The 55,632-nt window shown below is 67.6% G+C and carries 53 protein-coding genes (2 of these 53 only partly in view); 26 read left to right on the top strand and 27 right to left on the bottom strand.

All coding sequences use genetic code 11. From position 1 onward, the window contains the following. From hprK to KB879_RS02325, 8 genes are all read right to left on the bottom strand, one after another. On the bottom strand, positions 1–178 hold the 5' portion of the coding sequence (gene hprK, locus KB879_RS02290) for an HPr(Ser) kinase/phosphatase (protein ID WP_010814384.1). Its footprint begins 794 nt before the window's first position; only the first 178 of its 972 coding nucleotides appear in the window; its start codon is at positions 176–178; its stop codon lies off the left edge, out of view. 80 nt (positions 179–258) lie between these two features. Then, entirely contained in the window at positions 259–714 is a 456-nt protein-coding gene (gene ptsN, locus KB879_RS02295) for a PTS IIA-like nitrogen regulatory protein PtsN (protein WP_010814385.1), read from the bottom strand. A gap of 455 nt (positions 715–1,169) precedes the next feature. Then, positions 1,170–1,520, bottom strand: a complete 351-nt coding sequence (hpf, locus tag KB879_RS02300; RefSeq protein ID WP_010814386.1) for a ribosome hibernation-promoting factor, HPF/YfiA family — start codon at positions 1,518–1,520, stop codon at positions 1,170–1,172. Between the two features lie 48 nt (positions 1,521–1,568). After that, positions 1,569–3,050, bottom strand: coding sequence for an RNA polymerase factor sigma-54 (locus tag KB879_RS02305; protein WP_153953205.1), 1,482 nt, complete (start codon positions 3,048–3,050; stop codon positions 1,569–1,571). Between the two features lie 135 nt (positions 3,051–3,185). Then, the gene (gene lptB, locus KB879_RS02310; RefSeq protein ID WP_013955473.1) at positions 3,186–3,986 is read right to left on the bottom strand and encodes an LPS export ABC transporter ATP-binding protein; all 801 of its coding nucleotides are present in this window, start codon (positions 3,984–3,986) and stop codon (positions 3,186–3,188) included. A 57-nt stretch (positions 3,987–4,043) separates the two neighbouring features. After that, positions 4,044–4,694 (bottom strand): lipopolysaccharide transport periplasmic protein LptA, encoded by a 651-nt coding sequence (gene lptA / locus KB879_RS02315; protein ID WP_013955474.1) that lies wholly within the window; start codon positions 4,692–4,694, stop codon positions 4,044–4,046. Positions 4,695–4,762: 68 nt separating this feature from the next. Further along, positions 4,763–5,392 (bottom strand): LPS export ABC transporter periplasmic protein LptC, encoded by a 630-nt coding sequence (gene lptC, locus KB879_RS02320; protein WP_013955475.1) that lies wholly within the window; start codon positions 5,390–5,392, stop codon positions 4,763–4,765. A 43-nt stretch (positions 5,393–5,435) separates the two neighbouring features. After that, positions 5,436–6,419 (bottom strand): SIS domain-containing protein, encoded by a 984-nt coding sequence (locus KB879_RS02325; RefSeq protein WP_035822810.1) that lies wholly within the window; start codon positions 6,417–6,419, stop codon positions 5,436–5,438. A 141-nt stretch (positions 6,420–6,560) separates the two neighbouring features. Here KB879_RS02325 and KB879_RS02330 point away from each other — a divergent pair, with 141 nt between their 5' ends. Continuing rightward, positions 6,561–8,540, top strand: coding sequence for a monovalent cation:proton antiporter-2 (CPA2) family protein (locus KB879_RS02330; RefSeq protein WP_013955477.1), 1,980 nt, complete (start codon positions 6,561–6,563; stop codon positions 8,538–8,540). Between the two features lie 18 nt (positions 8,541–8,558). Here KB879_RS02330 and KB879_RS02335 read toward each other — a convergent pair whose 3' ends face one another. Both KB879_RS02335 and KB879_RS02340 read right to left on the bottom strand, forming a co-directional pair. Beyond that, entirely contained in the window at positions 8,559–8,933 is a 375-nt protein-coding gene (locus KB879_RS02335; RefSeq protein WP_035822648.1) for a ribbon-helix-helix domain-containing protein, read from the bottom strand. Between the two features lie 102 nt (positions 8,934–9,035). Continuing rightward, a complete protein-coding gene (locus KB879_RS02340) occupies positions 9,036–9,614 on the bottom strand; it encodes a DJ-1/PfpI family protein (protein WP_013955478.1) in 579 nt (192 codons plus the stop codon). A 218-nt stretch (positions 9,615–9,832) separates the two neighbouring features. Here KB879_RS02340 and KB879_RS02345 point away from each other — a divergent pair, with 218 nt between their 5' ends. The 3 genes from KB879_RS02345 to KB879_RS02355 all read left to right on the top strand — a co-directional run bounded on the left by KB879_RS02345 (position 9,833) and on the right by KB879_RS02355 (position 12,929). After that, positions 9,833–10,405 (top strand): adenine phosphoribosyltransferase, encoded by a 573-nt coding sequence (locus KB879_RS02345; RefSeq protein ID WP_013955479.1) that lies wholly within the window; start codon positions 9,833–9,835, stop codon positions 10,403–10,405. Positions 10,406–10,448: 43 nt separating this feature from the next. Beyond that, positions 10,449–11,060: a LysE family translocator gene (locus KB879_RS02350; protein ID WP_013955480.1), complete on the top strand. Its 612-nt coding sequence runs from the start codon at positions 10,449–10,451 to the stop codon at positions 11,058–11,060. Positions 11,061–11,249: 189 nt separating this feature from the next. After that, positions 11,250–12,929, top strand: a complete 1,680-nt coding sequence (locus tag KB879_RS02355; RefSeq protein ID WP_013955481.1) for a Na/Pi cotransporter family protein — start codon at positions 11,250–11,252, stop codon at positions 12,927–12,929. Positions 12,930–12,938: 9 nt separating this feature from the next. Here the strand turns inward: KB879_RS02355 and KB879_RS02360 are convergent, their stop codons facing one another. Together KB879_RS02360 and uvrA are read right to left on the bottom strand one after the other, a co-directional pair. Then, positions 12,939–13,424 (bottom strand): adenosine-specific kinase, encoded by a 486-nt coding sequence (locus KB879_RS02360; RefSeq protein ID WP_211980675.1) that lies wholly within the window; start codon positions 13,422–13,424, stop codon positions 12,939–12,941. 110 nt (positions 13,425–13,534) lie between these two features. Next, positions 13,535–16,399, bottom strand: a complete 2,865-nt coding sequence (uvrA, locus tag KB879_RS02365; RefSeq protein ID WP_153953207.1) for an excinuclease ABC subunit UvrA — start codon at positions 16,397–16,399, stop codon at positions 13,535–13,537. A gap of 366 nt (positions 16,400–16,765) precedes the next feature. Between uvrA and KB879_RS02370 the strand changes: the two genes are divergently transcribed. From KB879_RS02370 to KB879_RS02390, 5 genes are all read left to right on the top strand, one after another. Beyond that, positions 16,766–18,016, top strand: a complete 1,251-nt coding sequence (locus KB879_RS02370) for an MFS transporter (RefSeq protein ID WP_013955484.1) — start codon at positions 16,766–16,768, stop codon at positions 18,014–18,016. A 183-nt stretch (positions 18,017–18,199) separates the two neighbouring features. Further along, positions 18,200–18,748: a single-stranded DNA-binding protein gene (locus KB879_RS02375; protein WP_013955485.1), complete on the top strand. Its 549-nt coding sequence runs from the start codon at positions 18,200–18,202 to the stop codon at positions 18,746–18,748. 201 nt (positions 18,749–18,949) lie between these two features. After that, positions 18,950–19,993, top strand: coding sequence for a porin (locus KB879_RS02380; protein WP_228772307.1), 1,044 nt, complete (start codon positions 18,950–18,952; stop codon positions 19,991–19,993). Between the two features lie 15 nt (positions 19,994–20,008). Then, positions 20,009–20,995: a tripartite tricarboxylate transporter substrate binding protein gene (locus KB879_RS02385; RefSeq protein ID WP_013955491.1), complete on the top strand. Its 987-nt coding sequence runs from the start codon at positions 20,009–20,011 to the stop codon at positions 20,993–20,995. After that, a complete protein-coding gene (locus tag KB879_RS02390; protein WP_211980677.1) occupies positions 20,992–21,927 on the top strand; it encodes a BMP family ABC transporter substrate-binding protein in 936 nt (311 codons plus the stop codon). The genes KB879_RS02385 and KB879_RS02390 overlap by 4 nt, the downstream gene beginning before the upstream one ends. Before the next feature lie 7 nt (positions 21,928–21,934). Here the strand turns inward: KB879_RS02390 and KB879_RS02395 are convergent, their stop codons facing one another. Next, positions 21,935–23,107 (bottom strand): GGDEF domain-containing protein, encoded by a 1,173-nt coding sequence (locus KB879_RS02395; RefSeq protein ID WP_211980678.1) that lies wholly within the window; start codon positions 23,105–23,107, stop codon positions 21,935–21,937. Between the two features lie 399 nt (positions 23,108–23,506). On the opposite strand from KB879_RS02395, the gene KB879_RS02400 reads away from it, so the two are divergent. Then, the gene (locus KB879_RS02400) at positions 23,507–23,851 is read left to right on the top strand and encodes an RcnB family protein (protein WP_211980679.1); all 345 of its coding nucleotides are present in this window, start codon (positions 23,507–23,509) and stop codon (positions 23,849–23,851) included. Between the two features lie 85 nt (positions 23,852–23,936). On the opposite strand, the gene KB879_RS02405 is transcribed toward KB879_RS02400, so the two are convergent. Beyond that, positions 23,937–24,230: a hypothetical protein gene (locus KB879_RS02405; RefSeq protein WP_211982104.1), complete on the bottom strand. Its 294-nt coding sequence runs from the start codon at positions 24,228–24,230 to the stop codon at positions 23,937–23,939. Positions 24,231–24,725: 495 nt separating this feature from the next. Between KB879_RS02405 and KB879_RS02410 the strand changes: the two genes are divergently transcribed. The 5 genes from KB879_RS02410 (at position 24,726) to KB879_RS02430 (ending at position 29,643) form a co-directional block, all read left to right on the top strand. Beyond that, complete coding sequence (locus KB879_RS02410; RefSeq protein ID WP_249221244.1) at positions 24,726–25,763, top strand: collagen-like protein; 1,038 nt, start codon at positions 24,726–24,728, stop codon at positions 25,761–25,763. Positions 25,764–25,944: 181 nt separating this feature from the next. After that, on the top strand, positions 25,945–26,445 hold the full coding sequence (locus KB879_RS02415) for a two pore domain potassium channel family protein (RefSeq protein WP_153953212.1): 501 nt from the start codon (positions 25,945–25,947) through the stop codon (positions 26,443–26,445). Between the two features lie 76 nt (positions 26,446–26,521). Beyond that, positions 26,522–27,994 (top strand): HdeD family acid-resistance protein, encoded by a 1,473-nt coding sequence (locus tag KB879_RS02420; RefSeq protein ID WP_211980681.1) that lies wholly within the window; start codon positions 26,522–26,524, stop codon positions 27,992–27,994. A gap of 47 nt (positions 27,995–28,041) precedes the next feature. After that, on the top strand, positions 28,042–28,392 hold the full coding sequence (locus KB879_RS02425) for a hypothetical protein (RefSeq protein ID WP_013955499.1): 351 nt from the start codon (positions 28,042–28,044) through the stop codon (positions 28,390–28,392). A 312-nt stretch (positions 28,393–28,704) separates the two neighbouring features. Continuing rightward, positions 28,705–29,643: a glutamate/aspartate ABC transporter substrate-binding protein gene (locus KB879_RS02430; protein WP_211980682.1), complete on the top strand. Its 939-nt coding sequence runs from the start codon at positions 28,705–28,707 to the stop codon at positions 29,641–29,643. A gap of 15 nt (positions 29,644–29,658) precedes the next feature. Here KB879_RS02430 and KB879_RS02435 read toward each other — a convergent pair whose 3' ends face one another. Further along, positions 29,659–30,567 (bottom strand): MurR/RpiR family transcriptional regulator, encoded by a 909-nt coding sequence (locus KB879_RS02435; RefSeq protein WP_211980683.1) that lies wholly within the window; start codon positions 30,565–30,567, stop codon positions 29,659–29,661. 291 nt (positions 30,568–30,858) lie between these two features. Here KB879_RS02435 and KB879_RS02440 point away from each other — a divergent pair, with 291 nt between their 5' ends. The 6 genes from KB879_RS02440 to KB879_RS02465 are packed head-to-tail and all read left to right on the top strand — an operon-like array spanning position 30,859 to position 37,419. After that, positions 30,859–31,380 carry a type IV pilin protein gene (locus tag KB879_RS02440; protein WP_211980684.1) on the top strand — a complete coding sequence of 174 codons (522 nt, stop codon included), beginning with the start codon at positions 30,859–30,861 and terminating at the stop codon, positions 31,378–31,380. Between the two features lie 2 nt (positions 31,381–31,382). Beyond that, positions 31,383–31,877: a GspH/FimT family pseudopilin gene (locus KB879_RS02445; protein ID WP_211980685.1), complete on the top strand. Its 495-nt coding sequence runs from the start codon at positions 31,383–31,385 to the stop codon at positions 31,875–31,877. Then, a complete protein-coding gene (pilV, locus tag KB879_RS02450; protein WP_211980686.1) occupies positions 31,874–32,497 on the top strand; it encodes a type IV pilus modification protein PilV in 624 nt (207 codons plus the stop codon). The genes KB879_RS02445 and pilV overlap by 4 nt, the downstream gene beginning before the upstream one ends. After that, on the top strand, positions 32,494–33,537 hold the full coding sequence (locus KB879_RS02455; protein ID WP_211980687.1) for a PilW family protein: 1,044 nt from the start codon (positions 32,494–32,496) through the stop codon (positions 33,535–33,537). Before pilV ends, KB879_RS02455 begins: the two co-directional genes overlap by 4 nt. Positions 33,538–33,560: 23 nt before the next feature. Next, positions 33,561–34,127, top strand: coding sequence for a PilX N-terminal domain-containing pilus assembly protein (locus KB879_RS02460; protein ID WP_049800542.1), 567 nt, complete (start codon positions 33,561–33,563; stop codon positions 34,125–34,127). Positions 34,128–34,176: 49 nt separating this feature from the next. Continuing rightward, positions 34,177–37,419 carry a pilus assembly protein gene (locus KB879_RS02465; protein WP_211980688.1) on the top strand — a complete coding sequence of 1,081 codons (3,243 nt, stop codon included), beginning with the start codon at positions 34,177–34,179 and terminating at the stop codon, positions 37,417–37,419. Between the two features lie 13 nt (positions 37,420–37,432). Here the strand turns inward: KB879_RS02465 and KB879_RS02470 are convergent, their stop codons facing one another. Genes KB879_RS02470 through KB879_RS02490 form a run of 5 tightly spaced genes read right to left on the bottom strand, consistent with a single transcriptional unit; the run spans position 37,433 to position 42,732 of the window. Then, entirely contained in the window at positions 37,433–38,923 is a 1,491-nt protein-coding gene (locus tag KB879_RS02470) for an efflux transporter outer membrane subunit (RefSeq protein WP_211980689.1), read from the bottom strand. Between the two features lie 11 nt (positions 38,924–38,934). Continuing rightward, a complete protein-coding gene (locus KB879_RS02475) occupies positions 38,935–40,098 on the bottom strand; it encodes an ABC transporter permease (protein WP_211980690.1) in 1,164 nt (387 codons plus the stop codon). Continuing rightward, positions 40,095–41,063, bottom strand: coding sequence for an ABC transporter ATP-binding protein (locus KB879_RS02480; RefSeq protein WP_013955510.1), 969 nt, complete (start codon positions 41,061–41,063; stop codon positions 40,095–40,097). The genes KB879_RS02475 and KB879_RS02480 overlap by 4 nt, the downstream gene beginning before the upstream one ends. After that, positions 41,060–42,040, bottom strand: a complete 981-nt coding sequence (locus tag KB879_RS02485; protein WP_211980691.1) for an HlyD family secretion protein — start codon at positions 42,038–42,040, stop codon at positions 41,060–41,062. The genes KB879_RS02480 and KB879_RS02485 overlap by 4 nt, the downstream gene beginning before the upstream one ends. Continuing rightward, positions 42,037–42,732 carry a TetR/AcrR family transcriptional regulator gene (locus KB879_RS02490; RefSeq protein ID WP_211980692.1) on the bottom strand — a complete coding sequence of 232 codons (696 nt, stop codon included), beginning with the start codon at positions 42,730–42,732 and terminating at the stop codon, positions 42,037–42,039. The genes KB879_RS02485 and KB879_RS02490 overlap by 4 nt, the downstream gene beginning before the upstream one ends. 279 nt (positions 42,733–43,011) lie before the next feature. Here KB879_RS02490 and KB879_RS02495 point away from each other — a divergent pair, with 279 nt between their 5' ends. Continuing rightward, positions 43,012–44,292, top strand: a complete 1,281-nt coding sequence (locus tag KB879_RS02495; protein WP_041227727.1) for a carbohydrate porin — start codon at positions 43,012–43,014, stop codon at positions 44,290–44,292. Between the two features lie 15 nt (positions 44,293–44,307). Here the strand turns inward: KB879_RS02495 and queF are convergent, their stop codons facing one another. Then, positions 44,308–45,141, bottom strand: coding sequence for an NADPH-dependent 7-cyano-7-deazaguanine reductase QueF (queF, locus tag KB879_RS02500; RefSeq protein ID WP_211980693.1), 834 nt, complete (start codon positions 45,139–45,141; stop codon positions 44,308–44,310). A gap of 17 nt (positions 45,142–45,158) precedes the next feature. Further along, positions 45,159–46,697 carry a threonine ammonia-lyase, biosynthetic gene (gene ilvA, locus KB879_RS02505; protein WP_211980694.1) on the bottom strand — a complete coding sequence of 513 codons (1,539 nt, stop codon included), beginning with the start codon at positions 46,695–46,697 and terminating at the stop codon, positions 45,159–45,161. A 309-nt stretch (positions 46,698–47,006) separates the two neighbouring features. On the opposite strand from ilvA, the gene otsB reads away from it, so the two are divergent. The 4 genes from otsB to KB879_RS02525 are packed head-to-tail and all read left to right on the top strand — an operon-like array spanning position 47,007 to position 51,509. Next, positions 47,007–47,807, top strand: coding sequence for a trehalose-phosphatase (gene otsB / locus KB879_RS02510; protein ID WP_013955517.1), 801 nt, complete (start codon positions 47,007–47,009; stop codon positions 47,805–47,807). Positions 47,808–47,820: 13 nt separating this feature from the next. Continuing rightward, complete coding sequence (locus KB879_RS02515; protein ID WP_211980695.1) at positions 47,821–49,686, top strand: glycoside hydrolase family 15 protein; 1,866 nt, start codon at positions 47,821–47,823, stop codon at positions 49,684–49,686. Between the two features lie 51 nt (positions 49,687–49,737). After that, positions 49,738–51,129, top strand: a complete 1,392-nt coding sequence (gene otsA, locus KB879_RS02520; RefSeq protein WP_013955519.1) for an alpha,alpha-trehalose-phosphate synthase (UDP-forming) — start codon at positions 49,738–49,740, stop codon at positions 51,127–51,129. Positions 51,130–51,164: 35 nt separating this feature from the next. Beyond that, on the top strand, positions 51,165–51,509 hold the full coding sequence (locus KB879_RS02525) for a 4a-hydroxytetrahydrobiopterin dehydratase (RefSeq protein ID WP_013955520.1): 345 nt from the start codon (positions 51,165–51,167) through the stop codon (positions 51,507–51,509). 12 nt (positions 51,510–51,521) lie between these two features. On the opposite strand, the gene KB879_RS02530 is transcribed toward KB879_RS02525, so the two are convergent. The 5 genes in view from KB879_RS02530 to KB879_RS02550 are tightly spaced (at most 22 nt apart) and all read right to left on the bottom strand, a layout consistent with a single transcriptional unit that may run on beyond the window. Beyond that, complete coding sequence (locus tag KB879_RS02530; RefSeq protein WP_013955521.1) at positions 51,522–52,127, bottom strand: NTP transferase domain-containing protein; 606 nt, start codon at positions 52,125–52,127, stop codon at positions 51,522–51,524. 22 nt (positions 52,128–52,149) lie between these two features. After that, complete coding sequence (locus KB879_RS02535) at positions 52,150–53,187, bottom strand: XdhC family protein (RefSeq protein WP_211980696.1); 1,038 nt, start codon at positions 53,185–53,187, stop codon at positions 52,150–52,152. Next, complete coding sequence (locus tag KB879_RS02540; protein ID WP_211980697.1) at positions 53,160–53,717, bottom strand: CoxG family protein; 558 nt, start codon at positions 53,715–53,717, stop codon at positions 53,160–53,162. Before KB879_RS02540 ends, KB879_RS02535 begins: the two co-directional genes overlap by 28 nt. After that, positions 53,708–54,964: a VWA domain-containing protein gene (locus KB879_RS02545; protein ID WP_211980698.1), complete on the bottom strand. Its 1,257-nt coding sequence runs from the start codon at positions 54,962–54,964 to the stop codon at positions 53,708–53,710. The genes KB879_RS02540 and KB879_RS02545 overlap by 10 nt, the downstream gene beginning before the upstream one ends. 2 nt (positions 54,965–54,966) lie before the next feature. Further along, on the bottom strand, positions 54,967–55,632 hold the 3' portion of the coding sequence (locus KB879_RS02550; RefSeq protein ID WP_211980699.1) for a MoxR family ATPase. The gene runs 231 nt beyond the window's last position; the window shows 666 of its 897 coding nt (coding positions 232–897); the start codon falls outside the window, past its right edge; it ends in the stop codon at positions 54,967–54,969.

Here is a 55,632-nt window from a genome sequence, read left to right on the forward strand (position 1 = left end):
TGCGGTTGGGGTGGATCAGGTTCAGGTGGCCCACCAGGTCGGCGGCGGAGGTGGCTTCGCGGGCGAACTCCACGTCGAAGGCGCGGTCCGCGCCTTCCAGGCCGGCCACCCACGAGAGTTTGATGTCGGCTGCGTTGTCGTCGAAGATGGACTGGGAGGTGACGCCGGTGAGTTCCATGCGGTATGACTGGTGGGGCGGTTTGCGAAGCGCCTGGCGCCTGCCCGGTCTGGTGCCGGCCCGCCTGGGGGATCAGGGGATCAGGGATGCCATGCGATCAGCAACTGATGGACGGCATCGGGCGTCGGCAGCGTGGCCAGTCCTTCGCGCATGTCGCGGTCGGAAAGCAGTTGCGCGATTTCTGACAGGATTTCCAGGTGCTGCTGCGTAGCCTGTTCGGGCACCAGCAGGAAGATCAGCAGCGATACCGGCTTGCCATCCGGCGATTCGAACGGAATCGGCTCGGCCAGGCGCATGAAGGCGGCCAGCGGCTGCTTCAGGCCCTTGATGCGGCCGTGCGGGATCGCCACGCCGGCGCCCAGGCCGGTGGATCCCAGCGACTCGCGCGCGAACAGGTTGTCCGTCACGATGGCGCGCGCCACACCATGGTTGTTCTCGAAGAGGAGCCCGGCCTGCTCGAACACACGCTTCTTGCTGGTGACGCTGACGTCCAGGGTGATGTTGCCGGGTGGCAGCAATTTGGCCAAACGATTCATGGGCGATGCGCAGGATTTCAGTTAGCGGGCAGATCGTTCCGCGGGGCAGTGGGCTGGCTCCGGGCTGCCGTTGGCCTGGCCGGAGGCGTCCGGCCCATTATAGAGCAGCGACTACCCCCGTATTGTGCAGCGCAGCGGGGCAAGCCGGTGCAGAACGATACATGGTGATGCAATCGTGCCTCCGGGCCGGGAGCCGGCGCACCGATGCGGGGCGCGGCCAGGATTCCCTCTCTTTGTATGGCGCAGCATACACCTTGGCGCTGCGCTTGCGAACACTCTTGCCCATTCGGGTGAAAAGCGTTGGCTCCGGCGCCACAGCCGGGCCGCACCGCCAGTGCGGGCGCGGCATGCCGGCGGCAACCCGGAACGCAAGGGCGCAAAAAAGCCGCGCTTCGTGGCGCGGCTTGCCTGTTCAATCCTGATTCAGCAGCCCGCTGCGGGGCTGCCGGGCACGGTCATTGCTGCATTTGCGCTGCGGCCATCTGGTACTTGACCGCTTCGCGGTCGTGGCCTTGCACGCGATCCTTGTAGCGGATCACCTGACGGTCCAGCTTGTCGACGAGTGCGTCGATCGCTGCATATAGGTCTTCGTGATGCGCCTCGACAAAGATGTCCTTGCCCTTGAGATGTAGATTAATTTCCGCGTACTGACGCCGGTCCTTTTCCTTGTGGTTGTCGACAGAGAGCAGCACGCTAACGCCAATGACCTGATCGAAATGCCTGACGATTCGCTCCAGCTTCGTTTCCACGTACTCACGCAGAGGGGGCGTGATGTCCAGGTGGTGTCCACTGATCTTGAAGTTCATAGCGCTTCTCCTTCTGAAAGAGCCTCACCAGGCAGGCGGTGGGCTCGGCTACAAAGACTTGCGGAGATTGACTGCGGGGATCTTCAGGGCTTCGCGATACTTGGCAACAGTGCGGCGCGCAACAACAAAGCCTTGCTCACCCAGCAGTTCGGCAATGCGACTGTCGGAAAGGGGATTCCTCGGGTCTTCGGCTCCTATCAGTTGCTTGATCAAGGCGCGGATGGCCGTTGATGAAGCCGCGCCACCGGTTTCGGTGGACACGTGGCTGCCGAAGAAGTACTTCAGTTCGAAAGTACCCATCGGCGTTGCCATGAATTTATTGGTCGTCACCCGGGAGATGGTTGACTCGTGTAAACCCAGTGTATCGGCAATCTCCCGCAAAACCAAGGGGCGCATGGCGATTTCGCCGTGACTGAAAAAGTTCTTTTGACGCTCGACAATGGCCTGCGAGACACGCAGGATTGTGTCGAACCTTTGCTGGATGTTCTTGATCAGCCAGCGCGCCTCTTGCAGCTTTTGCTGCAGTCCGGCCGTGCCGGACTCACCCTTCGCGCCACGCAGGATTTGGGCATACATATCGTTGATGCGCAGCCTCGGCATCACATCCGGATTGAGCTGCGCGATCCAGCCGCCGCCACCCTTGCGCACGAACACGTCCGGCACCACAAAGTCCGCTTCCGGGCGGCTGTACGCATGGCCGGGGTAGGGCGCCAGCGAGCGGATCAGTTCGTGTGCGGACTTCAGTGCCACTTCATCTACCTGCAGCGCCTTCTTCAGCCGCGTGTAGTCGCGTACTGCGAGCAACTCCAGGTGATTGCTAACGATGTTCAGCGCCAGTTCGCGTTGCGGGTGCGTCAGGCGTCGCAACTGCAGGGCCAGGCACTCGGCGGCGTTGCGCGCACCCACGCCGGGCGGGTCGAAACTCTGCAGCAGCGTGAGGATGGCGTGGACTTCGTCGATCTCGAACTCGAGTTCTTCCGGCAACTCCGTGCAGATCTCCTCAAGCGATGCGCTCAGGTAGCCATCGTCGTCGAGCGATTCGATCAGGAAGATGGCCAGGCCTTTGTCGCGCGCCGAGATCTTCAGCGGCGTGAGCTGCTCCATCAGGTACTCGCGCAGCGTGGGCTCGGCCTCGCGCAGCTGCATCGGCGTTTTTTCATCCTCGTCGCCCTGGGGGCGGCGGGCAAAGTCGTCCAGGCTCCAGTCGCCGCTGCCGTAGTCGTCGCCGTTGCCGCTGTCGCCATAGCTGTCGTCGTCACCCGCGCCGTCGGCGCGAGCCTCGCCATTGCCCTGGGGCTCAGCCGGGGCGGGCGCCGGTGCGCTCTGCAGGTTGACCGAGCCGTCGGCCGCCACGCGCAGCGGGCTTTCGATCCAGTCGTTCTCGCGCTCGAGCAGCGGGTTTTCCGTCAGCGCCTGTTCGACCTCTTGCTGCAGTTCCAGCGTGGAGAGCTGCAGCAGCCGGATCGACTGCTGCAGTTGCGGGGTCAGGGCCAGATGCTGGGAAAGACGGAGCTGTAGCGACGGTTTCATGCGAGCTATTCTATGCGCATCTTTCCGTTGTTGGAACGGAAATTGCTATCGCTTATGCGGTCCGATCGCCGCTGGCTGTGGGAGGGCCCACGCGCGCCCGCGAAGAGGCCTGCCGCTCGCGGGCAGGCCGTTAAGTCACATGCGGAAGTTCTCGCCCAGGTAGACGCGCCGCACTGCGTCATTGGCGATGATTTCCTCGGGCTGGCCCGCGGCCAGCACCGTGCCTTCGCTGATGATGTAGGCGTGGTCGCAGATGCCGAGCGTCTCGCGCACGTTGTGGTCGGTGATCAGCACGCCGATATTGCGTGCCTTGAGGAAACTGACGATGCGTTGGATCTCGCCCACGGCGATCGGGTCCACGCCGGCGAAGGGTTCGTCCAGCAGGATGAAGCGCGGCGACGACGCCAGCGCGCGCGCGATTTCGACACGGCGGCGCTCGCCGCCCGATAGCGACAGCGCCGGGTTGTTGCGCAGGTGCGCGATCTGCAGGTCGTCGAGCAGCGAATCCAGGCGGCGCTCGATCTCGGTCTTGGGCAGCGGCTTGCCGTTGCTCACCTGAAGCTCCAGCACCGCGCGGATGTTCTCTTCGACGTTGAGCTTGCGGAACACCGAGGCTTCCTGCGGCAGGTACGACAGCCCCATGCGCGCGCGCTCGTGGATCGGCAGGCCGCTGATGTGGTCGCCGTCGAGCACGATATCGCCTTCGTCCAGCGCCACCAGGCCCACGATCATGTAGAACGAGGTGGTCTTGCCCGCGCCGTTAGGCCCGAGCAGGCCGACCACCTCGCCGCTCTTCACGTCGAGCGAGACGTCCTTGACCACCGTGCGCGAGCCATAGCGCTTCTTCAGGTGGCGCACGACCAGCGTGCTGCCGCCGGGAAGGACGGTGGAGGCTTCGACGGAAGGCTTGTCGGCGATGGTTGCGGTATCGGTCATTGGCACGGTCTGGCGTTCAGGCGTTTCTGGCGCGGGCAGGCAAGCCGGCGCCAGGCGTCAGGGTTTGTTGGCAGGCGCGGGCGCCGTCTTCAGGTCCAGCGGCGAGCCGCCATTGCCCGTGGCGCCGGCCTTCTGGTCCTGGCGCGGCGACAACACCGCGCGCACGCGACCGGACGGATTGGCGGCCGCGGCGTCGCCACTGCCGCCGCCGGCGGCCGTGTAGAACTCCTTGCGGCTGTCATAGGTCAGCACCGCGCCGCGGATCTCATCGACCTGCTTGGCGCCCTGCAGGCGCGCCATGCGGGCATTGCCGATCAGCTTGGAGTACTCCTGCTTGCCGTCGTACTCGATGCGGTCGCCCCAGCCGTCGATGTATTCGTCGACGCCTTCGCGCTTCTGGCGGATGTAGGCCTGCTTGCCCGGCTTGGCGGTGGCTACCGCGAACTGGTAGCCCTCGGGGTCGGTGCGCAGTTCGGCGGCGTCGGACTTCAGGATCATGGTGCCCTTGGTTAGCACCACGTTGCCGGTCAGCGTATAGATCTGCTTGACGTCGTCGTAGCTGGCGTTGTCCGCCTCCAGCACCATCGGCTTGTCGCGGTCCGCTCGCTCGGCCAGGGCGGGCTGGGCCAGCAGGCCGAAGGCCATGGCCAGGGCGAGCAGAGCCGGGGCGGTGCGTCGACGGGACGATGTCGTCAGGGAAGCAGTCATGTTGGCAGGGGTTGCTTGAGGGCGTCTGGGTATGTTGGTGCGGGTTGGTGCGGCCCCCGGGCCGGGGCTCAGGACCCCGGCGCGCGGCCTGGGGACGGCCCGGTGATGATGGTGCCGCGTACATTGCCGAGCAATTGTACTTCGCGCGTGACGTTGTTGAAGATCAGGCCGTTGGCGGTCATCACCGACGGGCCGCGCGTCAGCTTGACTGGCTTGTCGGTCTTGACGATGTCGTCATTGATCAGCAGCTGGAAATAACTGGATGCGGCGGTCAGCTGCGGGTCCTTGGACACGTCCACGCCCTGCTGGCGCATGACGAAGCCGTTGCCGTACAGGTCGATCACCGAGCCCTCGGCGTTCATGCGGCCCATATCGGCGCGGGCGGTGACCGGCGGGCGGTCCGGCTCGTACGCGCGCATGGCGGGCCGGGTCACTTCGTAGGTCTGGTCGTCCTCGAAATGGACCATGCGCTCGCCGGTGAAGCGGATCTTGGTGCTGCCGTCCGGCGCCAGCTCGGTGGCCGAGAAGCGGTCCATGAAGTAATCAGGCTCATGCTTCTTGGTGCTTTGCGCGGCCAGGTCTTCCTTGGGGGAGTTGATCTGGACCAGCCAGAACGTGCTGCCCGCCACGAAGGCCATCAGCAGCAGCGGCAGCAGCCGCATGACGATGCCGCTGAGGGAGGCGAGGAGTGCCTGCATGGTGTCCTTGGCGTTGTGCCGGTTGTGCCGGGCCCGCGCCCGCTCAGATGACCTTGGCGCGGGTCAGGTCGTGGATATGCAGCGCGCCGGTCAGGCGGCCGTCGTCGTCCACCACCAGCAGCTGGTTGATGCGGTTGGCTTCCATCACCTGCACCGCCTCGACGGCGAGCTGGTTCTCGTTGACCACGTGCGGGTTGCGGTGCATGACCTCGCCGATGGGCACGGTCTTCCAGTCGCGCGGGGTTTCCAGCAGGCGGCGCAGGTCGCCGTCGGTGAAGACGCCGATGGCGTGTCCGTCCGGATCCACCACGGCGGTCATGGCCATGCCCTTGCGGGTGATTTCCATCAGCGCCTGGGCCAGCGGCGTGTTCTCACGCACCTCGGGCACGGCGTTGCCGGTGCGCATCACGTCGCGCACATGGGTCAGAAGCTTGCGCCCGAGCGCGCCGCCGGGGTGCGAGCGGGCGAAGTCTTCCTCGCCAAAGCCGCGCGCGTCCAGCACCGCCACTGCCAGTGCATCGCCGAGCGCCAGCGCCGCGGTGGTGCTGGCCGTCGGCGCCAGGTTCAGCGGGCAGGCTTCTTTCTCGACCGCCGCGTCCAGGTGGACGTCGGCCAGCTTGGCCAGGTTGGAGTCGGGGTTGCCGGTGACCGAGATCAGCCGCGCGCCGATGCGCTTGACGATCGGGATGATCGACAGCAGCTCGCCGGTCTCGCCAGAATTGGAGAAGGCGATCAGCACGTCGTCGCGCGTGACCATGCCCAGGTCGCCGTGGCTGGCTTCGGCCGGGTGCACAAAGAACGCCGGCGTGCCGGTAGAGGCCAGCGTGGCCGCGACCTTGCGTCCGATATGGCCGGACTTGCCAATGCCCGAGACGACCACGCGCCCGGTGCATTGCAGGATCAGCAGCACGGCACGGGCAAAGTCGCCGTTCAGGCGTCCGGAAAGTGCGGAAACCGCATCGGCTTCGGTCTGGAGAGTGTCGCGGGCGAGTCTGAGTGCTCGATCCGCATCGAAATTGGCTATCATGGCGACGAAGTATACCAACGAATGCGATGGCGCCTGGCCCGACCCATGGCGCACGTCGTGCTTGCCGTGCTCGCCGTATTTTGCCGGCAGGGTGCCCGTGCCGGGTCGGACGCGCGCCTGGCCGGTCACCCAGACCGCCTGATGCATTCTCCGCTGGAACTGACCCTGGTGCTGCTGGCCGCCGCCGTCTTCGGCGTGGTCGCATTCCGCATGCTGCAGCTGCCGCCGATGCTGGGCTACCTGGCCGTTGGCATCCTGATCGGCCCGCATGCGCTGGGGCTGGCCAGCGACACCGCGCAGACCAAGTACCTGGCCGAATTCGGCGTGGTCTTCCTGATGTTCTCGATCGGGCTGGAGTTCAACCTGACCAAGCTGCGCTCGATGAAGCGGCTGGTGTTCGGCCTGGGCGGCTCGCAGGTGGTGCTGTCGATGCTGGCGGTGGTGCCGGCCAGCTGGGCTTTCAACTGGCTGTTCCCGCTGTCCTGGCAGGCGTCGGTGGCGCTGGGCGGGGCGCTGGCGATGTCTTCCACCGCGATCGTCTCCAAGATGCTGTCCGAGCGCATGGAGCTGGAAAGCGAGCACGGCCGCAATATCATCAGCATCCTGCTGTTCCAGGATCTGGCGGTGGTGCCGCTGCTGATCGTGATCCCGGCGCTGTCGCGCGATCCGGGCGACCTGATGGTGGCGCTGGGCCTGGCCACGGTCAAGATCGTGGTGGCCCTGGGCGCCATCTTCTTCCTCGGCCAGCGCCTGATGAGCCGCTGGTTCCACGTGGTGGCGGCGCGCCGTTCGCAGGAACTGTTCATGCTGAACCTGCTGCTGGTGACGCTGGGCATGGCGGCGCTGACCGAGCGGCTGGGCCTGTCGATGGCGCTGGGCGCCTTCATGGCGGGCATGCTGATCTCCGAGACGCCCTACCGCCACCAGGTGGAAGAGGACATCAAGCCGTTCCGCGACGTGCTGCTGGGGCTGTTCTTCGTCACCATCGGCATGCTGCTCAATATCCGCGTAGTGCTGGATCACGTATGGCTGGTGCTGGCGCTGCTGGTGGTGCCGGTGCTGTTCAAGCTGGTGCTGATCGCGCTGCTGGCGCGGGTCTTCGGCTCGCGCCAGGGGGTGGCCATCCGCACCGGGCTGGGGCTCGCGCAGGCCGGCGAATTCGGTTTCGTGCTGCTGAACCAGATCGACGGCCTGAACCTGGTCGACCCGGTGCTGATCCAGGTGATCCTGGCGTCGATGCTGCTGTCGATGCTGGCCGCGCCATTCCTGATCCAGTACAGCGACGCCATCGTGCTGCGCTTTACCGCCAACGAATGGCTGATGCAGTCGCTGAACATGACCCGCATCGCCGCGCAGAGCCTGCAGACCGAGAAACACGCCATCATCTGCGGCTTCGGCCGCAGCGGGCAGAACCTGGCGCACATGCTGGAGCGCGAGGGCATCAACTACGTGGCGCTGGACCTGGACCCCGACCGCGTGCGCGAGGCCGCCGCGGCCGGCGATACCGTGGTCTACGGCGACGCCGGCCGGCGCGAGGCGCTGATCGCCGCCGGCATCCACCGCGCCGCCGCCCTGATCGTCACCTATGCCAACACTCCATCGGCGCTTAAGGTGCTGCACCACGTGCAGGAGCTGGCGCCGGCGCTGCCGGTGATCGTGCGCACGGTGGACGATTCAGAGCTCGACACGCTGCAGAAGGCCGGCGCCACCGAAGTGGTGCCCGAGATCATCGAGGGCAGCCTGATGCTGGCCTCGCACGCGCTGGTGCTGCTGGGCGTGCCGATGCGCCGGGTGGTGCGCGGCGTGCAGCAGGCGCGCGACGCGCGCTACAGCCTGCTGCGCGGCTATTTCCACGGCCGCGACGATGATGAGGACATGGTCGAGCGCGATTCGGTGCGGCTGCACTCCGTGTCGCTCGGGCCGCAATCCACGGCGGTGGGGCGGCGCCTTGGCGTGCTGGGGCTGGAGCGCATCGGCGTGGAAGTGACCGCGGTGCGCCGGCGCGGCATCCGCGCCTTCGACCCGGAGCCCGAGACAGTGCTGGAACCGGGCGACATCGTAGTGCTGCGCGGCCCGCCCGAGGCGCTGGAAGCGGCAGAGACGCGCATCCTGAACGGCTGAGCGGGGCCGCCGGATGCGTCAGTGCGGACGCGCCTCGACCCAGGATTCCGGCAGGTTGTCGAGCACGGCGCGTGCGTCCAGCGAGCGGATCGGCACGCTGGTATCGGCCGGGATGCGGCCCTCGCCTTGCAGCATCAGGTAGCGCAGGCAGCACACACGCAGGAAGGACGAGAAATTGCCCGCCACCGCCTCGCTGCCGCGATGTTCGGTCAGTTCATCGTGCAGGCGCGTGATCAGCTGGTTGACGGTCATGTCGTCGCGTCGCGCCAGTTCTTCCAGCACTTCCCAGAACAGGCTCTCGAGCCGGATGCTGGTGGCCACGCCATGCAGGCGCAGCGAGCGCGACTGGCTTTGGTACGACGCCGGATTGGCGCGGATAAAGATTTCACACATGGATGCTCCCGTGCGGGCGGCGCGGCCGGCGGGCATGTGCACGGCTCGCCGCAGGGGGGCGGGCCGTGCCTTCACGCGTGGGGGCGCCGCGTGCGGAAAGCTCTAATGTACGATCCGCGTACCCAGCACGGCAAGGAACTGTGCCAGCCAGGCCGGATGCGCGGGCCAGGCCGGGGCGGTGACGAGGTTGCCGTCGGTATGGGCCTGGTCGACGGGAATATCGGCATAGGTGCCGCCGGCCAGCTTCACCTCGGGCGCGCAGGCTGGGTAGGCTGAGCAGGTCTTGCCTTCCAGCACGCCTGCCGCGGCCAGCAGCTGGGCGCCGTGGCAGACCGCGGCGATCGGCTTGTCCGCCTGGGCGAAGTGGCGCACGATCTCCAGCACGCGCGCGTTCAGACGCAGGTATTCCGGGGCGCGGCCGCCGGGGATGACCAGTGCGTCGTAACTGGCGGGGTCGATCCCGGCAAAGGTCGCGTTGAGGGTGAAGTTGTGGCCGCGTTTCTCGGTGTAGGTCTGGTCGCCCTCGAAGTCATGGATGGCGGTGGCGCAGGCGTCGCCCGCCTGCTTGTCCGGGCAGGCGGCGTGGACGGTGTGGCCGACCATCTGCAGTGCCTGGAACGGCACCATGGTTTCGTAGTCTTCGGCGTAGTCGCCCACCAGCATCAGAATCTTTTTTGCCATCGCGGTCTCCTGTATGGTTACGGGTGTCCGGCGGGTGCCGGACGCGGCAGCCCGGCCCCTTGGCTAGCCAACCGGGCCGGCAGGGCCATTGTGCTGGCCGCCCCGGTGGCGCGGGTGGTAACTGGTTACCGCGCCGGCGGCCACCCCTGCCGCGACCCACTGCGACCCCTTTCTGACTGGTGCGCGCCACGCTGCGCGCCTACCGTCTCCAGACCCCTATGGCAGATTCCATCATCCAGTCCCCCGAGCTCGGCGACGTCACCGGCTACCTGCGCGAGCGCATCCGCACCGTGCCGGACTGGCCCATGCCGGGAGTGATGTTCCGCGACATCACCCCGCTGCTGCAGAATCCCAAGACGCTGCGCGTGCTGATCGATGTCTTTGTGCACCGCTACATGGATGCGCAGCTCGACCTGGTGGCGGGCATCGACGCGCGCGGCTTTATCCTGGGCGCGATCGTCGCGTATGAGCTGAACCTGGGCTTTGTGCCGATCCGCAAGAAGGGCAAACTGCCGTTCCAGACCGTGGCCGAGGAGTACGAGCTGGAATACGGCAGCGCCACCGTCGAGATCCATGCCGACGCCTGCAAGGCCGGCGACCGCGTGCTGCTGGTCGACGACCTGATCGCCACCGGCGGCACCATGATGGCCGGGCGCAAGCTGCTGGAGCGCCTGGGCGCGACGGTGGTGGAGGGCGCCGCCATCGTCGACCTGCCCGAACTGGGCGGCTCGAAGCTGCTGCAGGACGGCGGGCTGCCGCTGTTCACCGTGTGCAAGTTTGAAGGTCACTGAGCCACGCTGACCGGCCCGCAAGATTTCCACGCAAGGAGACCCCATGCCTGACCTGCTGCTGTTCCTGTTGACTTCGATTGCCGTGACTGTGGCCCCGGGGCCCGACAACCTGCAGGTGCTGGCGCGCGGCATGGCGCAGGGCCGGCGCGCGGGGCTGGTGGCGGCACTGGGCTTTTCGGTCGGGTGCCTGTTCCACACCGTGATTGCGGCGGTGGGGCTGGCCGCGGTGCTGCGCTCGTCGCCGCTGGCGTTCCAGCTGATCAAGTACGCGGGCGCGGCCTACCTGATCTGGATCGGCATTCAGGCGCTGCGCGCAAAGGGCGGGCTGGCGCAGGGCGGTGATGTCGATGCGGTGCCGCTGGGGCGCGTGTTCCGCCAGAGCGTGCTCGGCAACATCATGAATCCCAAGGTGACACTGTTCTTCCTGGTGTTCCTGCCGCAGTTCGTGCGCGCCGATGCCACGCACCCGGGGCTGCAGTTCCTGCTGCTGGGCGTGGTCTTCATGCTGCAGACGGCGGTGGTGTTCTCGCTGTTCGGGCTGTGCGCCGGCTGGCTGGGCGCCTGGCTGCGCCGCCGCCCGGCCACCGGCCGCTGGCTGGACCGCGCCGCCGGGGCGATCTTCGTCGGTCTGGGGATCAAGGTCGCGCTGCCCTGAGCGCCGTCGCCTGGCGCGCACCCGGGCGCTCGTTGCGGCATGCTTTGCCGGTGTTGCCCGTTGCCCGCACGCCGCACCCGTGCCGTTGCCGCTGTCGGGTGGCGGGCGCATAATGCCCCATTGACAACTACACGATGACCGGGCCGAGCCTCCAGGGTTTTGTCGGCACTGGACACACAAAGGCGCACAATGGGCGTACTCCTTCACCTGCTATCAGGCGTTGCCCTGCTCGTCTGGGGCACCAACATCGTCAAGGTCGGCATCCTGCGCGTCTACGGTGCGAACCTGCGCCATGTCCTGTCGACCAGCGTCTCCAACCGCTTCACCGCCTTCCTTGCCGGGCTCGGCGTCACGGGCCTGGTCCAGAGCAGCAACGCCACCGCGGTCATCGTCAGCTCCTTCGTCGGCCAGGGCCTGATCGCCGTGGCGCCGGCGCTGGCCATCATGCTCGGCGCCAACGTCGGCACCGCGCTGATGGTGCAGGTGTTCTCGCTGGACCTGTCATGGCTGTCGCCGCTGCTGATCTTCGTTGGCGTGATCTGCCACCTGACCTGGAAGGGCAGCAAGCCCGGCCACGTCGGCCGCGTGCTGATCGGCCTGGGGCTGATCACGCTGGCGCTGGAACTGATCTCCATCGCCACCCGTCCCGTGGTGCAGGCCGCCGGCGTCAAGGTGCTGTTCGCCTCGCTGACCGGCGACTCGGGGCTGGACATGCTGGTCGGTGCCTTCCTGACCATCCTGTGCTATTCCAGCCTGGCCGTGGTGCTGTTCTGCGGCGCGCTGGCGTCGGCCGGCGTGGTGTCGATCCACGTGGCGCTGGCGCTGGTGCTGGGGGCCAACCTGGGTTCGGGCATCTCGGCGCTGCTGACCACCTCGGGCAACAACCAGCCGGGCAAGCGCGTGACGCTGGGCAACCTGCTGTCGCGCCTGCTGGGCTGCCTGGTGGCGCTGCCGCTGCTGGGCCAGGCCGAAGAGCTGCTGGCGCTGCTGGACCATGACCCGCAACGGCTGATCGTTAATTTCCACCTGCTGTTCAACGTCGCGCTGGCGGTGCTGCTGCTGGGCGCCACCGCGCCGCTGGCGCGCCTGTGCGAGAAGGTGCTGCCCGGGCGCAACACCGGCGACAGCCAGGTCACGCCGCGCCACCTCGATACGGCCGCGCTGACCACGCCCACGCTCGCGCTGGCCAACGCCGCGCGCGAAGTGCTGCGCATCGGCGACCGCGTCGAGCAGATGCTGGACAACATGCTGCGCGTGCTGCGCACCAACGACGCCAAGCTGGCCGACGCCACCTGCCGCATCGACAATGAGGTGGACGACCTCTACACCGCGATCAAGCTCTACCTGACCCGCATCAGCCTGGAAGCGCTGGACGAGCGCGACGGCCAGCGCTGGACCGAGATCATCTCGCTCACCATCAACCTGGAACACGCGGGCGACATCATCGAGCGCATCCTGCTCGATACCAAGGACAAGAAGATCGCCCACAACCTGATGTTCTCCGAGGCGGGCATGCAGGAGATCGCAGAGATGCACGCACGCCTGGTCGCCAACCTACGGCTGGGCCTGTCGGTGTTCCTCAACGGCGACCTCAAGAGCGCGCAGGCGCTGATGGCCGAGAAAGCGAACTTCCGCGAGCTGGAGCGCAAGTACGCGCGCACCCACCTGCAGCGCGTGGCGGTGCAGACCGCCGAGAGCATCGAGACCAGCTCATTGCACCTGGATGTGATCAGCGAACTGAAGCGCCTGAATTCGCTGTTCTGTGCGACGGCTTATCCGGTGCTGGAGCAGGCTGGGGTGCTCAACCGCAGCCGGATGAAGGAAGACGACCTGCCGACGGTGTCGACCGTGCAGGCAGCGCAGCATTGAGCGGCGACGCTAGAGCTTGTAGCCGAACTTCCGCAGCAGCGCCTTGCGCTCGGCCACATCGGCATCGGTCTCGATCCCCAGCGGCGAGGCGCCATCGATCACGCCCACCACGCCACGCCCGGCATCGGTCTGGGCGATGATCACCTGGGTCGGGTTGGCCGTTGCGCAGAAGATGCGGCACACCTCCGGTACCGCCCGCACCGCGGCCAGCACGTTCACTGGAAAGAAGCCGTCGCCGAGGAAGATCAGGAAGGTATGCCCGGCGCCGATGGCGCGGGCGTTTTCGCAGGCCAGGTCGATCAGGTCTTCATCTGTGCCCGACCAGCGCACCAGGCGCTTGCCCGAGGCCTCGCAGAACGCCAGCCCGAAGAGGATGCCCGGCACGGTGCCGGCCAGCGCCTCGTGCAGGTCTTCCACGGTCTTGATGAAATGCGACTGGCCGAAGATGAAGTTGGTGGCTTCCGGCTTGGTGACCGACACGACCGACAGTTCCATGACAGGCTCCCGAATGGCCGCAGGGCTTGCCGCCATCGGGTTCATGGTAGGGCGCGGGGTGGTGAATGCAAGCGGCGCGGCGCCACCGGCCCGCATGCGCCTGCACACCCCTATGCGCGCTTTAGCAGCGGCGCCAGGTACTTGCCGGTAAAGCTGGCCTTGCTCCTGGCCACATCCTCCGGCGTGCCGCGCGCGATCACCTGCCCGCCGCCGGCGCCGCCTTCCGGCCCCATGTCGATCAGCCAGTCCGCGGTCTTGATGACGTCCAGGTTGTGCTCGATGATGACCACGGTATTGCCCTGGTCGCGCAGCTTGTGGATGACCTTGAGCAGCAGTTCGATGTCATGGAAGTGCAGCCCGGTGGTGGGCTCGTCCAGGATATAGAGCGTGCGCCCGGTATCGCGCTTGGACAGTTCCAGCGACAGCTTGACGCGCTGCGCCTCGCCGCCCGACAGCGTGGTCGCCGACTGCCCCAGCCGGATATAGCCCAGGCCCACGTCCAGCAGCGTCTGCAGCTTGCGCCGCACCACCGGCACGGCGCTGAAGAACTCATGCGCCTGTTCGACGGTCAGGTCCAGTACCTCGGAGATGTTCTTGCCCTTGTACAGCACCTCCAGCGTCTCGCGGTTGTAGCGCTTGCCGTGGCAGACATCGCAGGGCACATAGACGTCCGGCAGGAAGTGCATCTCGACCTTGAGCACGCCGTCGCCCTGGCAGGACTCGCAGCGCCCGCCCTTGACGTTGAACGAGAAGCGGCCCGGATCGTAGCCGCGCTCCTTGGCCGACGGCACGCCGGCGAACAGTTCGCGGATGGGCGTGAACAGGCCGGTGTAGGTGGCCGGGTTGGAGCGCGGCGTGCGGCCGATCGGGCTCTGGTCGACGTTGATGACCTTGTCGAAATGCTCCAGCCCCTCGATGCGGTCATGCGGCGCCGGCTCCGGTGTTGAGCCGTACAGGTGGCGCGCCACCGCGTGGTAGAGCGTGTCGTTGATCAGCGTCGACTTGCCCGAGCCGGACACGCCGGTGATGCAGGTCAGCAAGCCCACCGGCACCTCGGCGGTGACGTTGCGCAGGTTGTTGCCGCTGGCGTTGACAATGCGCAGCAGGCGCTCATCGTCGGGCGCGGCGCGTTCCTTCGGCACCTCGATGCGGCGCTGGCCGGACAGGTATTGCCCGGTCAGCGATGCCGGCGACTCCTCGATCTGCCGCGGCGTGCCCTCGGCCACGATCATGCCGCCGTGCACGCCGGCGCCCGGGCCGATGTCGACTACGTAGTCGCAGGCGCGGATCATGTCCTCGTCATGCTCGACCACCAGCACCGAGTTGCCGATGTCGCGCAGGTGCTTGAGCGTGCCGATCAGGCGGTCGTTGTCGCGCTGGTGCAGGCCGATCGAGGGTTCGTCCAGCACATACATCACGCCGGTCAGTCCCGAGCCGATCTGCGAAGCCAGCCGGATGCGCTGGGCCTCGCCGCCCGACAGCGTATCGGCGCTGCGCTCCAATGACAGGTAGTCCAGCCCGACGTTGTTCAGGAAGTTCAGCCGCGCCGAGATCTCCTTGATGATCTTGTCGCCGATCTCGCGCTTGGCGCCGTGCATGTCCAGCGTCAGGAAGTATGTCAGCGCGTCGCGCAGCGGCCAGCCGTTGATCTCGAAGATCGCGCGCGCCTGCTCGCCCTCGCCCAGCTTGACGTGGCGCGCCTCGGTGCGCAGGCGGGTGCCGTGGCAGGCGGGGCAGGGCTGGTTGTTCTGGTACTTGGCCAGTTCCTCGCGCACGGCGACCGAATCGGTTTCGCGGTAGCGGCGCTCCAGGTTGGGGATGATCCCTTCGAACACATGCTCGCGCACGGTGGTGCGGCCGCGTTCGTTGATATAGGTGAACGGGATCTCCTGCTCGCCCGAGCCGTGCAGCACCGACTGCTGCACGTTTTCCGGCAGCTCCTCGAACGGCGTCTCGGTGTCGAAGTCGTAGTACGCGGCCAGGCCTTGCAGCATCTGGAAGTAGAACTGGTTGCGGCGGTCCCAGCCCTTGATCGCGCCCGAGGCCAGCGACAGGTTGGGGAAGGCCACCACGCGCTTTGGGTCGAAGAAGGTGATCTGGCCCAGCCCGTCGCAGCTCGGGCAGGCGCCCATCGGGTTGTTGAACGAGAACAGCCGCGGCTCCAGCTCCTGCAGCGAATACGAGCAGATCGGGCAGGCAAACTTGGAGCTGAACATATGCTCCTTGCCGCTGTCGAGTTCCAGCGCAAGCGCGCGCCCATCGGCCAGGCGCAACGCGGTCTCGAACGACTCGGCCAGGCGCTGCTTGATGTCGGCGCGCACCTTGACGCGGTCCACCACCACTTCAATGGTGTGCTTCTCGGTCTTTTTCAGTTTCGGCAGCGCATCGACCTCATAGACCTTGGCCTCGGCCTCGTGCGCGGCGCCGCCGCCCGAGCGGATGCGAAAGCGCACGAAGCCCTGCGCCTGCATGCTGTCGAACAGGTCCGAGTGCTCGCCCTTGCGGTCGGCCACCACCGGCGCCAGGATCATCAGCTTGGTGTCTTCCGGCAGTGCCAGCGCGGCGTCCACCATCTGCGATACGCTCTGCGCCTGCAGCGGCAGGTTGTGGTCGGGGCAGTAGGGCGTGCCGGCGCGCGCATACAGCAGGCGCAGGTAGTCGTGGATCTCGGTGACGGTGCCGACCGTGGAGCGCGGGTTGTGGCTGGTGGCTTTCTGCTCGATCGAGATCGCGGGCGACAGCCCCTCGATCAGGTCCACGTCCGGCTTTTCCATCAGCTGCAGGAACTGGCGGGCATAGGCGGACAGCGACTCCACGTAGCGGCGCTGGCCTTCGGCATAGAGCGTGTCGAAGGCGAGCGAGGACTTGCCCGAGCCCGACAGGCCGGTGATCACGATCAGCCGGTTGCGCGGCAGGTCGAGATTGATGTTCTTCAGGTTGTGGGTACGCGCCCCACGGATCTTGATTTCTTCCATATGCCGAAAAGTCGTCGCCAGACAGGCCGCCCTGCCGGGGTTGGCAAGGCTGTCTGAAGGAATCGCAAAACCCAGAAACAAGTACCGTATTTGGCACTTCCGACCGCTGGCGACGGCCGGAATGCGCGCCCGGGCACACGCCCGGGGGCCAGCTGGCATGGCCAGGTGACCCGGGAAGCGCGAAGGAGCAAACCTGTTAATATACCCAACTTCGGTTTCCGGGGTTGCCCGCGCCATGCAGGCGCCCGGCGAAGCCGCCGCCGGCCCCGGGTTCCGGGCGGCAACTTCCCCCCGCGATCCCGATCGAAACTGCCGTTGCGATGCACCGGCAGCCAGCCTGACAGATTCCACGATCCCACGATCGCAATGCCGTCGATCCAGTCTTCCTCCCCGGGTGCGGGTGCCGCTGACGCATCCCAGGCCCCCGCCCGCGAACGCATGACCCGCGCCGAGCTGCGCGCCGCCGTGTCGCTGGCCAGCATCTTCGCGCTGCGCATGCTTGGCCTGTTCCTGATCCTGCCCGTTTTTGCCGAATTCGCGCACAGCCTGCCCGACGGGCACGACGCCCAGCGCGTGGGCCTGGCCATGGGCATCTATGGCCTGATGCAGGCATTCCTGCACATCCCGCTGGGCTGGCTGTCCGACCGCATCGGGCGCAAGCCGGTGATGGTGGCCGGGCTGCTGCTGTTCATCGCCGGCGGGCTGGTGGCCGCCTTCTCCGACACGCTCAGCGGCATCATCGCCGGCCGCGCGCTGCAGGGGATGGGCGCGATCTCCGCGGCCATCACCGCCTGCATCGCCGACCTGACGCGCGAGCGCCATCGCACCAAGGCGATGGCAATGGTGGGCGGCAGCATCGGCCTGACCTTCGCGCTGTCGCTGGTGATCGCCTCGCCGCTGCTGCACAGCATCGGCATGTCCGGCATCTTCGGGCTGATGTCGGTGCTGGGGCTGGTGGCCATCGGCGTGACGCTGTTCCTGGTGCCGACCCCGCCGCCGCCGCATCCGGTGCGCCTGCCGTTCCGAAAGGTGCTGCTCAACGCCGACCTGGCGCGCCTGAATGTCGGCGTGCTGGCGCTGCACGCTTCGCAGGTGGCCATGTTCATGGTGGTGCCCGCCATGCTGGCCGATGCCGGCATGCCGCTGGACCAGCACTGGAAGGTCTACTTGCCGGTGGTGCTGGTGTCCTTCGTGCTGATGCTGGGCCCGATGATGGCGGCCGAGCGCTACGGCCGCGTGCGCCCGGTGCTGCTGGGCGCGGTCGCGCTGATGACCGCGGTGCAGCTGCTGTTTGCCGCCGTGCACGGGCTGTGGGCCATCGTCGGCGTCCTGCTGCTCTTCTTCGTCGCGTTCAACGTGCTGGAGGCGATGCAGCCGTCGCTGGTGTCGCGCTACGCCGCGGCCGCGCGCGGCGCGGCCCTGGGCGTCTACAACACCACGCAGGCGCTGGGCCTGTTCCTGGGCGGCGCGGCTGGTGGCTGGCTGCTCAAGCACGAGGGGCGCAGCGCCGTGTTCGTCGGTTGCGCGGTGGTGCTGTTGCTCTGGCTTATAATCGCCTGGAGCATGAAGGCGCCGCCGGCGCGCGGGCAGGAAGCTGCACCGGCAACGCCGGCCTGACCTGCATCACATCGTAAAGAATCCGGCCTGGAAAAGGGCTAGCATGATCGCGCCACCCGACGTCTGGCCGGGGGCGCGATGTTCGTTTACGTCACCGCAGTATCGCGTCACACTACATCCGCTTTACCGTCATCGTATTGCCACGCTTTTCAACACAGCGCGTGGCTTTTGGAGAACATTCACATGGCATCGGTCAACAAAGTCATTCTCGTCGGCAACCTCGGCGCAGACCCGGAAACCCGCTACCTGCCCAGCGGCGACGCCGTGACCAATATCCGCCTGGCGACCACCGATCGCTACAAGGACAAGCAGAGCGGCGAGATGAAGGAGGCCACGGAATGGCACCGCGTCTCGTTCTTCGGCAAGATCGCCGAAATCGCCGGCCAGTACCTGCGCAAGGGATCGTCGGTCTATATCGAAGGCCGCATCCGCACGCGCAAGTGGCAGGACCAGTCGGGCCAGGACAAGTACTCCACTGAAATCGTTGCCGACCAGATGCAGATGCTGGGTTCGCGCCAGGGCGGCGGCGGTGGCGGTGACGAAGGCGGCTACGGTGGCGGCGCAGGCGGCGGTGGCTACAGCCGCGAAGCGTCGGGCGGCGGCTACGGCGGTGGCGCCCGCGGCGGCCAGGGCGGTGCCCAGGGTGGCGGCCAGAGCGGTGGCGCGGCACGCCGTCCGCAGCAGCCGGCCTCGAATGGTTTCGAGGATATGGACGACGATATTCCGTTCTAAAACCTACCTCGCTTCACGCATCACCCCGAAAGCCCGCTACGCGGGCTTTTTTGCGCCCGCATTCTCCGCGCAAACCGCATTTCCTCATGCGCACACATTCGTATGCGGATGTGCGGCCACCCCCTATATTTTGCATTCTTAATTTGTATGCAAAATGGAGGGTGGTGCGTGAAGGTGGGGAACACAAGGCGCAGTCACGCCATGGCGCTCACGGGCGTGCTGGCGGGGGCGATCTGCGGCGTTGCGCAGCAAGCGCTGGCGCAATCAGTATCGACTTCCATATCGGTCTACGGCCTGATCGACACCATGGTCCGATACTCGGACAACAACCGCGGGGACCAGAGCCTGGCTGAACTGAGCGAGGGCTACTTCAGCGGCTCGCGCTGGGGCGTGCGCGGCAATGAGGCGCTGGGTGCGGGATGGTCGGCGCTGTTCAACCTGGAAAGCGGCTTCGACCTGGCTACGGGCACTTCGCTGCAAGGCACTGCGGCGTCGAACTACGGACAGGTCGGCACGCAGGGTACAGGCCGGCTGTTCGGCCGGCAGTCGTACCTGGGGATCGAGCACCTGGCGTGGGGGAAGCTGACGGTCGGCCGCCAGTTCACCACGGCCTATGACGCGACCTTCCGCTTCCAGCCCTATGGCCATCCCAATCTCGATGCGGTGGCCATCCTCAACGGCTATACCGGTCCGCGGCAAGACAACATGGCGAAGTACGCGGGCCAGTGGAACGCATTCTCGGCGACGGCGCACTACACCTTCGGCGAAGTGCCGGGCGATGCGGCGGCCAGCAGCAGCCGGGGGCTGGCGCTGGCCTGGATCACGGCACGGATCGACGTGGGCGCCCTGTTCCAGAGCACCAGTGCCCTGGCGAACGAAGAGAAGCGCACGATCTGGGGCATCGGCGGCAGCAGCCAGCTGGGGCGCGTCAAGCTGGCGCTCGGCTACCTGGACAACCGCTATCACCTGAGCCCGACCCGCAATCATGTGCTGACCGGCGGCGCCACGGTGCAGGCAACGCCCGCGCTGGCGTTGTCGCTGGCGGCCGGCTATGACCGGCAGACCGCCGCCAGCGGCCACCGGCTGATGCTGACCAGCGTGGCTGAGTACAGCTTGTCCAGACGCACTAGCGTCTATGCGGAAGCCGATTTCAACCGCATCAGCGGCAGCTATGCGCTGCCCGCCTTCATGGGCGTGCGTGGCAACAAGTTCGGCGGCGGCGTCGGCCTGCGCCATCGCTTGTAAAGCCGGAGGGCCATCGTGATTTCGAGAAGACAGTTCCTTGCCGCGGCGCTGGCCGCGCCGGCATTGCCGGGGATGCCGGCGCGCGCGGACAGCGGCGCCACGGCATGGCCGCGCCATCCGGTACGGCTGGTGGTGACCTTCCCGCCGGGCGGGTCCAGCGACATCGTGGCGCGGCTGCTGGCACCGGTGCTGCAGGAAAAGCTGGGGCAGCCATTCGTGACCGACAACCGGCCGGGGGCGGGATCGACGATTGGCGCGGCAGCGGTCGCCGCGGCACCCAATGACGGCTACACGCTGCTGATGTCGAACTCGGCGGCGCTGAGCATCTCGCCGTTCCTGCTCAGGCGGCCCGCCTACGACCCGGTACGCAGCTTCACGCACGTGCATTACATCGGCGCGGTGCCGACGGTCTTTGCCGTGCATCCGTCGGTGCCGGCGCGCAACCTCGCGGAGCTGGCGGCGTGGATCCGCGCGCAGCGCGACCCCGTGCCGTTCGGCAGTGGCGGGGCGGCGTCGGTGGCGCATATCGTCGGCGAGCTGTTTGGCCAGCAGGCGGGGTTACGGCTGACGCACGTGCCATACAAGGGCGCGGGTCCGATGCGCGCCGACCTGCTCGGCGGACAGATCCCGTTTGCGGTGGATGCCCTGCCGCAGAACCTGCCATTGCTGCAGTCCGGCGCCTTGCGCCTGCTGGCGGTGACCTCGGCGCAACGCGTGCCGCAGGCGCCCCAGCTGCCCACCGTGGCGCAAGCCGGCTATCCCGGCCTGGTGGCCGAAAATTTCGTCGGCGTCTCCGCGCCGGCCAACCTGCCCGAGGACATCGTGCAACGCTTGCATCAACAACTGCAGGTCATCCTGCAACAACCGGCCCTGCGCGGCCGCCTGGAGGCCCAGGGCTTTGTGCTGGCCGAGCGCCGGCCCGATGAGTTCGCCGCCTACGTACGCCAGCAGGCGCAGGCCTGGGGTCCTGTGGTCGCGGCAACCGGGGCGACGCTGTCATGAGCGCGCGCATCCAGGTAGTGCTGTTCGGACCCGAAGGACGCGGCAGCTTCAACGAAGCCGGGCATGTCGGCGCCATGCGCGCACGCAATGCCGGCCACGACTTGGCGGTGACGTGGATTGCCGATCCGGATCCACAGGCGCGTGCCGCAGCGCTGCTGGCGCTGTGCGAGACCGGTCCGGACCTGATCGTTGCGCATGGCGGACAGGGGGACTATCCCGTTTCGGTTGCCGCGGCTCGCCATCCCGCCCGGCGCTTCGTGGTCACGCAGGGCAGCGTGCTGTGCGCCAACACCGCGAGCTATGCGGTGTTGCAGGAACAGTCCGCCTTCCTTGCGGGCGTGCTGGCGGCGATGGATTCGCGCACCGGCGTGGTTGCCCATTTGTCGGGCGAGAAGGTGTGCCCCGGGCTGAAGGGGCGCGCGGCGTTTCTCCATGGCGTGCGCAGCGTGGTGCCTGGCCTGCCGGCACTCACGACCTTCTGCGGCAACCAGCACGATCCGGCATTGGCCGGCGGCGCGGTTGCCGCGCAGGCCCGCGCCGGCGCCGATATCGTATTTGCGATGATCGACGGTGGCCGCGACGGTGCCATCTCCGCCTGCCGTGCCGCGGGCATCCGCCAGATCGGCAACGTGCTCGACTGGACCAGCAGGCATCCCGATGTCTTCCTGGCTTCCGCGGTGGCCGACAGCGGCCTGTGCGTCGAGCTGGCGATCGGGGATTTCAAGCGGGACCGGATCGCATGGGGAACCATCCACAGCTTCGGGCTGGAAGCGCCGGCGGCCGTTCGGCTCGCCCTGGGCCGCGATGTCAGCACGGCCGCGCGCGCGGCGATCGACCACTGGAGCCAGCGCTTGCTCGATGGCGGCGTGGCCGTGGCGGAGGGCTATGACGGGCCCGAGTTCGCTGTGGGCGATGCGCCTGCGGTTGCATAGCCGAGCATCATGCCAGCACCGGCATGCCGGCCTCCCGTTCCCACTCCACGCAATTCCTGCCCTTGTTCTTGGCCGCATACAGCACGTTGTCCACGCGCATCAGCAGTGCTTCCAGGTCTTCGCCGGGCCGCAGCGTGGCCACGCCAAAGCTGGCGGTCACCGAGTGCATGCCCGGCAGCACGTCCATTTCCGAGCTCTCCAGCGTCTGGCGCAACCGTTCGGCCAGGTGCAAGGCTGCATCGGGCGGGGTATCGGGCAACAGCACGACGAACTCCTCGCCGCCCAGGCGCGCGGCGATATCGCGCCGGCGGACGCCGGCGGCGATGATCCGGCCGATTTGCGCCAGCACCGCGTCGCCGGCGCTGTGGCCGTAGTTGTCGTTGATGAACTTGAAGAAGTCGAGGTCGCAAAGCAGCACACTCAGCGGCTTGCCCTGAGGTGGCGGGATTTCGCGCGCGGCCAGCGCCTCCAGGCTGCGGCGCGTGTGCAGCTGCGTCAGCGGATCGGTGTCGCGTTCATGCCGCAGGCCGTCGATCACGTCCTGCATGGCCGCCGCCAGCAGCGCCAGCGCCAGCGTGAGCAGCAGCAATGCCAGCGTGACCTGCAGCCACAGCCAATAGGCCGAGCGGGTGAAGGCGGCAGCGTCCTGTCCGGTGGCCGGAGCAATGGTCAGTACCGTGCGCGGCAGGAAATGGAGGGCAAACAACAGGAAGACCCAGAACAGCACCCGGTCCGCGGTGCTGCCCGTGCGCAGGCGGGCAAGCGGCGCGATCCCCAGCAGCAGGATCAGCGCGATGCCGATATTCAGGATGTAAATGCGGGCGACCAACTGGGGCTGCACGAAATCAAACCAGGCAAGCGCCGCAAACAGGGCCAGCGGCAGCGACACCAGCGCGCAGGTATCGACGCGCGCGCCGATGCGCGCCAGCATGCCACGCAGCATCAGCACGGCACTGCCCAGGTAGAGCGCACCGGTGACCGTGGCGTTGCCGCCGCCGTTGCGCGGCACCCAGACGATCTGCAGGGCGACGGCAAGCGCGTACAGCAAATAGCAGGCACCGAGCTGCAGCAGATAGTGCCGCGTGCGCTCATGGTTCCAGGCCAGCAGGAAGCAGAGCGAAAGCAGGATGGCAATGGCGGGATTGACCAGGGCCAGGAATTGACCAGCATCGTGCAACACGGAGAGTCCCCTGTTTTTATGGTTCTCTGGCAGGGACGGGTGCCCGCGTGCGAAGCGCCGTGAACAGGGCGTGAGCCAGGGAACATAGCGGGCGGTGCGCGCCCGCAGCGGCGGGGCCGCGGGGCCACGGCCCGCTGACAGACTACGTAGCGGCCGCCCGTAACAAATTGTTTCTGTCAGGACCCATTCTAGTCTTGGGTGACGTTAGCGGCTCCCCCCCAATGGGCGCCAACCCGCAAACAATTGTGAACAATCTGCCAAGCCGAATGCATCATCAGTCATATGAAGCGTCGTCGCCATGGATGGCCGATGCCGCAGTTGTCCGTATTTGTGACTAATCTGGTAGATGCTGTCCGGATCCTCCGGCAGTTCGGTTTTCCCGTACGCAAGGAGATCACGATGAAGACCAAGAAAGCGATGCCGGCGCTGTTGCTGGCGGCAAGCGTGCTGGCGGCGCCGTTTGCGATGGCGCAGGGCGGTGCCAAGTCCAAGCCCAAGCCGATGACGGATCCCATGGCCGCCTCCGCGCCGGCGGCGCAGAACTCGCCCTATATGCAGGTGCAGCAGTGGAAGAAGGGTGACCGGCTGCCCACCGAGTTCAGGGACCGCCAGTATGTGATCGACGACTACAAGCAATACAACCTGCCCGCGCCGCGCAAGGGCACGCGCTGGGTCGGGATTGGCGCGGAATATTACCTGGTGGCGCCCAACGGCGTGGTCCAGCAGGTCGGATCGGGTTCCTGACCCAGCCTGCTGCGGCGACGACCGCGGGAAAAGAAACAAAGCCGCCACGCGGGGCGCGTGGCGGCTCTTTCTTTTGCGATCGGTCTCAGATCCCCAGGATCTTCTTCGCTTCGAGCAACGATTTCATCGCTTCGTCATGCTTGCCGGCCTTGTGATAGGCCTCGCCGTCGGCGCGCAGCTTGGCAACCTTGGCGGAATCCTCTGGCGACAGCGCCGGCCTGGTCGACAGTTTGGCGTCGATGGCCTTCATCTCATTGGGGCAGTTATGGGCGAGCGCCAGGCCGGGGGCGCCGGCCAGCAGCAGTGCCATAAGGACAAGAACATATTTGCGCACGATGGCCTCCACGAAGACGCTGTTGGGATTTCCAGCATAGTCCATCGCCGCGCCGTCCCGCACCTGGCCGGGTGCGGCATGAATCGGCTGGTTTTGCCGGTGATGCGCATATCCCCCCACGAAGGGGTAAATGGCGATTATTCGTTTCGCTTTTGAACAACCCGGAGTCACGCCGTCTCATCCGGAACTCAACCATTTGGGCGAGATATTGCCGGTATTTTCTGGTCGCGCCGACACGCACGGATGCGGTCGCATGATGCTTGAATCCGCCTGCTCTGAATTGGGCCGGGCAGCCTTCGTGTCACCGCCAGGCGCGGCAATCCGGGTATTTTCATAAGCATTATCCCGAGTCACCTGAATTTTAAACGGGCGTTGGCGCTATTGAAGCGGGAGCAGTTTTCCGATGCTCCGGGAACGCGCTTCATTAATGAAACAGCCCGTGCGAATGCACGATTTATCGGAATCGCCGCGATCTCTAGATTGGGCTCACCCGGCACGGATCCGGGCATGCCGTTAATGAGAAACCGGGGGGCTTCCATCGTGCAACACATTGACCTGAGACTTGCGGCGATCCCGCTCGCCTGCCTCGCCATCCTGCTCGCCGGTTGCGGTGGCGGTGGCGGCGATTCCGCGCCGGCCAACGCTGCGCCATCCGCCAGTGTGGCCGGCCCGGCCGGCGCGAACGGCAAGACCATCCTGTCCGGCACCAATGCGCCCACGGCGGACGCTGGCACGGACGGCGACTTCTACCTCAATGCCACGACCTCGACGCTCTACGGGCCCAAGGCTGGCGGGGCCTGGCCTGCCGGCGTGTCGCTGGTCGGCCCGCAGGGCGTAGCCGGCGCGCCCGGCGCCGTGCTGCTGCACGGCGCGGCAGATCCCACCGCTGCCGATGGCGGCGAAGGCAGCTTCTACCTCAATACGACCACCAACACGCTGTTCGGCCCGAAGACGGCGGAAGGCTGGCCGGCCGGGGTCTCCGTGGTCGGCCTGACCGGTCCGGTCGGGCCGGCGGGTCCGGCCGGGTCCGACGGCGCGGCCGGGGCGCAAGGTCCGCAGGGCGAAAAGGGCGAAAAGGGTGATACCGGCGAGACTGGCGCCACCGGCCCCCAGGGCCAGCAAGGAGAGGCAGGCGGGAATGGCGGCGCCGGAGCGACGATCTACACGGCCAACTTCGCTGTGTACAACTCGCCGGATGGCAATGGCACCTATGTCATGACCGGCACCGGGCTGGACCGCCAAAGTATCGATCCGAATTTCGGCGCGGTGATGCCGGTGGGCTGCAGTGGCGGCCTGACCCTGAACGCGAGCCTGGCGGGCACCGTGCCCGATGACGAAGTCAAGTACACCCTGGCGGCATACCGTGTCGCCAGCGGCGCGGCGCTGGAAACGATCGCCCCGCTTGCCATCACCGACGCGTCCGCCTGCTCGCTTGGCGCCACCGTGCGGACTTGCTCGGCGCCGGCCACGACGACGGTGGCGGCTAACGACATTGTCCAGGTGCAGGTCAGTGGCAACCGCAACTTCAAATGGGGCGGCGCGCTGTACGTCAGTCTTTCCTGCAAGAGCAGCAGCTGATCCATGCGGCGGCCACCCGGCCGCCACCAACCCTCTGCCAGGGCTACGAGCACGGCCGCGCGCCAGCCGCACCCCGCTCCCTGGTTTTCCTGAACGCCTTCCAGTGCTATTTTGGAGGGCGCTTTTTTTTCCCGCGCTGTTCCCGATCCTCCCGGACACCGACCAGGCTCTGCCGCTGCGCATGGAAACCTCCGCCGAACACTATTCGCTGGCCCTGCTGTGCGCCGCGGTGCTGACCGTGACCGTGGTCGGCATCCACTACGAGGCGCTGCGGCTGCTGTCGGCGATACATCCCCGGCGCTGGAGCGGGCGCATGAACATCGGCGTGCTGATCGTCTGCATCATCGTGGTCCATTGCCTGGAAGCGCTGGTGTTTGCGCTGGGCTTCTGGTTCGCCGACCACGTGCTGGGCCTGGGCGGGCTGACCGCGATGGGCAGTGCCGGCGTGTCCGGCGTTCACACGCAGCCAGGCGCGCTGGTCTATGCCTATTTTGCGCTGGAGACCTTCACCACGCAGAGCCTGGGCGACATCGTCCCGGTGGGCGCCAGCCGCCTGATCGCCAGCATCGAGCCGCTGGTCGGCCTGATCCTGATCGGCTGGTCCACCTCGTTCACCTATGTGATGATGCGCCGCGACTGGGAGCTTGAGCGCGACGAAGGAGGCGGGCGCCGCGCTCCCTAGCGGAATCACCGCTCATGTGACCCCACCACGGGCCGCGCTCAGCGGCGGCCCGGCAACGGAAGGAGGACGACCTGACATGGCAAGACTGGTGATGATCCTGCTGGGCGTGGACTACCTGCGCACGCGCTGGCGCGGCCTGCTGCGGCTGGGCTGCCTGAGCGTGCTGCTGGGGGTGGCCATGTTTGTCGATGCGCTGGACAACGCCATCTATTTCCCGATGACGCCGTTCGCGGTGGTGTTGCTGCTCGAAGGGCTGGCAACGCTGGTGGTGGCGCGCACCGGCATCGGCGGGCAGCGCACGCTGCGGCAGGTCAAGGGTGTGTCGTTCTGCTTTGCCGCGGTGCTGATCCTGGCCGGCCATCATCACGGCAACTTCGTGCTGTCGATGATTTTCGGCACGCTGTTCCTGGCCGACGGGCTGCTGCAGATCGTCTCGGCCCGCGTGGTACGGTTCCGCACCTGGCGCCTGGCGGTAGCCGTCGGCATGTTCGAGATCGCGCTGGCCATCTTCTTCTACCAGCCGTACCCGACCCACTATGTGGGCACCGTGCCCTATTGCCTGGCCCTGGGGCTGATCTTCGGCGGCTGGAACATGCTGCTGCTGGCCTCACGCCTGCGCCGGCTGGACCACAACCCCGGCATGGACGAAGCCGATGCCAAACCGGCCGCTCCCGCCGCCGCCGCCCCGGCAACCGATACGGCTGGTGCTGCCGATGCACCCGACATGACCCTCTGGGACGGCCCGCCCGAACTCGGCGAGCATGCGCTGACCGTGCATGTCTGGACCCCGGTCGGGTCCGCCCGCGGCGAAGCGCGCCGCCAGCCGCTGGTCGACCGCTATATCGCCGCGGTGGACCGCGACGGCGTGATCTCCACCGGCCATGCCGCGCTGGAATCGCCCGAGGGTATCTATATCAGCCTGTACCCGGCCGAGGAAATCGACCGCTCGCCAGACGAATTCACCCGCATCCTGCGCGCCACCCGCGAAAACGACGTGGGCGGCAAGTTCCAGCCGGATTACCAGACCGAATCGCGCGCCTGGTGCCCGTCGACGGTGCAGGTGCGCATCCGCAACTATGACCCCGAGCGCCTGGGCCGCTTCTGGAGCGCCTACCGCCAGAACACCACCTACAACCTGACCGACCGCAACTGTTCCAGCACCGTCTCGCACGCGCTGGAAGCGGCGCTGGAAGGCGCGTCGGCCCGGGTCTGGCGCCAGGCCCGGGGCTGGCGGCCGCTCTGGCGCCTGCTGACCACGCCGGAATTGTGGGTGGCGGCGCAGATCCGCAAGCGCGCCAAGACCATGGCCTGGACGCCCGGCCTGACGCTGGACTACGCACGCGCGCTCAGCATGCTGGCCGATCCGCAGCCGTCCGGCTGGGCCAGCATGACCCGGATGGCGCTGGGGCAGATGCGGCGCCAGCGCCGGGGCTGGCGCGAGGCCGCGCGCACCCGGGCAGACAAGGAGGGCAGCGGAGCCGTCGCAGGTGGCATCGACGCCGCAAATGCTGAAAATGCCGGTAGTGTCAGGCAGGCCGCGAACGATTAAGCTGGCAGCCTTGCATAAATTCATCGAGCCACAGGAGAGAAGTCATCATGCCGAGCCAGCGAACCCTGATCCGCATTGCCGCCATCGCCGCCCTGGCGATGGCCTGCAGCGCGCATGCGCAGAGGCCGGACGGGGACAGTGCCGCCGCCGCGGCCATCAACGAAGCGGTGCAGCAGGGCACCACGCCCTACCGTCCCGACCCGGCGGCAACGCCGGGCAGCATCCAGTCGGACGAATGCCGCGCCCTGGCCGCGCAGATTGCCGAAGCGCCCAAGCGCGAATACCGCGCCACCCAGCCAGCCATCGAGACCGCCCAGGGCCGCATGATCCCGGAACTGGAGCGTGACCGGCCGAAGAAGTCGCTGCAGCAGGCGTACCGGGAGAAGTGCTCGCAGTAGGCCGCGCGCGGTCGGCCGCAGCCGGCAATACACCGCGGGCGGCACCACAGTCGCCCGCTGCCTTTTCCGCCTTTTCCTTCCCCAGGCCGTTCCGGCCCGTCCTTTCCCAACACAGATCGTTCGTCATGCACCTGCGCGGCGCATGGCTCCCCCATGGCTACGCAACCGCCTGCCGCCGGACGCGTCTGTTTCACCACGCCGGGGAAAAATACATATGTTTCATGGTTATCCATGATGGAACACTTGTTGCTATTTGCCTAGCATTCCGGTGCAAAGGCGCATCGCGTGAACGCTACCCAAGGAGAGCCTGGTATGAAAGCAGCACAAGTCACCTGTCCGCGCAGTTCGCAGCGTCCCCTGGCGGAGCCACTTGCCGCCGCCGTACTGGCGTTATTCGCGGGCACGGTGGGTGCTGCCGACGTGGCGGCCAGCCCGACGCTCAGCAAGGTCAAGTCGTCGGGCACGATCGCCATCGGCCACCGCACCTCGTCGATCCCGTTTTCGTACTACGACGCCAACCAGAAGGTGATCGGCTTCTCGCAGGACATCTGTGATCGCGTCGTCGATGCAGTGAAGCGCGAGACCGGCGTGCCCGGCCTGCAGGTGCGCATGGTGCCGGTGACCTCGCAGAACCGGATCTCGCTGGTGCAGAACGGCACCGTGGACCTGGAGTGCGGCGTCACCACCAACCTGAAGTCGCGCCAGCAGCAGGTGGCGTTCTCGACCACCTTCTTTGTTGCGGGCACGCGCTTGCTGGTGAAGAAGGGCAGTCCGGTGCGCGACTTCGCCGACCTGTCGGGCAAGGCGGTGGTGACCAACGCCGGCACCACCTCCGAGCGCATCCTGCGCCGGCTCAACGACGAGAAGCAGGCCAATATCACCGTCCAGAGCGCCAAGGACTATGGCGAGTCATTCCTGATCCTGCAGTCCGGGCGGGTGGCGGCATTCATGATGGACGACGTGCTGTTGTCCGGCGCGCGCACGCTGGCGCCCAATCCCGCGGAGTGGGCGGTGGTGGGTACGCCGCAGTCATTCGAGGCCTACGCGTTCATGATGCGCAAGGACGACCCTGGCTTCAAGCAGGTGGTCGACGGCGCCATCACGGGGCTGATCCGCAGCGGCGAGATCAACAAGCTCTACGCCAGATGGTTTGCCGCACCGGTGCCGCCCAAGCACGTGAACTTCGAGCTGCCGATGAGCGAACCGCTGAAGAAGGCCTACGCCAACCCCAACGACGAGGCCTTCGATTAAGCGCGGCGGGCCGGCTCAGCCGCGTCCGGCCGCCACATAGGCGCCGGTGCGGTGCAGCTCGCCCTCGGCCTGCTCCAGCGCGCGGATTGCGCCCTTGCCCTTGCGTGCAAGCAGCTGCTCGACCAGGGCCTCGACCATGGCCACGCCGGCGGTGACGGACGGGAAGAACGATGGGCTTTCCACCGAGAACAGCAGCGTGCAGTCTGCCGCCAGCGCGATCGGCGCGACCGTGCTGTCGGTCAGCGCGATCACCTTGCAGCCGCACTCGCGCGCGGCCGCGGCGACCCGGATGCTTTCCTGCGAGTAGGGGGCAAAGCTGACCACCAGCACCGCATCCTTGGGCGCCAGGCCGCGCAGCTCCATCTCCAGCGTGCCGGCATCGGCGCGGATCAGGTGCACGGTGCTGCGGAACAGCCGGTAGACATAGTGGAAGGTGAACGCGATCGGGAAGCACGAGCGGAAACCCGCCACATGCACGCACGCCGCATGCGACAGCAGTTCTGCCGCTTGCTGCAGCGTCTTCTCATTGTTGGCGGCGATCATGTCGAGGTTGTGGTGCTGCGCGTCCAGCATCTCGCCCAGCATGCGGCTGGCGCTGCTTTCACGCACCACCTTGCGCGCGCGGCGCGCGTACGGCTGGCTGCCGCCGCGCAGCGCATCAACGAACAACTCACGCAGCCCCTGCCAGCCCTCGAAGCCGAGATGCTGCGACAGCCGCACCAGGGTGGCAGGCTGCACCCCGGCACTGGCCGCGATCTTGCGCATCGACAGCACCGCCACGTCCTGCGGATGGTCGAGCAGGTAGCGCGCCCCGCCCTGGAACTGCGTGCTGAGGGTGGGGAAGTTGCTGCGCAGCAGCGCCAGCAGGGCGTCCAGGTCCTGCGGCGGCGCTTGCGGCGATGGGGTGGGGCTGTCGGGCGGCATGGGCATTCCGGATTCGGTGTTTGTAACGATTGTTGCACAGGTGCACCCGGGCGCGCATCGGGCCAGTCGAACCAGGGCGGGTCAGGGTTCCCCCTCACTGCCGGATAACGTCTGCCGCATGCCTTGGCTGTATGCCCTGTGCAGATCCCGTAACGCCACTGTCTGTTCGCTACAACGCCGGCCAGCCGGCATCATATTTTCCTTACCCACTTGGCGGATCGTGACTTACACTCCGCGCCATAACCTCCGGAATTCGGTCAACCGGAACATAATTGGTATCGGAGCGCGAGCATGGGACATAGAAGCCCGGCAGTGCGACACGGCGGGAGGGTCAACTCGTCGTTTCGGGTCATTGGGGAAGTTGGGGCAACCGGCAATCCATGCCGGGGCCGGCGCCTGCGCGGCGCCAGGGCAGCGCATGGCTTCACGCTGATCGAAGTGATGATCACGGTGGCGATCATTGCCATTCTTGCCGCCGTCGCCATTCCAAATTACAGCCGTCACGTCGTGCGCTCGCACCGGGCCGCAATCGAGTCCTTCATGCTGGAGGTCTCGGGCGCCCAGGAGCGCTACCTGGTCGACAACCGCGCCTACGCCGCCAATCTGGGCACGCTGGGCATGTCGGTACCGGCCGCGCAGGCAACGCGCTACGACGTCGCCGTGACGCCAAACGCGGCGCCGCCGCCCGGCTACAGCATCGTGGCCACGCCCAAGGGCAGCCAGGTTGCCGGCGACGCCGACTGCGGCTCGCTGACGCTGACCAGTGCCGGCGCGAAATCCGCGTCTGGTTCAGGCACCGACTGCTGGAACTGACCATGCGGCGCGCCACGTTCACGCCGTCTTCGCCCGGCCGGCCCACCCGCCGCGGCTTCACCCTGGTCGAACTGCTGTGCGCCATGTCGGTGCTGGCGATCCTGGCGGTCGTGGCGGCGCCGTCGTTCTCTTCACTGATCGCCAACCAGCGCGTGCGCGGCGCCTCGCTTGACCTGACCTCGGCGCTGCTGCTGGCGCGCAGCGAGGCGGTCAAGCGCAATGCCACGGTCACGCTGGCAGCCACCGGTGCCGCCTGGACCGCCGGCTGGGCGGTCACCGCAGGCCCCGAGACGGTGCGCAGCTTCGGGCCCTACGGCGGCCTGACCATCACGCCCAGCGCTGCCGGGGCCCTTGCGCTTGGCAACGACGGCCGGCTCACGGGCGCGGCCATGACTTTCGAAGTGGCACCCAACGGCGATATGGCAGCGGCGTCGCGCGTCTGCGTGCAGGTCAGCGAGACTGGCCGCGTCGCCTCCGCCACGGGAGCCTGCTCATGAAGCACAGAACCCCGCGGCTGCGGCCGCGCATGCCTGGCCGCCGCACGCAGGGCGGCTTCCTGCTGATCGAGGTGCTGGTGGCGGTGGTGATCCTGCTGGTCGCGCTGCTTGGCACCGCCGGGCTAGTGGCGCGCTCGGGGCAGACCGAGATGGAGTCCTACCAGCGCGTGCAGGCGCTGGCGCTACTGCAGGACATGGTTGCGCGCCTCAACGCCAACCGCCAGGTGGCATCGTGCTATGCCAACGGCGCGACCGGCATGCAGCTGGGCAGCGCGGCGGCGCCGCCGGCGGCGTGCACGCAGGGCACCGCCGCGCAGAAAGCTACCGCCGATGCGGACCTGCAGGCCTGGAACACGGCGCTGCTGGGTAGTGCCGAGAAGCGCCCGGGGGCCAGCGCCGCTGATGCCGCTCAGGCCGTCGGCGCCATGATCGGCGCGCGCGGCTGCATCGAGACCGTGGACGCCGTCAACAATATCTACCGCATCACCGTGGCCTGGCAGGGCCTGGCCACCACCGGCGCGCCCGCGCTGGGCTGCGGCAAGGACCAGTACGGCAACGATGCCTATCGCCGCGCGGTCAGCACGCAGATCCGCGTCGGCACCCTCGGAACCGTGTCATGAGCCCCCTGCGCCTGTCCGCGCGCCGCCTGCGCCGCCAGCGCGGCATTTCGCTGATCGAGCTGATGATCGGCATGACCATCGGCCTGGTGCTCCTGACGGCGCTGGCGAGCCTGTACTACGCCAACAGCCTGTCGCGTACAGAGTTTGTCAAGTCAGCCGAGCAGGTGGAGAACGGGCGCTACGCGTTGGACCAGATCCGGCGGGAAGTGGAGCTGGCGGGGTTCTTCGGCGCCGGCAGCATCGCGCGCGGCGCTACCGTGGCCGAGCCAGCGCTGTGCGCGGCAGACCCGGCGGCGCTGGGCTTCTCCGCGGCGGGTTTGACCGTGCCGCTGGCGCTGACGGGCTACGGCCCCGGGGTGGCGGCGGCATGCCTGCCTGACCTGGCGGCCACCTCCGAGGTGCTGGTGGTGCGGCGCGTATCGACCACGCCGGTGGCCGCACCCACGCCGGGCGTGCCTTATCTGCAGGTCTCGGCCTGCCCGCAGGATACCAACTCCTTCGTCTTCGACGCCAGCGCCGCGGCGGCCTTCGGCCTGCGCACCAAGGCCTGCGATCCCGCCCAGCCGGCCGCGCTGCGACAGGCCGTGGTGCGCGTGTTCTACCTGGCGGGCTGCGACCGCTGCAGCAACGGCGGCGACGGCATCCCCACGCTGAAGATGGCCGAGCTGGTGGGCGGCGCGTTCCAGTCGCGCTCGGTCGCGCAGGGCGTGCAGGACATGCACCTGCAGTACGGCGTGGACCTGGACAGCAACGGCTCGGCCGACTGCTACGTGGCCGACCCCGGCGCCAACAACGCCGCGGCCTGCGCCACCGTGCCGGGCTATGACTGGACCAACGCGCTCGCCAACTGGCGCAACGTCACCACCGTGCGCGTGAACCTGCTGGCGCGCACGCTGAAGCCCTCGGGCGGCCAGTCCGACAACCGCACCTACGACGTGGGCCGCGCCGCCGCCAGCGGTCCGTTCAACGACGGTTTCAAGCGCCATGTGTACGCCCAGGTGGCGCGGCTGGTCAACGTGGCCGGACTGCGCGAGCAATGACCTCACCCCGCAAAGAGCAAGCAATGATCAAGCAATCGGGTCGCCAACCGCAGGGCCGGCCACTGCGCCGCGGGCAGGACGGGGTCACGCTGGTCGTGACGCTGGTGTTTATGGTCCTGTTCCTGCTGATCGCCATGGCCATGGTCAATTCCGGGCTGGTCAACGTGAAAGTGGCCGCCAACCAGCAGCACACCGCCGAGGCGCGCGACGTGGCGCAGCAGGCGATCGAGCAGGTGATCAGCAACGATTTCACCAAGGCGCCGGCCGCGGTTGCGGTGCCGGTGGACGTCAGCGGCGACGGCAAGGCGGACTACGTGGCACAGGTGGCGCAGCCAGAGTGCGTGACAAGCAAGCCAATGAAGAACGTTGAGCTCGACCTGAGCGATGCCGACGACGTGTCTTGCCTGATCGGCAGCGGCGTGCAGAACACCGGGATCGTGACTGCAGGCAATAGCGGCGGCAATTCGCTGTGCAATGCCACGCAATGGGATGTGGCGGCCACTGTCAACGATGCCGCCAATACCGGCACCGTTGCAACCGTGCACCAGGGCGTGGCGGTGCGCATGCCGACCGGTTCGGCCTGTCCGTGACCGCGCAGGACACTACGACCTCTTCACCATCGATCGGACGGGAACCAGCATGACGACCAACGCCTGCCGGCAGCGCCGCCTTGCGGCTTTCGCAATCGCCCTGCTTACCTTTGCGGGCGTGAACGGCGCGCGCGCCGAGGACATCGACCTGTTCACCGGTCTGCAGACCAACGCCGGCACCAAGCCCAACGTGCTGCTGCTGCTGGACAACGCGTCCACCTGGAACGCCAGCACCACGATCAAGGGCTGCGACATTCCCGATGTGGTCAGCGCCAACAATGCCGGCACCGATGTCGGCGCGATCCAGTGCGCGCTGTACCGGGCGGTCAACACGCTCGTGACCAATCCGCAGCTCGCCGGCAACATCAACATGGGGTTGATGATGTTCGGCACCAGCACCAACACTGGCGGGATCTTCCGCTATCCGTCGGCGGCGCCCTATACGCTGCCGACCATGGATGCCACCAACGGTAACGCGTTCCTTCAGTACATCAAGAGCATCGACCGCCTGCGCGACAACTCGAACAACTCGCAGGTGGGCGGCGGCATGCAGGAGGCGTGGGCATTCTTCGCGGGTAAGAAGGGCTTGTCGGGCACGCAGTACAAGTCGCCGATCACCAACCCGTGCCAGAAGAATTTCGTCATCTACATCGCCAATGCGGTCAACAACGGCAAGCCGCAGGACACCGGCACGGATGCCAAGGATGCGCTGGTGGCGGCCGGGGCCAACGCGACGCAGCTGACCACGCTCAAGCTGAATCCGGCCGCCAACAAGTACGAGAGCAACTGGGGTGATGAATGGGCGCGGTTCATGTACCAGACGGACGTGAACGGCAATGTCGAGAACAACCAGAACATCATCACCTACACCATCGCCGTCACCGACGACAACAACCCGGACTATGTCGAGTCGACCCGCAGCATGGGCGACAACGGCGGCGGCAAGCGCTACGTGGTGAAGCTGGGAGACGTGCAGGCGCTGGTCGATGCGCTGCTGCAGATCTTCAACGAGATGCAGGCCGTCAACAACGTGTTCTCGTCGGTGAGTCTGCCGGTCAGCGTGAATGGGCAGGGCTCGTACCTGAACCAGATCTACATCGGCATGTTCCGTCCTGACGCCACCGCGGCGCCGCGTTGGATGGGCAACCTGAAGCAATACAAGCTTGGCTACGACAGCAGCAAGCAGATCGTGGTGCTGGATGCGAATCCGAGCGGGCCCAACCAGCAGAGCGCGATCAGCAATGCCGGCACGGGCTTTATCTCGCCCAACGCCAAGAGCTTCTGGACCGCGGAGCCGCCGCTGGCGTTCAGCGGAAGCAGCTATTCCGGCAGTGCCGTCACCGGCTGGCCCGCCAAGGGCTTCTGGGTCAATAGCCCCTCGGGCGCGGCCGGGGCGCTGGACTCTGCGGACGGCGCCGCTGGCGTCACCGGTGGCGACGGCGAGATCGTCGAGAAGGGCGGCGCCGGCGAAATGCTGCGCGCGCAAATAGTCACCGACCAGGACGCGCGCAAGCTCTACACCTGCCCGTCGGGAGCGTGCACCACCAAGGCCCTGGCGTCGTTCGATACCGCCAACACCTGGCTGACCAACACCACCGGGCAGACGGCGCTGAACAGCAGCGCTGCCGACGTGAAGAACCTGATCAACTGGGTGCGCGGCCGCGACGTGCAGGCGCTGGGCGAGAGCACCGTGGCCGGCACGGAGCAGCAGAAGGGCCCCGGCGGTAGCGTCACGGTGCGCGGCTCGGTGCACGGTGATGTGTTGCACTCGCGCCCGGTGGTGATCAACTATGGCGGCACCACCGGCGTGGTGGTCTTCTACGGTGCCAACGACGGCGTCTTCCATGCGGTCAACGGCAACCAGACCACCGGCATCAACGGGGTGCGCCCCGGCGGGGAGCTGTGGGGCTTCGTGCCGCCGGAGTTCTATGGCAAGCTCGGCCGCCTCTACACCAACACGCCCGAGGTGCAGCTGAGCGGCTCGCCGACCGGCTCAGGCGCCAAACCGCGCGACTATTTCTTCGACGGCACCACCACGGTGTTCCAGGACCTGCGCGATCCGGCCAATCCGCGCGTGGTGATCTACCTGACCGCGCGGCGCGGCGGCAGGCTGGTCTATGCGCTGGACGTGACCAACCCGGTGGCGCCCGAGTTCCTTTGGAAGTCCGACAGCAACCAGATCGCCGAACTGGGCCAGACCTGGTCGCAGCCGCGCGTGATCCGGGTCAAGGGCTACACCAACCCCCTGGTGGTGATGGGCGCCGGCTACGACGCAGCCGAAGACGCCGAGCCGTCGCAGGGCGGCGGCGCGACGGGGCAGGGGCGCGGCGTGATCGTGTTCGATGCGCTCACGGGCACTGTGGTGCGGGCGTGGCTGGCCGATTGCACCGGCCTCGGCGCCACCGTCTGCTCGGTACCCGCCGGCCTGAACCGCGCCATCCCGTCAGACGTCGCGGTGGTGGACCGCAACGGCGACGGTCTGATCGACAAGGGCTATGTCGGCGACATGGGCGGCAATGTCTGGCGGCTGGATTTCGAGACGGCTGCCGGCACGGGCCCGGCGGCCTGGACGCTGGGCAAGTTCGCCGCGCTGGGCGGCGCGCAGACCAGCAACGATGCGCGCAAGTTCATGTACCCACCAGATGTCATCACCACCGGCGCCTATGACGCGGTGATGATCGGCAGCGGCGACCGCGAGCATCCGCTATACACCACCAGCAACGCGGCGGGCCTGGCCTATAACGTCACCAACCGCTTCTACATGTTGAAGGACACCGCGCTCACCGGCGGGCTGCCTGCGACATGGACGCCGCTGACCGAGAGCAGCCTGTTCAACGCCACCGCCACGGTGTATGCCGACTCGGGTACCGGCAAGGGCTTCTACCTGACGCTGGGTACCGGCGAGAAGGTGGTTAACGCGCCGCTGACTGTGGCCGGCTACACCTACTTCGGCACCAATACCCCCAGCGTGCCCAAGTCAGGGGCCTGCTATCCGGACCTGGGTATCGCGAGGGGCTACGCGGTGTCGTTCCTGACGGGCAAGGGTCTTAACGACAACCGCTATGTCCAGTTCAACAATGGCGGCCTGCCGCCGTCGCCGGTGTTTGGCGTGGTGGCGGTGAGCGATGCCCAGGGCAACACCAGCAACGTGCCGGTGCTGATCGGCGGCGGCAACCAGAACGGGCCGGGCGGTGGCGACAATACCTCGTCGCTCGGTGCGCAGAAGATCTCGCCGCCGGGGATCGGCAAGCGCAAGCGCACCTACTGGTACACCCAGAGCGACAAGAAGTAGCCGGCCGCCGCCGTCACCGCGGCGCTGCCGCCACAGCGCCGCCTTCCTCCTTCCACCACCCACCCCCCAACGCCTGCAGCAGCGCCGCCGAATCCGCCAGCCGGTCGGCGCGCGCCTGTGCCAGTTCCAGCGACGCCTGCCGTGATTGCCGTTCGGCATCCAGCACCGCCAGCTGGCTGACGCCGCCCAGGCGGTACTGCTCCGACACCACTGCCAGCGTATCGCGCGCCTGCCGCGCGCTGTCGGCGCGTTCGCGCAGCGCCGCGGCATCGGCTTCGAGTGCGCGCAGTGAATCGGCCACGTTCTGCAGGCCCTGCAACACGGCTTGCCGATACGCGGCCAGCGACTGCTCATAGGCCGCTTCCGCCGCGCGTTTGCGGGCCTGCAGCTCGCCGCCGCGGAATACAGGCTGCACCAGCCCCGCAGCCAGGCTCCATACGTTCAGGCTGCTGAACAGGTCGCGCGCCGCGGTGGCCTGCGTGCCGCCGTTGGCGCTCAGCGTGATCTGTGGATAGAGATTGGCGGTGGCTACGCCGATATTGGCGGAGGCCTGGTGCAGCAGGGCCTCGGCCGCGCGGATGTCCGGCCGGCGGCGTGCCAGCGTGGCCGGCAGGCTGACCGGCAGCGTGTCGGGCAGCTGCAGTTCGTCGAGGCGGAATTCGGGCAGCGTGGCCGAGGCCGGGGTCTGGCCCGTGTACACCGCGAGCTGGTGCCGCGTGGCATCGAGCTGGCGTTGCAGGGCCGGCACCAGGGCTTGGGTTTGCGCGAGTTCGGCGCGCTGGCGCTGCACGTCGACACGGGCGACGCCGCCCGCGCGCAGGCGCTCCTCGGTGATGCCAAGCTGCCGCTGCTGGGCCGCAGCGACGGCGGCCGTATCGGCCAGTTGCGCGCGCAGGCCGGCTTCGCGGATGGCCGCGGTGGCCACGTTGGCGGTCAGCGCCAGGCGCGCGGCTTCCAGTTCATAGCGCTGGTAATCCACCGCTGCCTGCAGTCCCTCCAGTTCGCGCCGCTGGCCGCCGAACAGGTCGAGCACGTACGACACCTGCACCGTGGCGCCGTACAGCGTGAACGGGCCGGGGCTGGGGATCGCGGTGATGCCCAGGGACTGGAAATCGACCTGCTGGCGCGTGGTGTTCAGCTTTGCGTCAACGGCGGGCCAGCGCGTGGCGCCGGTGCGCGCGGCCAGGTTCTCCTGCGCCTCGCGCAGCCGGGCGCGCGCCTGCGCGAGCGTTGGGCTGGCATCGAGCGCGCTGCGGATGGTGGCGTCCAGCGCCGGGCTGCGGAACAGCGCCCACCACTGCGCGGGCACATCGGCGCCGGCGGCCAGGGTTTGCGCGTGGGATTGCCCTCCTGCGTCCGCGGCGTCGGCCGCTACGGTTGCCACCGGCTGCGGGCCCGGCACGTAGCCGGCGTCATCGGGCGGCGCGGGCGCGCGGAAGTCGGGACCGACGGCGCAGCCGCACAACAGTGCCGCGGCGACAAAGACAGGCGTGAGTCGAGACATGGCGAACCCCTTTAATCCAGCGTGCGGCGGTAGAAGCGCACCGCGATCGCCATCACCACCACGATGAACACCGCCATCGGCCACACATTGGGCCATAGCTCGACCCAGCCGTTGCCCTTGAGCAGGATGCCGCGCACCATGCGGTGGAAATACGTCATCGGCAGGATGTTGCCGATGGCCTGCGCCCAGCCCGGCATGCCGGCGAACGGGAACATGAAGCCGGACAGCAGTATGTTGGGCAGGAAGTAGAAGAAGGTCAGCTGCATCGCCTGCAACTGGTTCTGCGCCAGCGACGACAGCGTGATGCCCACCGTCAGGTTGGCCGCGATAAACAGCAGCGCCGCCAGGTACACCGCCAGCACCGAGCCGACGAACGGCACGCTGAAGATCCAGCGCGCGGCCAGCAGCACGATGGTCGACTGGATCAGGCCGATGAAGATATAGGGCACGATCTTGCCGGTCATCACCTCGAGCGGCCGCACCGGCGTGGCCAGCAGGTTCTCCATGGTGCCGCGCTCGCGTTCGCGCGTCATGGCCAGGCCGGTCATCATCACCATGGTCATCGTCAGGATCACGCCCATCAGGCCGGGAATGATGTTGTATTGTGTGATGCCTTCGGGGTTGTAGAGCCGCTGCACCTGCACGTCGAAAGGCGGCTTGCCGCCGGCAAGCGGCGCCAGTGGTCCCTTCAGGTCATGCGTGGCCACGCGGTAGGGCAGCTGGGGCAGCGCGGCGATGGCCTGGCCGGTGGCGGAGGGATCGGTGGCATCGGCTTCGACCAGCAGCGCGGGCCGTTCGCCGCGCAGCAGCCGGCGCGTGAAGTCGGGCGGGATGGTCAGCACGAACTGCACCTCGCCCTTCATCAGCGCCTCGCGCCCGGCCTGTTCGTCGGGCAGCGTGCCGACCAGCTTGAAGTAGGTCGATTGCTCCATGCTGGCGATAAAGGAGCGCGTGAATTCGCTCTGGTCGGCGGCAATCACGGCGGTTGGCAGGTGGCGCGGATCGGTGTTGATGGCAAAGCCGAACAGCAGCAGCTGCATGATCGGCAGCCCGATGATCATGCCGAAGGTGACGCGGTCGCGCCGCAGCTGCAGGAACTCCTTGAGCACGATGCTCCACCAGCGCTGCAGCGAGAAGCGCTGTTGCGCGGCCGGTTTGCGGGCGGCGGCTGTCATGACGCCTCCCTGGCCTTGCGGGCCGCCATATTGTCTTCGGCCCCGCTCATCATGTGGATGAACACGTCTTCCAGGCTGGTCTGGGTTTGCTCGACGCGCCGGCCCGGTCCGGCCAGCCGCGCGAGCGTATCGGCCAGCGCCTGCGCATCGCGCCCGGTCACATGCAGTGCGGTGCCGAAGGCCACGGTCTGCTCCACGCCCGGCGCACCCTGCAGTTGCTCCGACAGCGCGGCGAGGTCGTCGCCTTCCACGCTCCAGGTCGACAGATTCTGGCTGGCCACCACTTCATCGGCGGTGCCCTGCGCCAGCAGCTTGCCGTAGGCGATATAGGCCAGCTTGTGGCAGCGCTCGGCCTCGTCCATGTAGTGCGTGCTGACCAGCACCGAGATGCCGCGCGCGGCCAGCTGGTGCAGCTGCTCCCAGAAGTCGCGCCGGGCCTTGGGGTCCACGCCCGCGGTGGGTTCATCCAGCAGCAGCAGCTCGGGCTCGTGCAGCAGGCAGGCCGCCAGCGCCAGCCGCTGCTTCCAGCCGCCCGACAGCGCGCCGGCCAGCTGCGCCGAGCGCGTGGCCAGGCCCAGGTGTTCCAGTGCGCGGTCGACCGCCTCGCGCCGGTTCGGCATGCCGTAGACGCGCGCGACGAAGTCCAGGTTCTCGCGGATCGACAGGTCGTCCCAGTAGGAGAACTTCTGCGTCATGTAGCCGACGCGGCGCTTGATCTCGTCGGACTCGCTCCGGATGTCGTAGCCCAGGCAGGTGCCCGTGCCGGAATCGGGCGTCAGCAGGCCGCACATCATGCGGATCGAGGTGGTTTTGCCGCTGCCGTTGGGGCCGAGGAAGCCGAAGATCTCGCCGCGCGCGACCTGCATGCTCAGGTCGTTGACCACGTGCTTGTCGCCGAAGTGCTTGTTCAGACCGCGCACGTCGATGGCGAGCCCGGCCGCGCCGCCGTTGATTGTCGTGTTCATTGCCGTACCACTTCAACGGGCTGGCCCGGCCGCAGCTTGGGCGCATCGGCAGCCGCCGGGCGCGCTTCGACCAGGAACACCAGCTTGCGCCGGGTCTCGTTGCTGTAGATCACCGGCGGCGTGTATTCGGCCTCGTTGGCAACGTAGCTGATGGTGGCCGCCACCGGCGTGGCGCAGCCGTCGCAGCGCACCTGCACCGCCTGGCCGTTGCGCAGCGCGCCCACCACCGTCTCCGGCACATAGAAGCGCACCTTGACGTTGCCCGGCGGCAGCATGCGCACCACGGGGCTGCCCGCCGGCACCCACTCGCCGAGGCGGTAGGGCGTGTCGTAGACCAGCCCCGCCTGGGTCGTGGCCACGGTCTTGCGCGACAGCTTCCACTCGGCCTGCGCCAGCGCCGCGCGCGCGGCGGCCACCTGCGCGGCCTGCGCGGCTTGCTGCGCATCCCGGCCCGGCAGCCGGGCCACGTCGATATCGCGCTGCAGTTCGCGCACACGTGCGGCGTCGCTGTTGGCCTGCGCGCGCGATTCGTCCAGCTGCGCCTGCGCGATGCCGCCGATCTCATACTGGCGCTGGTCGCGCCGCAAGGCCGCGGCACTGCGCTGCGCCTGGGCCTGTGCCTGCGCCAGCTGGGCACGGCTGACCTCGACTTCGACCGGGCGCTTGCCGGTCTTCATGTCTTGCAGCTGGGCCTCGGCCGCGCGCAACTGGTCTTCGGCCTGCTGGCGCGCGGCGCGCTCGTCGTCGGATTCGAGGGCAAACAGCGCGGCGCCCTGGCCGACCTGCTGGCCGCGCTGCACCGACAGCGTGTCGAGGCGCCCGGCGAAGGGCGAGGCCACGCTGACGAATTCGCCTTCGACATAGCCTTGCCAGGTGTCGGCGCGTTCACGGCTGCAGGCGGCGACCAGCAGCACCGCCGCGAAGGTGGCAAGCACCGCTGCCGGCAGTTGCGGGCGGGTGGAGTGGGCGGGGTTCATGATGACTCCGGAGAAAGCCTGGACTTGCCGGCGTCGGACGCCGGTGCCAGCCCGTGCGTCAGCAGCGCGGATACGTGGCGCACCAGCGTGTCGGTATCAACCGCTTCGCCGCCGGGCAGCCTGCGCCAGATATGGGTGGTGGCCAGCGGCAGCAGCGTCAGGCCGATCAGCGACGGCATCACCAGCGCCGGCTCCAGGCCGCTATTGAGCTGCCCGCGCGCGATCGCGGCCGCCAGCGGCGCGCTCAGTGCGCCGGCGCGCTGCAGCGCGAAGCGGTCCAGCACGCGCTCGCGCAGGGCGCCGTCGGCGCAGGCGACTTCACGGATCCACAGCCCGGGAAACCAGGGCGTGGCGGCCGCGGTGCGGATCAGCTGGCCGGCAATGCCGATCAGCATGGCCATCGGCTCGGCATCCCCGGCGGCAGCGAAGACGCTGGCCACCAGCGGCTGCAGCTTTTCCTCGACCACGGCGTCCAGCAGCAATTCGCGGTCGCTGAAGTAGTAATGGACCAGCGCTGGCGTCACGCCGGCCTGGGTGGCAATCGCCTTGACCGCGGTGCCGGCCACGCCCTGGCGCGAGAACAGGTCGGTGGCCGCATCGAGGATGCGTTCGCGCTGGCCGGGCTGGCCGGCTGCAGGACGCCCGGGGCTGCGGCGGGCGGAAGGTTTCGGTTTGGCGGGCGGGCGCGGCATGGGCAAACGGATGCAAGCGGTCTCCAGTGAATATTAATTTTTGCGTTAATTAATTCAAGGGCGGTTACAACGTCGGCCTTCCGGCACACCCTTTGGCAGGTAGACATGTCATGGGCGCTTGGCTATGCTGCGGGCGCCGGAACGCGCCGTCTCCGGCACTTCTTTTGCTGACCGCCTCTGCCGATGCCGTTTCCGCCACTTGCCACCGCTCCCGTTCGTCGAGCGCTCCGTTTTCGCCGTGTGCTGGCGGCGCTGGCCTGTTGTGCGTGCCTGCCAGCGATGGCGCAGCAAGCGGAGCCGGTGCAAGGCCTGGCTGAAGCGGAAAGCCCGTTCGCCTTTCACGGCCAGAGCACCTACATCTGGCAGCGCAAGCCATCATTCGGCGCGGCATACTCCGGCCCCAATAGCCTGGGTACCGAACGGGCCAAGAGCTACTCATTCAGCGCGACGCTGGATCTGGGACTGAAGCTGTGGCAAGGCGCGGAGTTCCACTTCAACCCGGAAGTCACGCAAGGCGTGCCGTTTTCCGGCCTGCACGGCCTGGGCGGCTTGTCCAACGGTGAACTGGGCAAGGCCGCCAGCACCAACCCGGTGTTCTACCGCGCGCGCGCCTTCGTGCGGCAGACCTGGGGCCTGGGCGGCGGCAGCGAAGCGCTGGAAGCGGATTTCAACCAGTTTGCGCGCACCGTCGACCAGCAGCGCGTGGTGCTGACGGCGGGCAACTTCGGCGTACTGGATGTCTTCGACCAGAACGAGTTCGGCTCGGACCCGCGCACGCAATTCATGAACTGGTCGTTCATGACACATGGCGCCTTCGACTATCCGGCCGATGCGCGCGGCTATAGCTGGGGCCTGTCGCTGGAATATATCGGCGACGGCTGGTCGGCGCGCATCGGGCGCTTCCTGCAGCCGCTGGAATCCAACGGGCTGCAGCTCGACACCCGCATGTTCGAGCACTACGGCGACATCATCGAAGTGGAGAAGCGCTACCAGCTGGCCGGCCGCCCCGGCACCGCGCGGCTGCTGTGGTTCCGCAACAAGGCGCGCATGGGCGCGTTCAGCGATGCCATCGGCTTCGGCATGGCCAATAACAGCACACCGGACGTCGCCGACGTGCGGCGCGAGCACGCCAAGAGCGGTGTGGGCGTGACACTGGTGCAGCAGGTTACCGATTCACTGGGGATATTCGCGCGCGCCAGCCTGTCCGACGACAAGACCGAGACCTACGCCTTCACGGAGATCGGCCGCCAGGTGTCGGCGGGCGGCGTGCTGAAGGGCGATGCGTGGGGACGGGCGCGCGATGCGCTGGGCGTGGCGGTGGCGATCAACATGCTGGGCCCAAACCACCGCAACTACCTGGCCGCGGGCGGGCTGGGCGCGTTCCTGGGCGACGGTGCGCTGCGCTACGGGCCCGAGCAGATCCTGGAGATCTACTACAGCTTCCAGCCGGTGAAGTACCTGAGCATCAGCCCGGACTTCCAGTACGTGCGCAACCCCGGCTACAACCGCGACCGCGGCCCGGTCAAGTTCTACGGGGTACGGTTTCACGGGGAGTTCTGATCCTCCCCGCCTGCCTCACTGCCGCGCGTTGCGCTTGTTGTCCGGCCACGCCGTATTGAAGTTGGTGCGGAACGGGTTGATATCGAGCCCGCCGCGGCGCGTATAGCGCGCATACACCGCCAGCTTGACCGGCTTGCACTCGCGCATCACGTCCATGAAGATCCGCTCCACGCACTGTTCGTGGAACTCGTTGTGGTTGCGGAACGAGATCAGGTACTTGAGCAGCCCTTCCTGGTTGATCGGCGCACCCACGTAGCGGATCTGCACGCTGCCCCAGTCCGGCTGGCCGGTGACCAGGCAGTTGGACTTGAGCAGGTGCGACACCAGCGTTTCTTCCACCGGGGTTTCTTCCTGGTCCGCGCTGAGCAGCTCAGGCGCGGGCTCATACCGGTCCACCTCGATATCGAGCCGGTCCAGCAGCAGGCCGTCGAGCTCACCCATCTTCTGCTTGCCCAGGTCCGCTTCAGTCACCAGCCGCACCTGCACGGTGCCGCCGGTGGCTTCGGACAGGTCGTGGTGCAGCAGCTGCTGCAGCGCCTCGGGTGAAGCAATTTTGGTCTGGTTGAACGAGTTAAGGTACAGCTTGAACGACTTGGACTCGATGATATTGGTCGTGTCCGACGGGATGATGAAGCTGGCCAGCGCCACCTGCGGCTTGCCCTTCAGGTTCAGCCACGACAGCTCGTACGCATTCCAGATATCGACGCCGAAGAACGGCACCGGCTTGCCTTCGGGCAGGCCGATCTCGGTGCGCTTGGGCTGACGCGGGATCGGAAAAAGCAGCGAGGCGTCGTATTCGGTCTTGTAGGCCGAAGGCTTGCCCAGCGGCGAGTGTTCAGGGAGGCTCATGGGGCGCTCAGCAGGTGTCAGGACAGGAACAGCTTGTACACCGGGTTGTCGGTCTCGTCCCAGTGTACGTAACCCAGCGTTGAAAGGAAGGCGCGGAAGGCGCGCTTCTCGTTCTTCGGCACCTGGATGCCGACCAGGATGTTGGAGGTATCCGCACCCTGGTTGCGGTAGTGGAACAGGCTGATATTCCAGTTCGGGCTCATGCTGGACAGGAACCGGATCAGCGCGCCCGGGCGCTCCGGGAACTCGAAGCGGAACAGCAGCTCGTCATGCGCCAGCGCCGAGCGCCCGCCCACCATGTAGCGGATATGCTGCTTGGCCAGTTCGTTGTTGGACAGGTCCAGCGTGTCGAAGCCGTGCTTGCGGAAGCTGGCGGCGATCTTGTCGTTCTCGGCGCGGCTGGCGATCTGCACGCCGACGAAGATATGCGCCATGCTGGTGTCGGCGATGCGGTAGTTGAACTCGGTCACGCTGCGCGTGCCGACCAGCTCGCAGAAGCGCTTGAAGCTGCCGCGCTCTTCCGGGATGGTCACGGCGAACACGGCTTCGCGCGCCTCGCCCACCTCGGCGCGCTCGGCGACAAAGCGCAGGCGGTCGAAGTTCATGTTGGCGCCGCAGGCGATCGCCACCAGGTGCTGGCCCTTGAGCTTCTCGCGCTCGGCATAGGCCTTCAGGCCCGCCACGGCCAGCGCGCCGGCCGGCTCCAGGATGCTGCGGGTGTCCTGGAACACGTCCTTCAGGCCCGCGCAGATGGCGTCGGTATCCACCAGGATGATGTCGTCGACCAGCTCGCGCGTGATGCGGAAGGTCTCCTTGCCGACCAGCTTGACCGCGGTGCCGTCAGAGAACAGCCCCACTTCCTTCAGCTCGACGCGCTTGCCGGCGTCGACCGAGCGCTTCATCGCGTCAGAGTCCACCGTCTGCACGCCGATCACCTTGATCTCGGGGCGCACCGCCTTGATGTACGAGGCGATGCCAGAGATCAGTCCGCCGCCGCCGATGGCGACGAACACGGCATGGATCGGGCCCGGGTGCTGGCGCAGGATCTCCATGGCGATGGTGCCCTGGCCGGCGATGACCTCGGGATCGTCGAACGGGTGGATGAAGGTCAGCTTGTGCTTCTTCTCCAGCTCCGCGGCATGGTTGTAGGCGTCGCTGTAGGACTCGCCGTGCAGCACGATTTCCACCCACTGGCCGCCGCGTTCGCGCACGGCGTCGATCTTCACCTGCGGCGTGGTGACCGGCATGGCGATGATGGCCTTGCATTGCAGGCGCGCCGCGGACAGCGCCACTCCCTGCGCGTGGTTGCCGGCCGAGGCGGCGATCACGCCGCGCCTGAGTTCTTCCGGCGTCAGCGAGGCCATCTTGTTGTATGCGCCGCGCAGCTTGAAGGAGAAGACCGGCTGGGTGTCCTCGCGCTTGAACCAGACCGCATTGCCGGTGCGCGCCGACAATTGATGCGCGTAGGTCAGTTCGGTCTCCTGCGCCACGTCGTAGACCTTGGCGGTCAGGATCTTCTTGAGGTAGTCGGGTCTGGCGGCGGACATGCGGGTCATGGTCTCGGGCGGGCCGTGGGGCGGCGCAAAAAAAGGCGGAAATTCTGGCGGAAACCGTCAATGATAAAGGATGGCGGCGACTTCCACCCTGCCCGGGCGGGGCCCCCGCCGCCCGGGCAGGGCGGCCCGTGCCGCGCGGAGGGCGCTTCTCGTGTGGATGATGATGCACTCGCGAGGGCGCGGCGAGCCAAGGCGCAGTGGGGCCGCGGACGCCTGGCCCGGACTTGCGTCGGGGCGGGGTTGCGTGGGCGCCATGTAGGACGGCGCCCGGTGGACGCCGGTCAAAACGACGTGTTACGGTGTAACGCGATGCCACAACTACCGCTAATCGAACCCAATACCGCCCTGTTTCTCGACTTCGACGGCACCCTGGCCGACCTGGCCCCGCGCCCGGAACTGGTGCAGGTCGAACCCGAACTGGTCGGCACGCTGCACACGCTATTCGAGCGTCTGAATGGCGCGCTGGCTGTCATCTCCGGGCGTCCGATCTCTGAACTCGACCACTTCCTGCAGCCCCTGCGGCTGCCGGCCGCCGGCGTGCACGGTGCTGAATTCCGCACCGACGGCGGCATGGTATCCAAGACTTCCGCCCCCGGCCTGGAACCGCTGATCCCCCACCTGGAAGCGCTGGTGCGCGCCTATCCCGCCCTGCGGCTGGAGCGCAAGTCCGTTGCCGTCGCCATCCACTACCGCCAGGCGCCTGAACTGGCCGGCGTGGTCGATGCCGCGGTCACCGAAGTGCTGCGCCATGCTGTCGGACTGGAGGCGCTGCCCGGCAAGATGGTGGTCGAGATCAAGCCGGCCGGCGTCGACAAGGGCGACGCCATCGCCGCATTCATGAAATCTGCGCCCTTCGCCGAGCGCGTGCCGCTCTTTGCCGGCGACGACCTGACCGACGAGCCAGGTTTTGCCGCCGTGCGCAAGCTTGGCGGGCTGGGCGTGCTGGTGGGCCAGCGCGAGACCGTGGCCAGCGTCAGCGTGTCCGGGCCGGCCGCGCTGCGCAGCTGGCTGCACCGCTCGGCCCGCGCGCTGGAAGGCGCCGGCGGCCAGCCGCGCGCCGTGCCGAATGAGGCCGAGCCAGGCCCGGCCCGGCGCACAACGACATCCTGAGGGAGGTATCGCTGTGACCAATCCGAGCAGCCCGAGCGAACCGGGCCAGCCGCCGACCGAAGGCGTGCACAAGACCGTGGACGGCGGCAGCCGCTTTGCCAATCCGTCGCTGTCGCTTGGCATGATCGGCAACTGCGCCATCTCCGCGCTGGTGGACTGCCGCGCGCGCATTGTCTGGTCGTGCCTGCCGCGCTTTGACGGCGACCCGGTGTTCAACGCCCTGCTCGACCCGAGCGAGAACGCCGGCCATTTCTCGATCGAGATCGAGGACTTCCAGTCGTCGCGGCAATGGTACGAGCCCAATACCGCGGTGCTGCGCACGCGGCTGACGGACAGCCATGGCAACTGTCTGGAAATCACCGACTTTGCGCCGCGCTTCTTCCGGCTGGGGCGATATTTCCGCCCGACCGCGCTGGTCCGGCGCATCCGCCCGGTGCGCGGCGCGCCGCGCGTGCGCGTGGTGGTGGCGCCGCGCTTCGAATGGGGCCGCAAGGCGCCGGAGATGACGCGCGGCAGCAGCCATGTGCGATTTATCGGCGACGACATGACCCTGCGCATGACCACCGACGCGCCGATGGCTTACGTGCTGTCGCACACGCCGTTCCTGGTCACGCGCGGCTACAACTTTATCCTGGGCCCGGACGAGACCCTCGCGCACGGCGTGGAAGAAACCGCGCGCGACTTCGAGCAGGAAACCACCGCCTACTGGCGCCTGTGGAGCCGCCGCCTGGCGGTGCCGTGCGAATGGCAGGACGCGGTGATCCGCGCGGCCATCACGTTGAAGATGTCGCTGTTCGAAGAGACCGGCGCCATCGTCGCGGCGATGACCACCAGCATCCCCGAGGCGCCGGGCAGCGGCCGCAACTGGGACTACCGCTTCTGCTGGCTGCGCGACGCCTTCTTCGTGGTGCGCGCGCTCAACAGCCTGTCCGAGGTCGGCACCATGGAGGACTACCTGCGCTGGCTGTCCAACGTGGTGATGCAATCGCAGGACGGGCACATCCAGCCGCTGTACGGCATCGGCCTGGAGCGCGAGCTGCCTGAAAGCATGCTCGACCATCTGCCCGGCTACCGCGGCATGGGCCCGGTGCGCGTGGGCAACCAGGCGCAGGAGCACTTCCAGCACGACGTCTACGGCAACGTGGTGCTGGGCGCGGCCCAGGCCTTCCATGACCACCGGCTGCTGCACCGCGGCGGCCCCGCTGAATTCCGCCGGCTGGAAGAGGTGGGCGAACAGGCGGTGAAAGTGTTCGGCACCCCCGACGCCGGCATGTGGGAGCTGCGCACGCGGGCGCGCGTGCATACGTCGTCGGCGCTGATGAGCTGGGCCGCCTGCGACCGCCTGGCCAAGGTTGCGGACAAGCTGCAGCTGCAGGCGCGCGGCGCCTACTGGCACGACCATGCCGACCGCATGAAGGAGCGCATTTTGGCCGAATCCTGGAGCGAAGAGCGCCAGGCCTTTGCCGAAAGCTTCGGCGGGCGCGAGCTGGATGCCAGCGTGCTGCTGATGGCCGAAGTCAATTTCATCGAGCCGCGCGATCCGCGCTTCATCGCCACCGTCAAGGCGCTGGAGGCATCGCTGTGCGACGGCCCCTATATGCGCCGCTACGAGGCGCCCGACGATTTCGGCAAGCCCGAGACCGCGTTCAATATCTGCACGTTCTGGCGCATCGATGCTCTTGCGCGCATCGGCCGGCGCGAAGAAGCGCGCGAGATCTTCGAATCGATGCTGGCCGCGCGCAATCCGCTGGGGCTGCTGTCCGAGGATACCCATCCGGTGACCGGCGAGATGTGGGGCAATTTCCCGCAGACGTACTCGATGGTCGGGCTGATCAATGGCGCGATGCGGCTGTCGGCGCCGTGGGACACGGTGATCTGAACCGCCCACGGCATCCACGGCATCCAGAACAGAGGACTCCAAGAACAACATATGCCAAGACTTGTAGCGGTATCCAACCGGGTCGCCGATCCCCGCAACGTGGCGGCGGGCGGCCTCGCCGTGGCGCTATCCGAAGCCCTGCGCCAGACTGGCGGCATGTGGTTCGGCTGGAGCGGCAAGGCGCTGGAAACCGCCCAGGGCGGCACGCCGGGTGAAGGCGACCTGCACCTGCAGCAGGCCGGCAACGTGACGCTGGCCACCGTCGACCTGAGCCGCGAGGACCACGACGCCTACTATCTGGGCTACAGCAATGGCGTGCTGTGGCCGGTGTTCCACTACCGGCTGGACCTGGCGGATTTCGACTCCAACTTCCTGAATGGATACCGGCGCGTGAACCAGCTGTTCGCGCGCAAGCTGGCGCCGCTGCTGCAGCCCGACGACATCATCTGGATCCATGACTACCACCTGATCCCGCTGGCCTCAGAGCTGCGCGCCATCGGCTGCGGGCAGAAGATCGGCTTCTTCCTGCATGTGCCGCTGCCGCCGCCGCTGATTCTGGCCGCCATCCCGCAGCACGAGTGGCTGATGCGCGCACTGTTTGCCTACGACCTGCTCGGCTTCCAGAGCCATGCGGATGTCGAGCACTTCTCGCGCTACGTGCAGGCCGAAGCGCAGGCCGAGCCCATGGGCGAGCACCGCTACCGCGCCTTCCACCGCACGGTGCGGGCGCAGGCCTTCCCGATCGGCATCGACGTCGACGAGTTCATGGAGCTGGGCCGCGGCGCGGATGCGCAGGAAACCTACGAGATGATGTGCGCGCAGTACGCGCGCCGCCGGCTGCTGCTGGGCATCGACCGGCTCGACTATTCCAAGGGCCTGCCGCAGCGGCTCAAGGCGTTCTACCGGCTGCTGGCCGAGTATCCCGAGAACCGCTCGAGCGCGACGCTGGTGCAGATCGCTGCCCCGTCGCGTGAGTCGGTGGATGCCTACGTCGACCTGCGCCGCGAGATGGAGCAGCTGAGCGGCGCCATCAACGGCGAGTTCGGTGAGCTGGACTGGATGCCGGTGCGCTATATCCACCGCACCACCGCGCGCAAGCGGCTGCCCGGCCTGTGCCGCGCCAGCCGCGTGGCGCTGGTGACGCCGCTGCGCGACGGCATGAACCTGGTGGCCAAGGAGTTCATCGCCGCGCAGGACCCGGAGGACCCGGGCGTGCTGGTGCTGTCGCGCTTTGCCGGCGCCGCCGAGCAGCTGCGCGAGGCGCTGCTGGTCAATCCGTACGACACGCGCGCCACCGCGCAGGCGATCCAGCAGGCGCTGCACATGCCGCTGGCCGAGCGCCAGCAGCGGCACCAGAAACTGCTGGAGCGCATCCGCGCGCAGGATGTGCACTGGTGGAGCAGCGAGTTCCTGCGCGCACTGACTGAGACCGAAGGGGCCTGAGGCGCGGGCTGTTCTTCCGGTCGGGGAGCATGACCATGAGCGAAGACCTGGCAGCGCAATCGTGCACGCCTTGCCGTGGCGGCGTGCCGCCGTTGACGCCGGCTGAGGCCGAGGATTTACTGCAGCAGGCGCCGGGGTGGGAGCTGGTCGATAGCGCGACGCGGCTCGAACGGCGTTTCACCTTCGGCAATTTCGCGCAGGCGCTGGCGTTCGTGAACGGCGTCGGGCAGCTGGCCGAGGCGCAGGGGCATCATCCGGAGATCAGCTTTGGCTGGGGGCATGCCACGGTGTCGTGGCGGACCAAGAAGATCAAGGGGTTGCACCGGAATGATTTCATCATGGCGGTGAAGACGAGCGAGTTGGCGGAGGGGATCGGGTGAGGTTCGTGGGGGTCACTTCAAATCCCCAGGCGTATCAATATCGCGAAACGCCCCTTCATCCTCTGTCAGGATCCGCGTCACAGGCTTGTCCTTCAGCAACGCCCGCGCGCCCTCATCTCCGTCCAGCTTCAGCAATTCCTCACGCCAGGCTGCGCCAAAACCCACCGGATGCCCACGTTGCCCGTTGCGCCAAGGGGCGGCGATGGTATCCGGCGTGGTGATCGTCAATGCCACCGCCCGGATCAGTTCCATCGGCAGCCAGGGCATATCCGCCAGCGCTACCACCCAGCCGCGCGCTTCGGGCGTGGCTGCCACGGCGGCACGCAGGGCTGCGCCCATGCCGGCTTCGGCGTCGGCCGACTCCACCACGCGGCAGCCGCCGCGGCGCAGTTCCTCCGCCAGTGCCGGGTTGCCCGGGCGAATGACGGCGATCGATTCCGGCAGCGCCGCGGCCAGCGTGCGCGCGCTGCGCCAGGCCACGGAGCGGCCGCCGGGCAGCACCTCCAGCAGCTTGTTGCGTTTGCCGGCGGCGTCGAAGCGGCGGCCGAAGCCTGCGGCCAGCAGGATGCCGGTGGGCAGGTCGGTGCGGAGCAGGGGAGCGTTGGGGGCGGCAGTCATGGCGGGCGCACTCGCGAAGTCGTCAGGTGGGGTCAGGCGCGACGTCGCAGCTGCTGCCGGTGCTGGCAGCCATCTCGCGCGCGGCCTTGGCGCCTTCCACCTGCAGGATGTCGGGCAGCGATACGTGGTTCCTGGCCGCGATCACCTCGGCCAGGATCGAGATGGCGATCTCGGGCGGCGTGCGGCTGCCGATGTAGATGCCCACGGGGCCATGCAGCCGCGCCAGCTGCAGCTCGGTCAGGTCGAATTCCTTGAGGCGTTCGCGGCGCGCCTGGTTGTTGCGGCGCGAACCCAGCGCGCCCACATAGAAGGCCTTGGTGCGCAGCGCTTCCATCAGCGCCAGGTCGTCCAGCTTGGGGTCGTGCGTGAGCGCGATCACGGCGCAGCGCTCGTCCAGCTTCATGTCAGTGACGGTGTCGTCCGGCATGGTGCGCACCATGGTCACGCCGGGGATGTCCCAGGTCTCTGTGTATTCCTCGCGCGGGTCGCACACGGTGACCTGGAAGCCCAGGCCCACGGCGATCTGGCACAGGTACTTGGACAGCTGCCCGGCGCCAATCACCAGCATGCGGTAGCGCGGGCCGTGGATGGTCAGCAGGGTCTTGCCGTCGAACACCAGGCCGTCGGTGGCGTTGGCCGGGCCCAGCGTGGCGGTGCCGGTGGCCATGTCGAGCGTGCGCGCGACCAGGCGGCCGTTTTCCACGGCGTCGAGCAGCTCGGCGATGCCGCTGGCCGGGGTCAGCGGTTCGGTGACCAGCTCGATGGTGCCGCCGCATGGCAGCCCGAAGCGGTGGGCTTCCTCGGCGCTGATGCCGTACTTGATTGCTTCCGGGTGGTCGGCGATGATGCCTTGCCGGCGCACGCGGTCGATGATGTCATCCTCGATGCAGCCGCCCGAGACCGAGCCCACCACCAGGCCGTCGTCGCGCACGGCCAGCATCGCGCCTTCGGGCCGGGGCGACGAGCCCCAGGTCCGCACTACCGTGACCAGCAGCACGCGATGGCCTTGCTGCTGCCACTGCACACTGTTCTTCAGGACTTCGAGATCCACGCTGTCCATGATCGTTTCCGCTTCGGTTCCTCTGTTGGTTCATTGTCGCCGGCGGCTGCGGCGGGGGCGCCGTCGGCCGCTGGCGTGTCGTCGGTGGCGTCTGGGGTGACGGCCTCGGTGAAGCGCGCAAAGAAGGTATCTGCCATCTTGCGTGCCGCGGCGTCCACCAGCCGCGAGCCGATCTGTGCGATCTTGCCCCCCACGTGGGCGTTGACGGTGTAGGTCAGCACGGTCTCGTCACCGTCTGGTTCCAGCCGGACCTGGGCGCTGCCCTTGCCGAAGCCCGCCGCGCCGCCCTGGCCATCGAAACGGATGGTGTAGCTGTCGGGGGCCTGGATGTCTTCCAGTGCCATGCGGCCCTTGAAGCGCGCCTTGACCGGGCCTACCGCGGCCGTCAGGGCCAGCTGGTAGGCGTTGTCGCCGTCGGGCTCGATACTCTCACATCCCGGGATGCATTGCTTGAGCAGCTCGGTGTCGTTGAGCGCTTCCCATGCCACCTGCTGCGGGACCGGCAGGCGCTGGCTCTGGTTCATTTCCATGGCGGGGCTTCCTTGTTGTGCCTGGCGAGGGCAGGGGTGGCGGCCCGGGGCGGGCCGCCATGGTCGGACAGCAGCGTCTCGAGCGCCAGCAGGCTGTCCAGGTTATGGGCCGGGCGCAGTGCGTCCACGTGCGGCAGGATGGCTTGCACGCCACGCGCCTGCGGGGTGAAGCCGGGGTAGCGCAGCAGCGGGTTGAGCCAGACGATGCGGTGCGCAAAGCGGCGCAGCCGTGCCATTTCGTCGCCGAGCAGTTCGATGTGCTCGTGGTCCAGGCCGTCGGTGACCAGCAGCACGGTGGCGCGTCCGGACAGCGTGCGCCGCGCCCAGTGGCGGTTGAAGCTGGCCAGCGCGGCGCCGATGCGGGTGCCGCCGGCCCAGTCGCGCACTTGGCCGGTGATCAGCGCGACGGCCTCGTCCGGGTCGCGTTCGCGCAGCGAGCGGGTGATGTTGGTCAGTCGCGTGCCGAACAGGAACACCGACAGCCGCTCGCGCGACTGCATCAGCGCATGGCAGAAGTACAGCACCGCGCGCGAGTACTGGCTCATCGAGCCGGAGATGTCGAGCAGCAGCACCACCGGCGGCTTGCGCTCGGCGTGCTTGCGGAATTTCCAGCGCAGCCACTCGCCATGCTGGCGCACCGCCAGGCGCGCGCTGGCGCGCAGGTCGGCATGGGTGCCGCAGGTGGCTGCGCGCAGGCGGCGGGTGCGCTGCAGTGCGAGATGGGCGCGGCGCGTGCGCACCAGGTGCTGCAGCGCGCGCCACTCTTGCGCGGTCAGGGTTTCAAAGTCGCGCTGCGCCAGGCGTTCCTGGTCGGAGAAGGTCAGCGGCACGTGGATGCGCTCGGCTTCGGTTTGCGCGGGCCGCGATGGCGTTTCGGGCTGGCGCGCGGCCAGGGCATCGGCCAGCCGGTTGCTGCGTTTGGGCGGCGGCGCGCCGCTGTCGACGCGCGGCAGCAGCAGCGCGCGCAGCTTGCCTTCCCAATCGGGATCGCGCCAGAACAGGTCGAAGGCGGCATCGAACAGCGGGCGCTGGTCGGGGCCGGACAGCACCAGCGCCGCCAGCGCGGCGCGCACCTCGTCGCGCTGGCCGATATCGACATGGCGCAGCGCCTGCAGCGCATCGACCGCATGGGCCGGCGACAGCGCGAAGCCACCGTCGCGCAACAGCCGAATGAAGTGCGTGACGTTGCGCGCCAGCACCGGCAGGGCCGGTGCGGCAGGCCGTACAGCGGCGTGCAGCGTGGCCATCTTCAGCCTCCCGGCGTGGCACCCGCCAGCAGCTCGGCCACGGTGGGGCCGTCCACGCGCGCCAAGTCGTCCTGGTACTTGAGCAGCACGCCCAGCGTGTCGCGCACGGACTGCGGATCGAGCTCGGTCGCGCCCAGCGCGGAGAGCGCGCGGCACCAGTCGATGGCCTCGGCGATGCCCGGCGCCTTGAACAGGTCGATGCCGCGCAGCCGGTGGATAAAGTCGATGGCCTGGGCCTGCAGCGCCGCGGCGGCCTCGGGGGCGCGCGCGGCCACGATCTGCAGTTCGCGGTCGCGCTCCGGGTAACCCATCCACTGGTACAGGCAGCGGCGCTTGAGGGCGTCGTGGACTTCGCGGGTGCGGTTGGAGGTGATCACGATCAGCGGCGGACGCTCGGCCCGGATCACGCCGATTTCGGGGATCGACACCTGGAATTCGGACAGCACCTCCAGCAGGAAGGCTTCGAAGGGTTCGTCGGCGCGGTCGATCTCGTCGATCAGCAGCACGCGCGGGACGTCCGGTGCGGCAGGGTCGGGCAGCAGTGATTCCAGCAGCGGGCGCTTGAGCAGGTAGTCGTCGTGGTACAGCGACTGCGCCTCGGGACGTTCGCCGCGTGCCTCGGCCAGGCGCAGCGCCATGATCTGGCGCGGGTAGTCCCATTCGTACAG

Origin of the sequence: Cupriavidus sp. KK10 (assembly GCF_018223725.1) — a bacterium.
GTDB lineage: Bacteria > Pseudomonadota > Gammaproteobacteria > Burkholderiales > Burkholderiaceae > Cupriavidus > Cupriavidus necator.

Coding starts and splice junctions, on each gene's coding strand:
- ptsN (WP_010814385.1), bottom strand. CDS start 714: ATGAATCGTTTGGCCAAATTGCTGCCACCCGGCAACATCACCCTGGAC.
- hpf (WP_010814386.1), bottom strand. CDS start 1,520: ATGAACTTCAAGATCAGTGGACACCACCTGGACATCACGCCCCCTCTG.
- KB879_RS02305 (WP_153953205.1), bottom strand. CDS start 3,050: ATGAAACCGTCGCTACAGCTCCGTCTTTCCCAGCATCTGGCCCTGACC.
- lptB (WP_013955473.1), bottom strand. CDS start 3,986: ATGACCGATACCGCAACCATCGCCGACAAGCCTTCCGTCGAAGCCTCC.
- lptA (WP_013955474.1), bottom strand. CDS start 4,694: ATGACTGCTTCCCTGACGACATCGTCCCGTCGACGCACCGCCCCGGCT.
- lptC (WP_013955475.1), bottom strand. CDS start 5,392: ATGCAGGCACTCCTCGCCTCCCTCAGCGGCATCGTCATGCGGCTGCTG.
- KB879_RS02325 (WP_035822810.1), bottom strand. CDS start 6,419: ATGATAGCCAATTTCGATGCGGATCGAGCACTCAGACTCGCCCGCGAC.
- KB879_RS02330 (WP_013955477.1), top strand. CDS start 6,561: ATGCATTCTCCGCTGGAACTGACCCTGGTGCTGCTGGCCGCCGCCGTC.
- KB879_RS02335 (WP_035822648.1), bottom strand. CDS start 8,933: ATGTGTGAAATCTTTATCCGCGCCAATCCGGCGTCGTACCAAAGCCAG.
- KB879_RS02340 (WP_013955478.1), bottom strand. CDS start 9,614: ATGGCAAAAAAGATTCTGATGCTGGTGGGCGACTACGCCGAAGACTAC.
- KB879_RS02345 (WP_013955479.1), top strand. CDS start 9,833: ATGGCAGATTCCATCATCCAGTCCCCCGAGCTCGGCGACGTCACCGGC.
- KB879_RS02350 (WP_013955480.1), top strand. CDS start 10,449: ATGCCTGACCTGCTGCTGTTCCTGTTGACTTCGATTGCCGTGACTGTG.
- KB879_RS02355 (WP_013955481.1), top strand. CDS start 11,250: ATGGGCGTACTCCTTCACCTGCTATCAGGCGTTGCCCTGCTCGTCTGG.
- KB879_RS02360 (WP_211980675.1), bottom strand. CDS start 13,424: ATGGAACTGTCGGTCGTGTCGGTCACCAAGCCGGAAGCCACCAACTTC.
- uvrA (WP_153953207.1), bottom strand. CDS start 16,399: ATGGAAGAAATCAAGATCCGTGGGGCGCGTACCCACAACCTGAAGAAC.
- KB879_RS02370 (WP_013955484.1), top strand. CDS start 16,766: ATGCCGTCGATCCAGTCTTCCTCCCCGGGTGCGGGTGCCGCTGACGCA.
- KB879_RS02375 (WP_013955485.1), top strand. CDS start 18,200: ATGGCATCGGTCAACAAAGTCATTCTCGTCGGCAACCTCGGCGCAGAC.
- KB879_RS02380 (WP_228772307.1), top strand. CDS start 18,950: ATGGCGCTCACGGGCGTGCTGGCGGGGGCGATCTGCGGCGTTGCGCAG.
- KB879_RS02390 (WP_211980677.1), top strand. CDS start 20,992: ATGAGCGCGCGCATCCAGGTAGTGCTGTTCGGACCCGAAGGACGCGGC.
- KB879_RS02400 (WP_211980679.1), top strand. CDS start 23,507: ATGAAGACCAAGAAAGCGATGCCGGCGCTGTTGCTGGCGGCAAGCGTG.
- KB879_RS02405 (WP_211982104.1), bottom strand. CDS start 24,230: ATGGACTATGCTGGAAATCCCAACAGCGTCTTCGTGGAGGCCATCGTG.
- KB879_RS02415 (WP_153953212.1), top strand. CDS start 25,945: ATGGAAACCTCCGCCGAACACTATTCGCTGGCCCTGCTGTGCGCCGCG.
- KB879_RS02420 (WP_211980681.1), top strand. CDS start 26,522: ATGGCAAGACTGGTGATGATCCTGCTGGGCGTGGACTACCTGCGCACG.
- KB879_RS02425 (WP_013955499.1), top strand. CDS start 28,042: ATGCCGAGCCAGCGAACCCTGATCCGCATTGCCGCCATCGCCGCCCTG.
- KB879_RS02430 (WP_211980682.1), top strand. CDS start 28,705: ATGAAAGCAGCACAAGTCACCTGTCCGCGCAGTTCGCAGCGTCCCCTG.
- KB879_RS02435 (WP_211980683.1), bottom strand. CDS start 30,567: ATGCCGCCCGACAGCCCCACCCCATCGCCGCAAGCGCCGCCGCAGGAC.
- KB879_RS02440 (WP_211980684.1), top strand. CDS start 30,859: ATGGGACATAGAAGCCCGGCAGTGCGACACGGCGGGAGGGTCAACTCG.
- KB879_RS02445 (WP_211980685.1), top strand. CDS start 31,383: ATGCGGCGCGCCACGTTCACGCCGTCTTCGCCCGGCCGGCCCACCCGC.
- pilV (WP_211980686.1), top strand. CDS start 31,874: ATGAAGCACAGAACCCCGCGGCTGCGGCCGCGCATGCCTGGCCGCCGC.
- KB879_RS02455 (WP_211980687.1), top strand. CDS start 32,494: ATGAGCCCCCTGCGCCTGTCCGCGCGCCGCCTGCGCCGCCAGCGCGGC.
- KB879_RS02460 (WP_049800542.1), top strand. CDS start 33,561: ATGATCAAGCAATCGGGTCGCCAACCGCAGGGCCGGCCACTGCGCCGC.
- KB879_RS02465 (WP_211980688.1), top strand. CDS start 34,177: ATGACGACCAACGCCTGCCGGCAGCGCCGCCTTGCGGCTTTCGCAATC.
- KB879_RS02470 (WP_211980689.1), bottom strand. CDS start 38,923: ATGTCTCGACTCACGCCTGTCTTTGTCGCCGCGGCACTGTTGTGCGGC.
- KB879_RS02475 (WP_211980690.1), bottom strand. CDS start 40,098: ATGACAGCCGCCGCCCGCAAACCGGCCGCGCAACAGCGCTTCTCGCTG.
- KB879_RS02480 (WP_013955510.1), bottom strand. CDS start 41,063: ATGAACACGACAATCAACGGCGGCGCGGCCGGGCTCGCCATCGACGTG.
- KB879_RS02485 (WP_211980691.1), bottom strand. CDS start 42,040: ATGAACCCCGCCCACTCCACCCGCCCGCAACTGCCGGCAGCGGTGCTT.
- KB879_RS02490 (WP_211980692.1), bottom strand. CDS start 42,732: ATGCCGCGCCCGCCCGCCAAACCGAAACCTTCCGCCCGCCGCAGCCCC.
- KB879_RS02495 (WP_041227727.1), top strand. CDS start 43,012: ATGGCGCAGCAAGCGGAGCCGGTGCAAGGCCTGGCTGAAGCGGAAAGC.
- queF (WP_211980693.1), bottom strand. CDS start 45,141: ATGAGCCTCCCTGAACACTCGCCGCTGGGCAAGCCTTCGGCCTACAAG.
- ilvA (WP_211980694.1), bottom strand. CDS start 46,697: ATGACCCGCATGTCCGCCGCCAGACCCGACTACCTCAAGAAGATCCTG.
- otsB (WP_013955517.1), top strand. CDS start 47,007: ATGCCACAACTACCGCTAATCGAACCCAATACCGCCCTGTTTCTCGAC.
- otsA (WP_013955519.1), top strand. CDS start 49,738: ATGCCAAGACTTGTAGCGGTATCCAACCGGGTCGCCGATCCCCGCAAC.
- KB879_RS02525 (WP_013955520.1), top strand. CDS start 51,165: ATGAGCGAAGACCTGGCAGCGCAATCGTGCACGCCTTGCCGTGGCGGC.
- KB879_RS02530 (WP_013955521.1), bottom strand. CDS start 52,127: ATGACTGCCGCCCCCAACGCTCCCCTGCTCCGCACCGACCTGCCCACC.
- KB879_RS02535 (WP_211980696.1), bottom strand. CDS start 53,187: ATGGACAGCGTGGATCTCGAAGTCCTGAAGAACAGTGTGCAGTGGCAG.
- KB879_RS02540 (WP_211980697.1), bottom strand. CDS start 53,717: ATGGAAATGAACCAGAGCCAGCGCCTGCCGGTCCCGCAGCAGGTGGCA.
- KB879_RS02545 (WP_211980698.1), bottom strand. CDS start 54,964: ATGGCCACGCTGCACGCCGCTGTACGGCCTGCCGCACCGGCCCTGCCG.